General features: G+C 69.4%; 46 protein-coding genes, 1 tRNA gene and 1 other RNA gene (2 of these 48 cut by a window edge). 25 read left to right on the top strand and 23 right to left on the bottom strand.

The features are described 5' to 3' along the window. Positions 1–461 carry the 5' portion of an aminoacyl-tRNA deacylase gene (locus DTO57_RS09975; RefSeq protein WP_229730389.1) on the bottom strand. Its footprint begins 25 nt before the window's first position, so the window shows 461 of its 486 coding nt (coding positions 1–461); it begins with the start codon at positions 459–461; its stop codon lies beyond the left edge, outside the window. A gap of 164 nt (positions 462–625) precedes the next feature. Here DTO57_RS09975 and DTO57_RS09970 point away from each other — a divergent pair, with 164 nt between their 5' ends. After that, entirely contained in the window at positions 626–1171 is a 546-nt protein-coding gene (locus DTO57_RS09970; protein ID WP_114118085.1) for a DUF3817 domain-containing protein, read from the top strand. Continuing rightward, the gene (guaA, locus tag DTO57_RS09965; protein WP_114118084.1) at positions 1168–2745 is read left to right on the top strand and encodes a glutamine-hydrolyzing GMP synthase; all 1578 of its coding nucleotides are present in this window, start codon (positions 1168–1170) and stop codon (positions 2743–2745) included. Before DTO57_RS09970 ends, guaA begins: the two co-directional genes overlap by 4 nt. A gap of 252 nt (positions 2746–2997) precedes the next feature. Here the strand turns inward: guaA and DTO57_RS09960 are convergent, their stop codons facing one another. From DTO57_RS09960 to DTO57_RS09940, 5 genes are all read right to left on the bottom strand, one after another. Beyond that, entirely contained in the window at positions 2998–4179 is a 1182-nt protein-coding gene (locus DTO57_RS09960) for an MFS transporter (RefSeq protein ID WP_114118083.1), read from the bottom strand. Between the two features lie 64 nt (positions 4180–4243). Beyond that, the gene (locus tag DTO57_RS09955) at positions 4244–5821 is read right to left on the bottom strand and encodes an ATP-binding cassette domain-containing protein (protein ID WP_114118082.1); all 1578 of its coding nucleotides are present in this window, start codon (positions 5819–5821) and stop codon (positions 4244–4246) included. Then, entirely contained in the window at positions 5818–6669 is an 852-nt protein-coding gene (locus DTO57_RS09950) for an ABC transporter permease (protein ID WP_114118081.1), read from the bottom strand. Before DTO57_RS09950 ends, DTO57_RS09955 begins: the two co-directional genes overlap by 4 nt. Beyond that, a complete protein-coding gene (locus tag DTO57_RS09945) occupies positions 6666–7643 on the bottom strand; it encodes an ABC transporter permease (RefSeq protein ID WP_114118080.1) in 978 nt (325 codons plus the stop codon). Before DTO57_RS09945 ends, DTO57_RS09950 begins: the two co-directional genes overlap by 4 nt. Positions 7644–7645: 2 nt before the next feature. Then, entirely contained in the window at positions 7646–9280 is a 1635-nt protein-coding gene (locus DTO57_RS09940; RefSeq protein ID WP_114118079.1) for an ABC transporter substrate-binding protein, read from the bottom strand. A gap of 166 nt (positions 9281–9446) precedes the next feature. Between DTO57_RS09940 and DTO57_RS09935 the strand changes: the two genes are divergently transcribed. The 3 genes from DTO57_RS09935 to DTO57_RS09925 are packed head-to-tail and all read left to right on the top strand — an operon-like array spanning position 9447 to position 13358. Continuing rightward, entirely contained in the window at positions 9447–10673 is a 1227-nt protein-coding gene (locus DTO57_RS09935; protein WP_114118078.1) for an acyl-CoA dehydrogenase family protein, read from the top strand. After that, the gene (locus tag DTO57_RS09930; protein WP_114118077.1) at positions 10670–12040 is read left to right on the top strand and encodes an LLM class flavin-dependent oxidoreductase; all 1371 of its coding nucleotides are present in this window, start codon (positions 10670–10672) and stop codon (positions 12038–12040) included. The genes DTO57_RS09935 and DTO57_RS09930 overlap by 4 nt, the downstream gene beginning before the upstream one ends. Positions 12041–12074: 34 nt before the next feature. Further along, on the top strand, positions 12075–13358 hold the full coding sequence (locus tag DTO57_RS09925; protein ID WP_114118076.1) for an alpha/beta fold hydrolase: 1284 nt from the start codon (positions 12075–12077) through the stop codon (positions 13356–13358). An 80-nt stretch (positions 13359–13438) separates the two neighbouring features. On the opposite strand, the gene DTO57_RS09920 is transcribed toward DTO57_RS09925, so the two are convergent. The 4 genes from DTO57_RS09920 to DTO57_RS09905 form a co-directional block, all read right to left on the bottom strand. Continuing rightward, on the bottom strand, positions 13439–14431 hold the full coding sequence (locus DTO57_RS09920) for an SRPBCC family protein (protein WP_114118075.1): 993 nt from the start codon (positions 14429–14431) through the stop codon (positions 13439–13441). A gap of 34 nt (positions 14432–14465) precedes the next feature. Continuing rightward, a complete protein-coding gene (locus tag DTO57_RS09915) occupies positions 14466–14819 on the bottom strand; it encodes an ArsR/SmtB family transcription factor (protein WP_114118074.1) in 354 nt (117 codons plus the stop codon). 169 nt (positions 14820–14988) lie between these two features. After that, positions 14989–16881, bottom strand: a complete 1893-nt coding sequence (locus DTO57_RS09910) for a histidine-type phosphatase (protein ID WP_229730388.1) — start codon at positions 16879–16881, stop codon at positions 14989–14991. A gap of 193 nt (positions 16882–17074) precedes the next feature. Continuing rightward, positions 17075–17965: a Bax inhibitor-1/YccA family protein gene (locus tag DTO57_RS09905; protein ID WP_114118072.1), complete on the bottom strand. Its 891-nt coding sequence runs from the start codon at positions 17963–17965 to the stop codon at positions 17075–17077. Between the two features lie 124 nt (positions 17966–18089). Here DTO57_RS09905 and DTO57_RS09900 point away from each other — a divergent pair, with 124 nt between their 5' ends. Next, positions 18090–19058 carry a glycerophosphodiester phosphodiesterase family protein gene (locus tag DTO57_RS09900; RefSeq protein WP_114118071.1) on the top strand — a complete coding sequence of 323 codons (969 nt, stop codon included), beginning with the start codon at positions 18090–18092 and terminating at the stop codon, positions 19056–19058. Here the strand turns inward: DTO57_RS09900 and DTO57_RS09895 are convergent. After that, entirely contained in the window at positions 19055–19726 is a 672-nt protein-coding gene (locus tag DTO57_RS09895; RefSeq protein ID WP_162785733.1) for a GntR family transcriptional regulator, read from the bottom strand. The genes DTO57_RS09900 and DTO57_RS09895 overlap by 4 nt on opposite strands. 142 nt (positions 19727–19868) lie before the next feature. Here DTO57_RS09895 and DTO57_RS09890 point away from each other — a divergent pair, with 142 nt between their 5' ends. Then, positions 19869–22247 carry an ATP-dependent helicase gene (locus DTO57_RS09890; RefSeq protein WP_114118069.1) on the top strand — a complete coding sequence of 793 codons (2379 nt, stop codon included), beginning with the start codon at positions 19869–19871 and terminating at the stop codon, positions 22245–22247. A 53-nt stretch (positions 22248–22300) separates the two neighbouring features. Further along, positions 22301–23500 (top strand): SseB family protein, encoded by a 1200-nt coding sequence (locus DTO57_RS09885; protein ID WP_114118068.1) that lies wholly within the window; start codon positions 22301–22303, stop codon positions 23498–23500. Between the two features lie 54 nt (positions 23501–23554). Here the strand turns inward: DTO57_RS09885 and DTO57_RS09880 are convergent, their stop codons facing one another. The 5 genes from DTO57_RS09880 to efeU all read right to left on the bottom strand — a co-directional run bounded on the left by DTO57_RS09880 (position 23555) and on the right by efeU (position 30213). Next, positions 23555–25420: a glycoside hydrolase family 127 protein gene (locus tag DTO57_RS09880; RefSeq protein ID WP_229730386.1), complete on the bottom strand. Its 1866-nt coding sequence runs from the start codon at positions 25418–25420 to the stop codon at positions 23555–23557. Between the two features lie 130 nt (positions 25421–25550). Next, positions 25551–26780, bottom strand: coding sequence for an acyl-CoA dehydrogenase family protein (locus DTO57_RS09875; RefSeq protein ID WP_114118066.1), 1230 nt, complete (start codon positions 26778–26780; stop codon positions 25551–25553). A gap of 75 nt (positions 26781–26855) precedes the next feature. After that, positions 26856–28088, bottom strand: a complete 1233-nt coding sequence (efeB, locus tag DTO57_RS09870) for an iron uptake transporter deferrochelatase/peroxidase subunit (RefSeq protein ID WP_114118065.1) — start codon at positions 28086–28088, stop codon at positions 26856–26858. After that, entirely contained in the window at positions 28088–29311 is a 1224-nt protein-coding gene (gene efeO, locus DTO57_RS09865; RefSeq protein WP_114118064.1) for an iron uptake system protein EfeO, read from the bottom strand. The genes efeB and efeO overlap by 1 nt, the downstream gene beginning before the upstream one ends. Beyond that, on the bottom strand, positions 29308–30213 hold the full coding sequence (efeU, locus tag DTO57_RS09860) for an iron uptake transporter permease EfeU (protein WP_114118063.1): 906 nt from the start codon (positions 30211–30213) through the stop codon (positions 29308–29310). Before efeU ends, efeO begins: the two co-directional genes overlap by 4 nt. Before the next feature lie 134 nt (positions 30214–30347). Between efeU and DTO57_RS14390 the strand changes: the two genes are divergently transcribed. The 8 genes from DTO57_RS14390 (at position 30348) to DTO57_RS09825 (ending at position 40145) form a co-directional block, all read left to right on the top strand. Then, a complete protein-coding gene (locus DTO57_RS14390; protein WP_162785732.1) occupies positions 30348–30521 on the top strand; it encodes a hypothetical protein in 174 nt (57 codons plus the stop codon). A gap of 159 nt (positions 30522–30680) precedes the next feature. After that, positions 30681–31847 carry an ADP-forming succinate--CoA ligase subunit beta gene (gene sucC / locus DTO57_RS09855; RefSeq protein ID WP_114118062.1) on the top strand — a complete coding sequence of 389 codons (1167 nt, stop codon included), beginning with the start codon at positions 30681–30683 and terminating at the stop codon, positions 31845–31847. Positions 31848–31865: 18 nt separating this feature from the next. Continuing rightward, complete coding sequence (sucD, locus tag DTO57_RS09850; protein WP_114118061.1) at positions 31866–32768, top strand: succinate--CoA ligase subunit alpha; 903 nt, start codon at positions 31866–31868, stop codon at positions 32766–32768. Between the two features lie 106 nt (positions 32769–32874). Beyond that, on the top strand, positions 32875–34134 hold the full coding sequence (locus DTO57_RS09845) for a cell division protein PerM (protein ID WP_114118060.1): 1260 nt from the start codon (positions 32875–32877) through the stop codon (positions 34132–34134). Positions 34135–34150: 16 nt separating this feature from the next. Beyond that, the gene (gene purN, locus DTO57_RS09840) at positions 34151–34732 is read left to right on the top strand and encodes a phosphoribosylglycinamide formyltransferase (protein WP_114118059.1); all 582 of its coding nucleotides are present in this window, start codon (positions 34151–34153) and stop codon (positions 34730–34732) included. 39 nt (positions 34733–34771) lie between these two features. Further along, on the top strand, positions 34772–36379 hold the full coding sequence (gene purH / locus DTO57_RS09835) for a bifunctional phosphoribosylaminoimidazolecarboxamide formyltransferase/IMP cyclohydrolase (RefSeq protein WP_114118058.1): 1608 nt from the start codon (positions 34772–34774) through the stop codon (positions 36377–36379). 92 nt (positions 36380–36471) lie between these two features. Beyond that, the gene (locus DTO57_RS09830; protein ID WP_114118057.1) at positions 36472–38334 is read left to right on the top strand and encodes an ABC transporter ATP-binding protein; all 1863 of its coding nucleotides are present in this window, start codon (positions 36472–36474) and stop codon (positions 38332–38334) included. Further along, positions 38331–40145: an ABC transporter ATP-binding protein gene (locus DTO57_RS09825; RefSeq protein ID WP_114118056.1), complete on the top strand. Its 1815-nt coding sequence runs from the start codon at positions 38331–38333 to the stop codon at positions 40143–40145. The genes DTO57_RS09830 and DTO57_RS09825 overlap by 4 nt, the downstream gene beginning before the upstream one ends. 82 nt (positions 40146–40227) lie before the next feature. On the opposite strand, the gene DTO57_RS09820 is transcribed toward DTO57_RS09825, so the two are convergent. Next, positions 40228–40680, bottom strand: a complete 453-nt coding sequence (locus tag DTO57_RS09820; protein WP_114118055.1) for a GNAT family N-acetyltransferase — start codon at positions 40678–40680, stop codon at positions 40228–40230. 38 nt (positions 40681–40718) lie between these two features. After that, the gene (locus tag DTO57_RS09815) at positions 40719–42245 is read right to left on the bottom strand and encodes a L,D-transpeptidase family protein (protein ID WP_114118054.1); all 1527 of its coding nucleotides are present in this window, start codon (positions 42243–42245) and stop codon (positions 40719–40721) included. A 171-nt stretch (positions 42246–42416) separates the two neighbouring features. Between DTO57_RS09815 and nagB the strand changes: the two genes are divergently transcribed. Next, positions 42417–43196, top strand: coding sequence for a glucosamine-6-phosphate deaminase (gene nagB, locus DTO57_RS09810; protein WP_114118053.1), 780 nt, complete (start codon positions 42417–42419; stop codon positions 43194–43196). A gap of 73 nt (positions 43197–43269) precedes the next feature. Here the strand turns inward: nagB and DTO57_RS09805 are convergent, their stop codons facing one another. Then, complete coding sequence (locus DTO57_RS09805) at positions 43270–43635, bottom strand: YrdB family protein (RefSeq protein WP_114118052.1); 366 nt, start codon at positions 43633–43635, stop codon at positions 43270–43272. A 150-nt stretch (positions 43636–43785) separates the two neighbouring features. Here DTO57_RS09805 and DTO57_RS09800 point away from each other — a divergent pair, with 150 nt between their 5' ends. Then, entirely contained in the window at positions 43786–45357 is a 1572-nt protein-coding gene (locus DTO57_RS09800) for a flotillin family protein (RefSeq protein WP_308420495.1), read from the top strand. Between the two features lie 57 nt (positions 45358–45414). Here DTO57_RS09800 and DTO57_RS09795 read toward each other — a convergent pair whose 3' ends face one another. Then, a complete protein-coding gene (locus tag DTO57_RS09795) occupies positions 45415–46404 on the bottom strand; it encodes an aldo/keto reductase (RefSeq protein WP_114118051.1) in 990 nt (329 codons plus the stop codon). 43 nt (positions 46405–46447) lie between these two features. Here DTO57_RS09795 and DTO57_RS09790 point away from each other — a divergent pair, with 43 nt between their 5' ends. The 5 genes from DTO57_RS09790 (at position 46448) to DTO57_RS09770 (ending at position 51111) form a co-directional block, all read left to right on the top strand. After that, a complete protein-coding gene (locus DTO57_RS09790) occupies positions 46448–47716 on the top strand; it encodes an outer membrane protein assembly factor BamB family protein (RefSeq protein WP_114118050.1) in 1269 nt (422 codons plus the stop codon). 42 nt (positions 47717–47758) lie between these two features. Continuing rightward, positions 47759–48406, top strand: a complete 648-nt coding sequence (locus tag DTO57_RS09785; RefSeq protein ID WP_114118049.1) for an RNA polymerase sigma factor — start codon at positions 47759–47761, stop codon at positions 48404–48406. Continuing rightward, positions 48403–49602 carry a serine/threonine-protein kinase gene (locus DTO57_RS09780; RefSeq protein WP_114118048.1) on the top strand — a complete coding sequence of 400 codons (1200 nt, stop codon included), beginning with the start codon at positions 48403–48405 and terminating at the stop codon, positions 49600–49602. The genes DTO57_RS09785 and DTO57_RS09780 overlap by 4 nt, the downstream gene beginning before the upstream one ends. Before the next feature lie 77 nt (positions 49603–49679). Further along, positions 49680–50945: a hypothetical protein gene (locus DTO57_RS09775; RefSeq protein WP_114118047.1), complete on the top strand. Its 1266-nt coding sequence runs from the start codon at positions 49680–49682 to the stop codon at positions 50943–50945. Between the two features lie 74 nt (positions 50946–51019). Beyond that, positions 51020–51111, top strand: a tRNA-Ser gene (locus DTO57_RS09770). Positions 51112–51154: 43 nt separating this feature from the next. Here the strand turns inward: DTO57_RS09770 and DTO57_RS09765 are convergent. Genes DTO57_RS09765 through DTO57_RS09755 form a run of 3 tightly spaced genes read right to left on the bottom strand, consistent with a single transcriptional unit; the run spans position 51155 to position 55337 of the window. Next, the gene (locus DTO57_RS09765; RefSeq protein WP_162785731.1) at positions 51155–53293 is read right to left on the bottom strand and encodes a transglutaminase TgpA family protein; all 2139 of its coding nucleotides are present in this window, start codon (positions 53291–53293) and stop codon (positions 51155–51157) included. Continuing rightward, complete coding sequence (locus tag DTO57_RS09760; RefSeq protein WP_114118045.1) at positions 53290–54372, bottom strand: DUF58 domain-containing protein; 1083 nt, start codon at positions 54370–54372, stop codon at positions 53290–53292. The genes DTO57_RS09765 and DTO57_RS09760 overlap by 4 nt, the downstream gene beginning before the upstream one ends. Then, the gene (locus DTO57_RS09755; protein WP_114118044.1) at positions 54369–55337 is read right to left on the bottom strand and encodes an AAA family ATPase; all 969 of its coding nucleotides are present in this window, start codon (positions 55335–55337) and stop codon (positions 54369–54371) included. The genes DTO57_RS09760 and DTO57_RS09755 overlap by 4 nt, the downstream gene beginning before the upstream one ends. A 49-nt stretch (positions 55338–55386) precedes the next feature. Here DTO57_RS09755 and ffs point away from each other — a divergent pair. Next, positions 55387–55483: signal recognition particle sRNA small type (ffs, locus tag DTO57_RS09750), an RNA gene on the top strand. A gap of 63 nt (positions 55484–55546) precedes the next feature. Then, positions 55547–57488: the 5' portion of a phosphate acetyltransferase gene (gene pta, locus DTO57_RS09745; RefSeq protein ID WP_114118360.1), read on the top strand. 164 nt of this gene lie beyond the right edge of the window; 1942 of the gene's 2106 nt are visible here — the first part of the coding sequence; the start codon lies at positions 55547–55549; its stop codon lies beyond the right edge, outside the window.

The following is a 57488-nucleotide window of genomic DNA, read 5'->3' as shown; positions in this document are numbered from 1 at the left end:
GGATCCGTGATGTCGGCGATCGTCGCGCCGTAGGCCGCGATGAGCGCGTCGGCGTCGACGTAGAGCGCGTATCCGCGGGCGCCCGCGCCCATCGAGACGCGCTTGCCGACCATGCGCTCGTCGGCATAGACGGGCCAGGCGGTGTGGGATCCGACGGGCACGATCGTGCCGCGCTCGTAGCCCGTCGCCTGCAGGGCGAGCTCGGGCTCGGGCAGGCGCAGCTTGTTGACGCCGACGACCGAGCGCAGCTTGCCCCAGCTGATGGCGCGGTCGCCCGGCACGAGCGCGAAGTAGTACTGCTCGCCCTTGCCCTTGACGACGAGGGTCTTCACGATGTCGGAGGGTTCTATGCCGCGAAGCGCCGCGGCCTCCTCGAGCGACGACGCCTTGGGCGACTCGCGAACCTCGATCTCCAGGCCGCGCTCTCGCGCCGCCTCCTCCACACGCTGCGTTTCGCTCACTCTGCGATGGTAATCGCGCGGGGCTGCGCGCGCCCAGATTCTGACGATCGGTCGAGATTCTGACGATTTCCGCGATATTGCACATTCTCGAGCGATCGTCAGAATCTCGGCGCCCGCCCGAGGCCCCGGCGCTTGCCCAGGACGCCCCGACTAGGATCGAAGGCATGGCTCAGCCACGCCTCAAAACCTTCCCGCAGATTCGCCGCGCGCTGCGCTTCTATCAGATCGCCAGCGTGATCACGGGCGTTGGCCTGCTCGCGCTCGTCGCCGAGATGGTGCTCAAGTACACGCCCCTCGCCGTCGAGCTCTGGGCCGGCGGCCCGCGCGGCTTCCTGCACTTCGACAAGGTCATCCCGGGCCCCGGCTGCACGCCGACGTCGCTGCTGACCCCCTGGATCCCGGGCTGCGAGATCGACTCGACCGGCCAGGGCGTGAACATCTCGCTGCTGATCCTCATGATCCACGGCTGGTTCTATGTCGTGTACCTGCTGGCCTGCTTCCGCCTGTGGAGCCTCATGCGCTGGCAGTTCCCGCGCCTGCTTCTTCTCGCGGGAGGTGGCGTTGTGCCCTTCCTGTCGTTCATCATGGAAGTCTTCGTCATTCGCGACGTCCGGGTTTACCTCGCCGGCCGCGAGGAACGTGCCGCCGCCAAGCGCGCGGCGTCCCAAAGCCCCTCTCCCAACGATCCCCTCCAGGAGGCCGCCCAGTGAGCACCGATACGGCACAGCGCCCGGTTCTCGTCGTCGACTTCGGCGCGCAGTACGCCCAGCTGATCGCACGGCGCGTGCGCGAAGCCGGTGTGTTCAGCGAGCTCGTGCCGCACAGCATCACCGCGGAGGAGGTGGCCGCGAAGAACCCCGTCGCGATCATCCTCTCGGGTGGTCCGAGCTCGGTGTACGCCGAGGGTGCGCCCGAGTTTGACACGTCGATCTTCGGCCTGAAGATCCCGACGCTCGGCATTTGCTACGGCTTCCAGGTGATGGCCCGCGCCCTCGGCGGAACGGTCGCGAAGACCGGCCACCGCGAGTACGGCGCGACCGACGCGACCCTCACCGGCAACGGCGGCGTGCTGCTCGAGGGCACCCCCACCGAGCAGAACGTGTGGATGAGCCACGGCGACTCGGTCGCCGAGGCGCCCGAGGGCTTCGAGGTCCTCGCGACCACCGACGCGACCCCGGTCGCGGCCTTCGGCAACGCCGACGCCTGCTTCTACGGTGTGCAGTGGCACCCCGAGGTCAAGCACTCGGATCACGGCCAGACGATCATCGAGAACTTCCTCCACAAGGCGGCGGGCCTGCCCGCCGACTGGACGAGCGGCAACGTCATCGAGGAGCAGATCGCGAAGATCCGCGAGCAGGTCGGATCCGCGCGCGTCATCTCCGCGCTGTCGGGCGGCGTCGACTCGGCCGTCTCGACGGCCCTCGTGCACCGCGCGATCGGCGACCAGCTGACCGCCGTGTTCGTCGACCACGGCCTCCTCCGCAAGGGCGAGCGCGAGCAGGTCGAGAACGACTACGTCGCTTCGACCGGCGTGCGCCTCATCACGGTCGACGCCGAGGAGACCTTCCTCGGTCACCTCGCGGGTGTGACGGATCCGGAAACCAAGCGCAAGATCATCGGTCGCGAGTTCATCCGCGCGTTCGAGAAGGTCCAGCGCGAGCTCGTCGACGAGGCCAAGGCCGAGGGTGAGCCCATCAAGTTCCTCGTGCAGGGCACGCTGTACCCCGACGTCGTTGAGTCGGGTGGCGGATCCGGTACCGCGAACATCAAGAGCCACCACAATGTCGGTGGCCTGCCCGACGACCTCGACTTCGGCCTCATCGAGCCGCTGCGCACCCTGTTCAAGGACGAGGTGCGTCAGATCGGCCGCGAGCTCGGGATCCCCGAGGCGATCGTCGGACGCCAGCCGTTCCCCGGCCCGGGCCTCGGCATCCGCATCATCGGCGAGGTCACGAAGGACCGCCTCGAGATCCTGCGCGAGGCCGACGCCATCGTGCGCGAGGAGCTCACCGCCGCCGGTCTCGACCAGGAGATCTGGCAGTGCCCCGTCGTGCTTCTCGCCGACGTGCGCAGCGTCGGCGTGCAGGGCGACGGCCGCACCTACGGCCACCCGGTCGTGCTGCGCCCCGTCTCGAGCGAGGACGCGATGACCGCCGACTGGACGCGCGTGCCCTACGAGACCCTCGCGAAGATCTCGAACCGCATCACGAACGAGGTCGCGGAGATCAACCGCGTCACGCTCGACGTCACCAGCAAGCCGCCGGCGACGATCGAATGGGAGTAATCCCGTAACGCACAAAGTGGGACACGCCTCGGGGCGTGTCCCACTTTTGGTTGTTATGGCGCCGCTATTCCCGCACGAAGTGGGACATGCCTCGAGCCGTGTCCCAGTTGTGGCCGGAATGGGGCCGTTATTCCCGCACGAAGTGGGACATGCCTCGGGGCGTGTCCCAGTTGTGGAGGGAATGGGCCTGCTATTCCCGCACAAACTGGGACATGCCCGGAAGCGTGTCCCAGTTGTGGCCGGAACCCCGGGTCAGTCGCGCACCAGCTCCGGGGTGCGGCGGCGGATCCCGGGGGTCAGCAGTACGGCGACCGCGATGAGGGCCAGCACGACGAGCATCGCGAGGCGCAGGCCGAAGTGTTCGCCGAGCATGCCGAGAAGCGGCGGGCCCACGAGGAAGGCGATGTAGCCGATCGTCGCGGTGAACGAGACGCGCGCGGCGGGGTTCTCGCCCGAGTCGCCCGCGGCGCTCATCGCGACGGGGAAACCGAGCGAGGTGCCGAGGCCCCAGAGCACGACGGCGACCGCGGCGGCCGCCTGGTTGTCGACGAAGACGACGATGGCGAGGCCGATGCCCGCCACGATCGAGCTGATGGCGAGCACGATTGCGCGGCCGAAGCGGTCGACGAACCAGCCGCCGCCGAAGCGACCGACCGTCATGCAGACGGCGAAGATCGCGTAGGTGGCGGATCCGATGGCGTCGGAGAACCCGTGCCCGTCGACCATGAGGAGCGGCAGCCAGTCGCCGGCGGATCCCTCGCTCATCGCGAGCGCGAGCACGATGCCGCCGATCATGAGGAGGTGCACGTCGCGCCAGACCGGCGCCTGGTCGGCGGGGCGCTCGCGGCGCTTGACGGTGCTCTTGGCGAAGCCCGCGGGCACGTACCGGATCGCGACGAAGATCGAGGCGAGCATGATCGCGGCGGTGATGCCGAGGTGCCAGCCGACGGGGAAGCGGGCGGCCGTCAGCGCCATGCCGATGATCGCGCCGATGACGGTGCCGAAGCTGAAGAATCCGTGCAGGGTCGGCATGACCGATTTGCGCATGAGGCGCTCGACCTCGGCGCCGTCGACGTTCATCGCGACCTCGCCGCCGCCCATGCCGAGGCCGATGAGGGCCAGCCCGAACGCCACGAGCAGCGGCTGCGCGGCGAAGGCCCCGAGGCCGATCACGGCGACGCCGCAGGCGACGATCACGCCGCCCGTGAAGATCACGCGGCGGGTTCCGAAGCGCGCGACGAGGGGGCCGGATCCGAGGATGCCGATCATGGATCCGACGGAGAGGCCGAAGAGGATGAAGCCCATCTGCGCGGTCGACGCGTCGAGCAGGTTGCGCACGTCGGGGGTGCGCGTCACCCACGACGAGATGCCGAGCCCCGGAAGAAGGAACAGCGCAAAGAGCGCGTTTCGGCGCGCGGTGAGGGAGGTGGGCACAGCGGACTCCAGATCGATGTGCGGGACGCGTGAACTACAGGGCCCGCTGTGCCACCAATTTTACCTATGAGGTCTGGGGGATCGCGTCGATCAACCTGCGGGTGTACTCGTCGCGGGGAGCGGCGAAGAGCTCGGCCGTCGGGGCGTTCTCGACGAGCCGTCCGTGCTCGAGCACCGTGACCTCCTCGGCGATCTGGCGGATCAGGCTGAGGTCGTGCGAGATGAACAGGTAGGTCAGCTCGTCGCGGTCGCGCAGCTCCATGAGCAGGTCGACGATCTGGGTCTGCACCGTCACGTCGAGCGCGCTCGTGGGCTCGTCGAGCACGAGGACCTCGGGGCTCAGGGCGAGGGCGCGCGCGATCGCGACGCGCTGGCGCTGCCCGCCGGACAGGTCGTGCGGGCGACTGCCGAGCACCTTCTGAGGCAGGGCCACGTGGTCGAGCGCGGTCGTCACGCGGGCGGCGCGATCGGCGGCGGACAGGTCGGTCGATAGTGCGATGGGCTCGTCGAGCAGCTGCCGCACCGTGAACCGCGGGTCGAGCGCCGACAGCGGGTTCTGGTACACCAGCTGCAGCCGGCGGGCGGCGACCTTCACCGACCCGCCCTCGTACGGTTCGAGCCCGGCGACGATGCGCGCGATCGTCGATTTTCCGGATCCGGATTCGCCGACGAGCGCGTGGATGCTCCCGCGCCGCACCCGCAGGTCGACCCCGTTGACGGCGGGCCGCGGGGATCCGGGGAAGGTCTTCGTGAGGCCGGTCACCTCGATCGCGACGTCGACCGCGGGGTCGACGGGGCGGAGGAGGTACGCGTAGCGATCGGGGCTCAGCGCGGGAGCGTTCGCGAAGAGCTCGCGCGTGTAGTCGTCGTGCGGATCCGAGACGACGCGCTCCGCCGCGCCCTGGTCGACGACGATGCCCTCGTGGAGCACCGCGATGTCGTCGGCGCGCTCGCGCGCGAGCGCAAGGTCGTGCGTGATGAGGAGAACCGCGAGGCCGAGCTCCTCGCGCAGCTCGCCGATGAGGTCGAGGATCGTGCGCTGCACCGTCACATCGAGCGCGCTCGTCGGCTCGTCGGCGATGAGCAGCTGCGGGGATCCGGAAATCGCGATCGCGATCAGCACGCGCTGGAGCTGCCCGCCGGAGAGCTCGTGGGGGCGGAGCTTCAGCTTGTGCGCCGCGTCGACGATGCCGACCCGCGCGAGCAGCCCGGCGGCGCGCGCCTCGCGTTCGCCGCGGGGCACGCCGTGCCGCTTCAGCTCGGCGCCGAGGCGCGAGCCGATAGTCTGCAGCGGATCGAGCGAGCTCAGCGGATCCTGCGGCACGAAGCCGATCTCGCTCCCGCGGAGCGGTCGCCAGTCGCGATCGGTGAAGCGGGTCACGTCGCGGCTCGCGAGCGTGATGGATCCGCCGGTCACCTCGCCGCGCTTCGGGAGGAGCCCCGCGGCCGCGAGCGCGATCGTCGATTTTCCGGATCCGGACTGCCCGACGAGCGCGAGGGTGCGGCCGCGCGACACCGAGAGAGTGACGCCGTGCACGACCTCGACGAGCTGGTGCGCGGGCCGGTACGAGACGCGGAGGTCTCGCACCTCGAGGGCGGTGGACGTCGCGATCTCGATGGCGGTTTCGGGTGCGATGGTCATGAGCGAACCCCCGTGCGTGCGGCGGTGATCAGCTTGCTGAGGCGGCTGACCGAGAGGACGGTGAGGATGATGACGAGGCCGGGAAGCAGCGTCAGCCAGGGGGAGGAGGCGAGGTATTCGCGCCCCTCGGAGACGAGCATGCCCCACTCGGGCTGGGGCGGCGGGGCGCCGTAGCCGAGGAAGCTCAGGGCCGCGATCGCGAGGATCGAGGATCCGAATTGCAGGGTCGTCATCGAGAGCACGGGGCCCCACGAGTTCGGCAGGACGTGGCGGAAGAGCAGGCTCGCGGGCCCGACGCCGAGGTGGCGCGACGACTCGACGAACGTGAGCGCCTTGACCCGCAGGACCTCGGAGCGCATGAGCCGCGCGAAGGTCGCGACCGACGCGATCCCGACGGCGATGGCGGCGTTGACGGCGCCGAAGCCGAGCGCGACGACGATCATCATCGAGAGCAGCAGGCCGGGGATCGACAGGAGCACGTCGACGATGCGGCTGATGACGGCATCGACGCCGCGGCCGAAGTAGGCGGAGAAGAGGCCGAGGAGCGTTCCGACGCCGAGCCCGATCGAGACCGCGATCGTCGACGCCAGCAGCGTGCGGCTCGTGCCGTGCATGACGCGCGAGAAGAGGTCGCGGCCGAGGTAGTCGGTTCCGAAGGGATGCGTGAGGCTCGGCGCCTGCAGCGTCTGGCCGGGCGCCGCCGCGAGCGGGTCGTACGGCGAGAGCACGCCGGGGATCGCGATCGCGACGACGAGCAGCGCGAGGAAGGTGAGGGCGGCGACGTCGAGCACGCCGACGACGCGCGGGCGCCTCGCGACGCCGGAGGTACGCGTGAGGGTGGCGGTCATGCGTGCGCCCTTTCCGGCACGAGGGCCGCGTTCTTGCGGCGGGCGGATCCCGCGAGGCGCGGGTCGATCAGCGGGTAGATGAGGTCGGTCACGAGGTTCACGGTCGTGAACACGATCGACACGAACATCACGACGGCGAGTACGACGGGGCCGTCCTGCGAGCGCACCGACTGCTCGGTGAGGAAGCCGAGGCCCGTGCGCGAGAAGATCGTCTCCGCGATCACGGATCCGGCGAGCAGCTCGCCGATCGTGAGGCCGAGGAGCGTGACGGCGGGGATGGATCCGTTGAGCAGCACGTGCCGGCCGATGATCTTCGCGGGCGCGGTTCCGGAGGCGCGAAGAACCGTCACGAACGGCTCGTTCGCCGCGCGGGTGAGCGACTGGATCAGCACCTGCGCGATCGCGGCGCTGCCGCCGATGCCGAGGGTGATCGCCGGCAGAAGGAGCGACTTGAAGCCCTCGTCGCGGATCGACGAGAACCAGCCGAGCTGATACGCGAAGACCTGCAGGAGGAGGAGCGCGATGAGGAAGCCCGGCGTCGCGTAGGCGAGCGTCGGCAGGGTGCTGACGGCGTTACGGACGACCTTCCACGGTGCGAAGACGCCGATGAGGGCGACGATGAGGGCGAATACGATCGCGAACACGAGTGCGAGGGCCGCGAGGGTCACGGTCTCGCCGATGCCCTGCGCCATGAGGTCGGAGACCTTGCGCCCGTTGGTGAGCGAGTAGCCGAGGTCGCCCTGCAGGATCCGCGTGACCGAGGTCCAGAACTGCTCGAGCGGCGGTCGGTCGAGGCGGTAGTAGTTCAGGATCGCCTCGGCCTGATCCTCGGGGATCGGGTTCTGCGGGTTGTTGATCCGGCTCTCGATCGGGTCGCCGGGCAGCAGGAACAGCACGGCGTAGACGAAGACGTAGGTGAGGACGACGACGAGCAGCGACTGCCCGATGCGCTTGAAGAAACCGAGGGGAGTCATCGTCACTTGTTCTCGGTCCACACGTCGTAGAACGTGGGGCGAGCCTCGTAGGTGGTGGTGAAGTCGTGCACGTACGACTGCAGGCCGAAGACCTGCGTGTCGTCGAGGATCGGCAGGGCATACGCCTGCTCGATCACGCGGCGCTGGATGTCGCCGACGATCTCGGCGCGCTCCTCGTCGGTCGTCGCCGTGGCCTGCGCCTCGTACAGCGCGTCGAGCTCGGTGTCCGGCTCCTGGAAGGCGAATCCGTTGGTGAGGGTCGAGTTGTAGTTGACGTTCTGGCGCACCCAGGCGTCGGCCTCCGGCCAACCGTTGCGGCGTGCGCCAATGGCCGGATCCGCGATGGTCGCGGAGTAGTTCGCGTAGTCGGTCTCCTTGATGACGAGCTCGACGCCGATCTGCTCGAGCTGCCACTGGATCAGCTGGAAGAGCGGCTTGGACGTGCTGTCGAAGACGTCGATATACGTCAGGATGCTGAGGCGCTCGCCGTCCTTCGTGCGGTAGCCGTCGGAGTCGCGCTCGGTCCAGCCCGCCTCGTCGAGGAGGGCGTTCGACTCGTCGGCGTCGTACGCGAACTCGTCCGAGAGGTCGACGTAGCCGAACGTCGTCGGCGTGACGGTGCTCGTCGCGACCTGCCAGTTGTCGGTGTAGAGGTCGTCGAGGATCTGCTGGCGGTCGATGCCGTGCTGCAGCGCCTGGCGCACCCGCACGTCGTCGAGGAACGGGGCCGACTGGTGCAGCTCCCACGCGTTGACGTTGCCGGCGCCCTGCACGCCGACGACCGTGATGCCGGCGGCTTCGAGGCCCGCCTCCTCGCTCGGCTGGATGTAGCGGATGAGGTCGGCCTCGCCCGAGCGCAGCGAGCCGAGGCGCACGCTGTCTTCCGTGACGGGGATGATGACGACCTCGTCGAGGTAGGCGCGGCCGTCGTGCGCGGCGCTTCCGGGCGCCCAGTCGTAGTCGTCGCGGGCGGTGAGCACGATCTCCTCGCCGTACTTCTCGGACTCGACGACGAAGGGCCCGGAGCCGATGATGCCCGTCAGCTGCGACTGCGCCTCGAGGCTCGAGTCGATCGTCGCGTCGGCCACGAGCGAGGTGCGCCAGAACGACAGCACGTTGAGGAAGGGCGCGTAGGGCGCCTCGAGCGTGACCGTCACGGTCTGCGCGTCGTCGTCGTGCGTGATGTCGGAGACGGCGGGGAACCAGTTGTTCGCCGGGATGCCGCCGTCGGCGTCGCCGTTCGCCTGCCACTCGAGGTTGCGGGCGACGTTCGCAGCATCCAGCGGCGTGCCATCGCTGTAGGTCACGCCATCGACAATGTGGAACTCGTACACGAGGCCGTCGTCCGATACGTTCCACGTGTCGGCGATGTAGGGGCCGATCTCGCCGGTCTCGGGGTCGCGGTCGAGCAGGCGGTCGGTGACGTTCGTGACGTACGCGCTGTCCTGCCAGGTGCCGCTCGACTGCAGCTGCGTGTTGCTCGACAGCTCGGCGTCGAGGTACACGAGCGAGCCGCCCGCCTTTTCGGTGGATCCGCCCGAGGCCGCCGGCGTCGCCGCGGCGCACGCGGTCATCGACATGCCGACGGCGAGGGTCGCAGCGATGACAAGAGACGTACGGCGAAGCGCGGTGTTCATGGGGTTCCTTCAAGACGAAAGGGACGAATGGGATGGAGTTATGGAACCAGGTCAGGGCCACCCGATGCGGCTCTGTGTCGCCGTGCGACGCCGTATGTCGTCACATAACGCCTCACGGCGTCACACAGTCGCGCCGGGGCGCCTTTTCTCTTTACAGTCGGGCGTTATGACTGCAACGATCACCCGTCCCAAGACCCTCGAGGAGTTCGACCGCGCCCTCGACGAGCTGCTGATCGGCATCGCCGCGCGTGCCGTCGAGCGCGAACAGAACCACACGCTGCTGTTCGAGGAAGTGCGGGCGTTGCAGGCCATCGGCTTCGGATCCATTCGCCTCCCGATCGAGTGGGGCGGGCTCGGGCTGAGCTTCGAGCAGGTGGTCGAGCGCCTCATCCTCGTCGCCTCCGCCGACTCGAACCTCGCCCACCTCTACCGCGGCCACGTCGCGGTCGTCGAGGAGGTCGTCGCGGGCTACGACGCCGACGAGGCGAACCACGCGGCGTGGATCCAGCGCATCGCGCGCGGCGACTTCATCGGCAACGCGCAGTCGGAGAAGCAGGAGGTCGCCGAGATCACGACGCGCATCGAGCGCGAGGGCGACGAGATCTTCCTGACGGGCCGCAAGTACTACACGACCGGCAGCATCTACGCCGATTGGATCCGCCTCTCGGCGCTCGACGGCGATACACGCGTCGGAGTGACGGTGAGCACGAAGGACCCGGGCGTCGCCTCATTCGACGACTGGGACGGCTTCGGCCAGCCCCTCACCGGCACCGGCACGACGACGTTCGACCGCGTCGCCGTCGCGCCCGCCGACGTCATCGTGTCGGGGGAGGATCCGGCGCGCGGGCACCACATCGCGTCGGTGTTCCAGCTGATCCTGCTCGCCGCGGCCGCCGGCATCGGCAAGGCGACGCTGCGCGACGCCGTCGAGTTCGTGCGGCCCCGCCGCCGCATCTTCGGCTTCTCGGGCGAGACCCTGCCGCGCGAGGACACCCTCGTGCAGGAGACCATCGGATCCGTGAGCGCGCGCGCCGACGCCGCCGCGCGCCTCGTGATCTCGGGCGCCCGCGATGTCGACCGCGCGAGCGAGAAGTTCGCGGCCGGCGAGGAAGACGCGTACGCCGACCTGCTGCTCGACGTCTACCGCCTGCAGCAGGTCGTCGCGCCGCTCGTGCTCGAGGCGGCGACCGAGATCTTCGAGGTCGGCGGGGCCTCCGCGGTCTCGACGAAGGCCGCGCTCGACCGCCACTGGCGCAACGCCCGTACGGTGCACTCGCACAACCCCGCCGCGCAGCGCCGCAGGGTCGTGGGAGACTTTGAACTGAATGGAACCCGCCCCGATTTCAGCGCTCCCGGGGCACCCGCGGCCGAGAAAGAAGCAGTAACTGCATGACCGACAAGAAGAAGCTCATCGTCAACCTGTTCGAGATGAACACGGTGAGCCACATCACCCACGGTCTATGGCGACTGCCCGGTAACCGCCGCCACGAGTTCAACGACATCGAGTACTGGACGGAGCTCGCCCAGATCCTCGAGGACGGCAGCTTCGACGGCGTCTTCCTCGCCGACGTCGTGGGCGCCTACGACACCTTCCGCGACGGACCCGAGACGGCGATCCGCGAGGGCCTGCAGATCCCCAGCAACGACCCGCTCCTCGTAATCCCCGCGATGGCGGCCGTCACGAAGCACCTCGGCTTCGGCGCAACGTTCTCGACGACCTACGAGCCGCCGTTCGCGTTCGCGCGCCGCATGTCGACGCTCGACCACCTGACGAAGGGCCGCGTCGGCTGGAACATCGTCACCTCGTACCTGCCGAACGCCGCGCAGAACTTCGGCCTCGAGGGCGAGATCCCCAAGGCCGAGCGCTACCGCAAGGCCGACGAGTACCTCCACGTGCTCTACAAGCTGTGGGAGGGATCCTGGGACGACGACGCGATCGTCCGCGACGTCGAAAACGCCGTCTACACAGATCCGGCCAAGGTGCGCTACATCAACCACGTCGGTGAGCACTTCAAAGTCAAGGGCCCGCACCTCTCGTCGCCGTCGCTGCAGCGCACGCCCGTGCTGTTCCAGGCGACCGGATCCGCCGACGGCATCGCCTTCGCGGGCAGGCACGCTGAACTCGTGTTCACGGGCGGCAACACCCGCGAAGACTTCCAGCGCAACGCGCAGGAGATGCGCGACGCGGCCGTGTCCCAAGGCCGCGGATCCGGCGACATCAAGTTCATCGTGCAGGCGGGCGTCATCGTCGGCCGCACCGAGGAAGAGGCCGCCGACAAGCTGAAGACCTACCAGGACTTCAAGAGCCTCGACGGCATCCTCGCCCACTCGAGCATGCCGATCGACCTGACCGCCTACCCGGACGAGACGCCGGTCGACGACATCGCGGCGCAGCAGAGCGACCCCGCGGTCCTCGCCCGGCTTATGGGCTTCGCGGGCCTCACCGCGGGCGAGGCGCTCGCGCGGATCCGCAACGGACGCGAGGGTCGCTTCTTTGTCGCCGGCACCCCCAAGGTCGTCGCCGACGAGATCGAGAAGTGGCTTGACGAGGACGGCGTCGACGGCATCAACCTGCGCCAGTATCACTCGTTCGACACGGCCCGCGACTTCGCGGAGCTCGTGATCCCCGAGCTGCGAAAGCGCGGCCGGATCCGCGAGGACGGCGAGCCGACCACGCTGCGCAACCGGCTGTTCGGCCGCGGCGACCGCCTGCCCGACACGCACCAGGGCACGAGGTACCGCGGGGGAGCGAACCTCTAGGGCGCGCCCCGGGCCCGCCTGGGATCATGGACTTATGACGATTCACGAGTTCTCCCTGCGCGGGCTCCGCGTTCGCGACATCACGCTCGAGGTCCCGCTCGACTGGGCGGATCCGGCCGGCGCTCGCCGCATCGACGTCTTCGCGCGCGAGGTGTCGAAGCCGGGGATGCAGGACGCGCCCGTGCTGCTGTTTCTGCAGGGCGGGCCGGGCGGCAAGGGGCCGCGCCCCGCGCCCGAGGGCGGATGGATCGGCGAGGCGCTGAAGACCCACCGCGTGCTGCTCCTGGACCAGCGCGGCACCGGCCGCTCGACGCCCGTCGACCGCGCGGCGATCGCGGGGCTCACGGCCGAGGAAGCCGCCGACTACATCCGCCTCTTCCGCGCCGAGCAGATCATCGCCGACGCCGAGCACATCCGCCGCGAGGTCTACGGCGGCGCCCGCTGGCAGACGCTCGGGCAGAGCTACGGCGGCTTCCTGACGCTCAGTTACCTGTCGTTTGCGCCCGAGGCGCTGTCGGCTTGCTACGTGACGGGCGGCATCACCTCGATCACGCCGAACGCCGAAGACATCTACCGCAACACCCTGCCCCGCACGGCGCGGAAGACGGCCGAGTTCTACCGCCGCTACCCGCAGCACATCGACACGATGACGACGATCGTCGACGTCGTGTCGAACGACGAGGTGATCCTCCCGTCGGGCGACAGGCTCTCGGCGCGCCGCCTGCAGACCCTCGGAATCGACTTCGGCATGTCGACCGGATTCGAGGGGCTGCTGTGGATGCTCGATGAGGCCATGCTGCCGTCGGGCCGCCTGAGCGACACGTTCCTCGCGGGCGTCGACGCGCGCACGCAGTACTGGGGCAACCCGCTCTACGCGATCCTGCAGGAAGAGATCTACGCCTCGGGCACCGGATCCACGAGCTGGGCCGCGCACCGCATGCGCTCCGAGGTCGGCGGTTTCGAGGCCGACGCCGAGGGCCCGGTGCCGTTCACGGGCGAGATGTTCTTCCCGTGGCAGTTCGACGAGATCGCCTCGCTCCGGCCCTTCCGCGACGCCGCCCTCGCGCTGCACGAGCGCACCGATCACCCCGAGTTGTACGACCTCGGCCAGCTCGCGAAGAACGAGGTGCCGGTCGCGGCGGCGATGTACCACGACGACATGTTCGTGCCGATCGAGTTCGCGGAGCAGACCCGCGACGCCGTGCCGAACATGCACCTCTGGATTACGAACGAGTTCGAGCACGACGGCCTGCGCCAGGATCCGCAGATCGTCCGCACCCTCATGACCCGCGTGGAGCAGGAGGGCGGGGCCCTCTAAAACTGCAATTCTCCGCGCGGTCATCTGCGAATCGCAGATGACCGCGCGGAGAATTGACGGCCCGGCGGGAAGGTGAGGAATTAGCCCTCCGCGCCCGCCGGATCCAGGATCGTGCGCTGCAGGCGTGCGAACGAGGCCTCCATGCCGTCGACCATCCCGGTCGCGAGGATCATGTCGCGGGTGTCCTTGTCGGGATACTCGATGAGCACCGTGACGAGGGTCGCGCCGTCTTCCTCGTAGAGGTTGAGGTCGTTGAGGGTCTCGACCGGCTGGCCCTGCATGCGTTCGGTCGACACCGAGCGGCGCGGCGGCTCGAGCATGAGCGCCTCGCCCTCGAACCCGAAGGCCTCGCCGGGGGTGTCGCCGACGGGCGCCCAGGTGTTGCGATACGACTGCCCGACCTCGGTCGCGGCGACGCACTCGGTCATCTCCCACCCGTCGGGGCCGAGCATCCACTGGCGGATCAGCTCGGGCTCGTGGTGCGCGCGCCAGACGAGCTCGCGCGGGCCGTTCACGAGGCGGGTGATGCGCACGTGGGTGTCGTCGATGAGCTCGAGGCGCGTGCCCTTGCCCTCCGCGAACTCGCGGAGATCCTGCAGGACGGCGTCGATCTGCTCCATCGCCATGCGGGTGCCCTCGATGGCGCCCATCGCGACGATCTGCTCGAGGGCCTCGGCCGAGGCGAAGTGGCTCACGTTGACCATGCGCGTGCCCTCGGGCGTCGACTCAAAGTCGAACTCCATCCGCATGGAGGGAAAGTTCTCGAGCAGGTTGCCCTCCTCGTCGGCGAAGGCGTCGAGCACCTCGAGGCGGGTTGGGGCGTCGATGGCGAGGAACTCCCAGCGGCCGGACGACTTCTCGCCGCGCGGGCCGTGCATCGTGTAGGTCGCGTGGCCGCCGATCGACTGGTCCCAGCTGGTGAACGTGGCGGGCCATCCGGGAGGACCCCAGAAGCGCTCGAGCTGGCGCGGGTCGCTGTACGCGGCCCAGACCCGCTCGACGGGTGCGGCGAAGTCGGCGATGACGGTCATTGTCAGGTTCTCAGCGTCGGTGGAGACGTCGGTGACGGGCATGATTTTCTCCTTCAAACGGTGCTGCGGGTGGTCGTTATTGCGGGTTGCCGGCCGAGTCTTCGGCCAGCAGGTCGTCGAGGCGGGCAACGCGCGCCCGCCAGATGTCTTCGTACTGGGCGAGCAGCGCCCGGGCGCGCGCAATCATCGACGGATCCGCGCGGACGAGCCGCTCGCGTCCCTCGGCGCGCTTGATGATGAGCTGCGCGGCCTCGAGCACGGCGACGTGCTTCTGCACCGCGGCGAACGACATGTCGTACTCCGCGGCGAGGGCCGATACCGACTGCTCTTCGGCGATCGTGCGGCGCAGGATGTCGCGCCGGGTCGACGTCGCCAGTGCCTGGAACACACGGTCGATCTCCGCTTCGCTCAACTCAATTTGTGCAACCATTTGGTTGTACGTTATGCCGAGCGCGGGCGCGTGTCAACCCCTCACATCATCATTTCTCCGTGCGGTCATCTGCGAATCGCAGATGACCGCGCGGAGAAATGCAGAGTTGTGTACCCGGACACGACGATGGCCCGCTCCGTGAGGAGCGGGCCATCGCGTTACGTCAGGGTTAGTTGGCGCCCTGGTTCTTGCGGCGGCGGATCAGCTCGGCGGCGACCGCGCCGGCGGCCAGCATCGTGGCGCCGAGGCCCCAAGCGGCGGCGGTCATGTCGCCGCCCGTGGGGGAGAGCGGGTTGGAGTCGTCGCCCGGGGCGGGCGTCGAGTCGGTCGTCGGCTCAGCCGAGGGCTCGGCTGTGGCCGAGGGCGCCGCGGTCGGCTCGGCGGTGGCGGTGGGCTCTGCCGTGGGCTCGGCGGAGGCAGTCGGCTCGGCCGTGGGCTCAGTGGTGGGCTCGGCCGTCGGCGCCGGCGTCGGCTCATTCGCGAGCAGCGGGCTCTCTGACGTCTCTTCGCCGTTCAGGCAGCTCTTGAGCTCGGTGACCTTGTACCAGGTCGAGCCGTCGGCAACCGGCGTGCAGCTGTCGTTGAAGGCGATCTCGCGCTCGTTGTAGAGCATGCGCACGAGCGGGGTGTAGTCGGCGTTCGTCGCGGGGTCGATGCCCTCGCGGCTCACGATGTCCCACTGGATGTTCGCGGCCATCGGTGTGACCTCGGATCCGCGCCATGGGTTGTCGTCGTAGTTGTACACGTCGGCGTCGGTTGCGGGGGCGGCGTTGTCGGGCGCCGAAACCGTGGATCCGGGGAGCTGCAGGAGGGCAGCGAACGGCACGATCGTCTCGGCGTGCGCGAAGCGGAACGTGGCCGCGACGTCGCTACCGGCGACGCGGGCATCGATGGTCGCGAAGAAGTCGTCGAGCAGCGGCTGTGCGACGGCGTAGGTCTCGTGGTGGCCCTCGAGGCTCGGGCCCTTCTCGTAGAAGTCCTCGGCGTCGAGCAGGTACGCGAACCACTCGGCGTCTTCCTCGTGTCCGGCGAAGTACTGCTCGAAGTCGAACTCGTGCGGGGCGACGTTCTCTTCCTGCATGTCGGCGCCGATGATGTACAGGTTGTACAGCGTCATCGCGGCGTCGACAGCGCTCTCGATCGACTTCTCGGGGTCGCCGCAGGCGTCGGCGTCGACCGACGGGTCGGATCCCTCGGCGCAGGCGATCTCGCCGTCTTCGGTGCCGTCGACGGTGTTGAACCAAGTGTGCGCTTCGTCCTCGCCGATCTGGGCGATGAAGTCGGGCGTGAAGATGCCGCCGAGCAGGTCGTCGGCGACCTCGACCGAGCGGGGGAGGTCTTCGATGTAGTCGATCGCGGCGGCGATCGTGCCGTCGTCGTCGGTCTGCTCGTCGATGTACGCCTCGTACGCGTCGGCGCGCTCGCGCTCGGGCGTGCCCTCGGCCTTGTCGGATCCGTCGGGGTTCTCGACCTTGTGGAAGTAGAGCAGGTCGGGGCGCGGCTCGAGCTCGACGTCGTCGGCGCCGAAGCCCAGCAGGAAGTTCTCCCCCGACTCGGTCGCGCGGGCCTCGCTCGAGGTCTCGGCGACGATCGTGCCGCCCTCGGCGAACAGCTCGGCGTTGCGCTCGGCGGCGCGCTCGCCGATGCCCTGGTGCTGGGTTGCACCCTGGCCGGTGAGCATGCCGTAGCCGTTCTCGACGTTGGCTGCCGTGATGGCGTCGAGGTTCGCGATGAACGCCTCGCCGATCTCGGGGGTCAGGAAGCCGCCCTCGGCCAGTGCCGTGTCGGCGAGGCGGTGCAGCAGCGCGTCGTACTTGTAGCTCGAGAGGCCGCGCGAGCCGTGGCGGGCCACCGACTCGGTCGCGAGGGGCGTGTAGCCCTCGGGCGCATCCTGGTAGGCGTCGATGTCGGCCTGCGAGGGGGCGATGTACGGCTGCTTGCTGCTGTAGTAGTCGGTGCCGGACTCGTCGGCGGCCTGCGCGGGCGCTGCCAGCGCAACCGCGGCGACGGCTCCGATGACGGCCGCGCCGGCGGCCGCGCGGCGCATGGGCTGAGGGGTCATGGGGGATCTCCTAGGTGGTGGGCCCGCCAACCCGGGCCGTCACACAGGGATGTTCCTCGCGCAGAATGAACGCTCGGTGTCGCCAGATCGAACGACGGTTGCGAGCATGTGGAACGTTCCACACGCCGTGAACCCAGCCCGTAGAAACGACGATGGCCCGCTCCAGAAGGAGCGGGCCATCGTCGCGAGGAGATTAGTCGTTGCCGCGAAGGATCGCGAGCAGGCGCAGGATCTCGATGTAGATGAAGACGACGGTCGCGAGGATGCCGTAGGCCGCGGTCCAGGCGAGCTTCGCCGGGGCGCCGTTTCGCACGCCGCGCTGCACGGCGTCGAAGTCCATGACGAGCATGTAGGCGCCCATGAGGACGACGGCGATACCGATGATGACGCCGAGGGGGATCCCCGCGATGGTCATCGAGCGAAGGCCAAAGGCCATGCCTTCGGGGAGCACACCGAACATCATGAGGCCGACGTTCAGCAGCGAGAAGACGGCGTAGCCGATCATCGCGATCATGACAATCTTCGTCATCTTCGCCGATGCACGGATCTTGCCGCTCGCGAAGAGGGCGAGGGTCGTACCGATCACGGCGATCGACGCGAGGGCGGCCTGGATGACGATGCCCGGGAACATCGTCTCGAAAATGGCGGAGATGCCGCCGACAAAGAGGCCTTCGAATACTGCGTACGCAACCGCGAGGCCCGCTCCCGGGATCGTCTTGCGTCGGAAGGCGTAGACGAGGCTAATGACCAGGGTGCCGATCGCGCCAACGGCCGTCGGCCAGATGTATGCGGCGCCGTAAGCGAGGTTAACGGCGGTGAAGTGGCCGCCGAGCGTGATGAACCAGCTGACGGCTGCGGTTGCGAGCATCACGGCGAAGAGAATCACGGTCTTCACGATCGTGTCTTCGTACGTCATGCGGCCCGTCTGCGGGGTGCCCGCCGACGGTGCGGCGTACATGCCCTCCAGGTGAGCCTGCTCGCCAACGGTGGGAGCCTGCTGCGGTGCGAGGGGCGTCGTGTACGCGCCCTGGCCCTGCGGTCGCTCGTTGGTAAAGTACGGGTTGGTGAATCCGGCGCTGGCCATTGCTGTGGTCACACTCCTGAATCGGCGGTGTCGCGAGGGTTGCGAGTCACCACAGGATATCCCCGGAATGCTATGCCTGGGCTGTGTTCATCAGGTGTTTTCTCCCACGGCGTAGTCTGACGCGATGACCGCCATCATCGGACACCGCGGCGCCAGTGGGTACCGACCCGAGCACACCCGCTCCGCCTATGACCTCGCCCTCGCGCAGGGCGTCGATCTCGTCGAACCCGACGTCGTCGCGACGAAAGACGGCGTTCTGGTGGTGCGCCACGAGAACGAGATCTCGGGCACGACGGACGTCGCGAGCCACCCCGAGTTCGCGCACCTCAAGACGACGAAGTCCTTCGCGGGCTACGAGTTCACCGGCTGGTTCACCGAGGATTTCACGTGGGACGAGCTGCAGACGCTGCGCTGCACCGAGCGGATCCCGAAGATCCGGCCCGCGAACGCGGCCTATGACGGCACCGACCGGATCCTGTCGCTGCCCGAGGTGCTCGACATCGCCCGCGCGGGCGGCGTGGGCGTCGTCGTCGAGGTCAAGCACTCGCCCTATTTCGCGTCGATCGGGCTCGACCTCGCGCCCCTCGTCGCGCGCGATCTGCGCGCCGGCGGCTGGCAGGACGAGGACCGCGGCCGGCTCGTGATCGAGTCGTTCGAGGAGTCGGCCCTGCATCAGGTGCGCGACGCGGGCATCGATGCCGAGCTCGTCTACCTCCTCGAGGACGACGGGGTCGCCCTCGATCTCCTCATCGCGCACGGATCCGATGCACCGAGCTACCGCGACCAGCTCGCCGACCTCGGGTCGCTCGCCGAGCGGGTCGACGGCATCAGCGTCGACAAGTCGCTCCTGCTCGACGCGGACGCGCCGAGCTTCGCGGGCGAGGCGCGCGAGCGCGGCCTTGAGCTGTTCACGTGGACGGCGCGCCCCGAGAACGCCTTCCTCGCGAAGCGGTTCCGCGGATCCGGTGCCCGGGCTGAATACGGCGAATGGCGCGCCGAGTGGCGCGCCATTCGCGAGGCCGGTGTCACCGGCGTGTTCGCGGATCACCCGGATCTCGCCCGTGAGATCTTCGGGGATCTGCGCGCCGCCTAGTTCAGGACGTCGTCCCAGAGGCCCTCGACCGCGTGTGCGGGGCCGGGCTGGCCCGCACCGAGCTGGAAGATGTCGCGCATCTGCGTCTCGGCGCCGATCTCGTCGCCCGAGCCGATGAGGTCGGCGAGGCGCGCGAAGTCGTCGGCCATCTCGTTCGCGTCCTTGACGAGCGGGAAGGTGCCGCGCAGGTTGCGGGTCACCTGCAGCCAGGCGTCGGCCATGACGGTCTCGAAGAGCGCGTTGCCGCTGTGGCCGGCGAGGAAGGTGCCGAGGCGCGAGGTCGTCTCGTAGGCCTTCTGCGCGTCGGTCGTCACGTGTCCGCCCGTTTCGCGCGCGAGCTCCGCTGCTTCGGCGCGCTCCTCGTCGTTCATGCGGGGCAGCGCGAGGCGCAGGCTGATCCCGAGCTGGTAGCCGAGGAACTCGAGCGATTGCGCGGGCATCTCGGCCGTGACGGCCGTGACGCGCGTGAACCGGCTCGCGATCATTTCGATCAGGCCCTGGCGCTCGAGACGCTGCAGCGCCTCGCGCACGGGCATTCGAGAAACTCCGAGTTGTTCGGCAAGGTCGCCGTCTCGGACGCGCTGGCCCGGAGCGAGCGTGCCATCGACCACGGCCTCGCACAACTTGTCGTAAACGACGTCGGCGAGTCGTTTCGGCTGGATGTCCATGTTGTTATATCCGCTTCGTTCCATAAGATCCCCCAAACGGGAAAGTTTGTTATCGAGATGATACTTGCCGATGTTTATGCGCGTGCCGTGGCAGGCCCGATCGGTTTGATTGTCAGCGGTCTCTCATAGACTCGAATCTGCCATGGCTGATGCATCTGATGTCACTCTTTTTTCCGATCGAGACCCGCTCCTCGAGGGGCTGAATCCGCCCCAGCGAGACGCCGTCACGTATCGCGGCCCGGCCCTGCTCATCGTGGCGGGCGCCGGATCCGGAAAGACTCGCGTGCTCACGCACCGCATCGCCTCGCTCCTCGAATCGAAGGAGGCGTGGCCGAGCCAGATCCTCGCGATCACCTTCACGAACAAGGCCGCGGGCGAGATGCGCGAGCGTGTCGAGCAGCTCGTGGGCGAGCGCGCGAAGGGCATGTGGATCTCCACGTTCCACTCGGCGTGCGTACGGATCCTGCGCCGCGAGGCCGATCACTTCGGCTTCACGAAGTCGTTCACGATTTACGACTCAGGCGACGTGCGCGCGCTCATGAAGCGGCTCGTGAAGGAGCACGAGGCAGAGACCTTCGGGCTCACGCCCGCGGGCGTGCAGAGCCGCATCTCGAAGCTGAAGAACGAGCTGCAAGACGCCGAGTCGCACGCGCGCCAGGCGAACATGAGCGACCCGGCCGAGCGCGTGTTCAGCGAGATCTTCCACGACTACCAGCGCCAGCTCCGCAAGGCCAACGCCTTCGACTTCGACGACCTGCTCGCGCAGACGGTCTACCTCTTCCGCGCGTTCCCCGACGTCGCAGATAAGTATCGCCGCCGCTTCACGCACATCCTCGTCGACGAGTACCAAGACACCAACCACGCGCAGTACCAGCTGATCCGCGAGCTCACGAAGCCCGTGCAGGGCGAGAGCATGGATCTCGGCGGCGGCATGCTCGCGATCATGCCGGAAGACGAGCCGCAGGGCGCCTCGCTCACGGTCGTGGGCGACTCCGACCAGTCGATCTACGCGTTCCGCGGTGCCGATATCCGCAACATCACCGAGTTCGAGCGCGACTTCCCCGGCGCCAAGGTCGTGCTGCTTGAGCAGAACTACCGCTCGAGCCAGAACATCCTCGACGCCGCGAACTCGGTGATCCGCAACAACTTCGACCGCAAGGACAAGAAGCTGTGGACGTCGGAGGGCGAGGGTGCGCCGGTCATCGGCTTCACCGGCTACTCGCAGCACGACGAGGCGCAGTTCATCGCCGACGAGATCGACTCGATCCGCCGCAAGGGCGTCGACTACAGCGAGATGGCGGTATTCTACCGCACCAACTCGCAGTCGCGCGCGCTGGAAGAGATCTTCATCCGCTCGGCGATCCCGTACCGCATCATGGGCGGCACGAAGTTCTACGACCGCGCTGAGATCAAAGACGCGCTCGCGTACCTCGTGGCGGTCGTGAACCCCGCCGACGAGCTGGCGGTGCGACGGATCCTGAACAAGCCGAAGCGCGGCATCGGTGCCGTCACCGAGACGAACATCGCGCGCTTCGCGGTCGATAACGACATCAGCTTCCGTGACGCGATCGCGCACGGCGCGGCGATCGGGCTCGGCCCGAAGATTCGCGGCGCGCTCGACCAGCTCGACGCGGTGCTGCGCGAGGCTCAGGCGATCCTCCTGCCCGAGGGGGAAGACGCGAAGCCGACCTCGGTGACCGAGGGTCTGCAGGTGCTGCTGAACAAGTCGGGCTACCTCGACACGCTCCGCCGCTCGCGCGACCCGCAAGACGAGGCGCGCGTCGAGAACCTCGACGAGCTCGTCGCCGTGACCCGCGAGTTCGCGCGCAATAACCCCGAGGGCACGATCGTCGACTTCCTGACCGAGGTCGCGCTCGTCGCCGATAGCGACGACCTCGACGACTCGAGCGGCACCGTCTCGCTCATGACGCTGCACACGGCGAAGGGCCTCGAGTTCGACACCGTGTTCCTCACCGGCGTCGAGGAAGACCTCATCCCGCACCGCATCGCCGCGGGCGAGCCGGGCGGGCCGCAGGAGGAGCGACGCCTCTTCTATGTCGGCATCACGCGCGCCCGCAAGCGCCTCTACCTCTCGCTCGCGATGACCCGCGCGCAGTTCGGCGAGGTCTCGGCCGCGATGCCGAGCCGCTTCCTGCAGGAGATTCCGGCGGGGCTCATCGACTGGCGCCAGTCGCCGGGCGACGTCAACGGCCGCGGCGGCACGCAGTCGCGCGCGCTCAACGCCAACCGCCCGCGTGAGAACCGGTGGGGCGTGAAGCCGCTCGAGAAGAAGGCGCCCTCGGCCGCGCTCAGCGAGTTCACCAACCGTGTGACGGGCAAGGTGCGCGACAACGGCGACCTCGAGCTGGCCGCCGGCGACCGCGTGCGCCACGACGACTTCGGCGAGGGCACGGTCGACCAGGTGACGGGCATCGGCGCGAAGCGCATCGCGCACGTGCGCTTCGACGAGGTCGGGCCGAAGAAGCTCCTCATCAAGGTCGCGCCGATCGAGAAAATCTGATGAAGTGACGCCGGATTGTGCCCGGTGCGCCGCGCCCCCGTACCCTGGAACACATGGGTCTGTTCTCGCGTAAGAAGAAGTCCGAGAGCTCGAAGGAAGAGCTTGTCGACAACACCGGCGTCGCCGAAGAGGTGACGCCCGAGCCTTCTCACGACGCCCCGGAGGCGCCTGCGGAGCAGGCGATGGGCGTAAACATCTCATTCTCGGCGTTCCAGGGCGTCGGCGCGAACTCCGGCCCCGAGGTGCTGTCGCCCGAGGACGAGCTGGCCGAGCGCAAGAAGCGCGCGGAGGAGCTCGCGACCGCGGGCCCCGACGCGTTCACGCGCCCGAAGGAACAGCCCGCTCCGCAGCCCGCCCCCACGCCCCAGCCGGTCGCCGTCCGCGAGCTCCCGCTCGCGCCCGCCGCCCCGCCCGCGGTTCTCGAGACGATCAAGGGCCTGCGCGACAACGCGGTGCTTCGCGACGCCCTCGCCTCGATGCCCGAGAAGCCGTCACCCGCCCAGCTACTGGGCGTCGCCCGCCAGCTCATGCAGGGCCACCTCTTCCTGCGCGTCGCGGGCGATGTGCGCGAGCAGGTCGACGAGAACGGCAAAGCGACCCTGCAGTACGGCGTCGCCACGGCCGGCGAGAAGAACTACATGCTCGTCTACAGCTCGGGCAAGGCGCTCAGCGAGGCCGTGAAGGCCGACGGCAACGAGAAGACGTCGGCGGTCGCGCAGCCCGTGACGATGATCCTCAACCACATGATCGAGCGCGGCTTCGACGGCATCATCGTCGACGGTGCCTCGGGGCAGTCGCGCATCGTCCTGCCGCGCGAGGTCATCGAGCGTGCGCACAAGCAGGCCGACCCGCGCATGCGCGTGAAGTCGGCGCTCGCGCAGCCGCGCGACGCCGAGACGCCGAAGCGCATCGCGAAGATCCTCGCGGAGCAGCCGCCGCTGTGGGTCGCTGTCGGATCCTCGCCGCAGAGCGAGGAGGGCGAGCAGAAGATGGGCATCGCCGAGGCGCGTCTCGTCGACGGTACCCGCCTGCTGCAGGTCTACTCGCACCCGCTCGAGATCGTCGCGCAGGGCCGCACCGAGCGCGCCATGCCGTTCGGCGCCGACAAGATCGCGAAGGTGCTGAAGGACCACGAAGACGTCGGCGGCATCCTGATCGACCCCGCGGGCCCGCTCATGACCCTGACCCGCGAAGAGCTCGAGCCGATCATGGCGCTCGCCGACCAGGCCCCGGCCGACACCGACGAGGCGTAATTCCACGAAAAAACGGCATGGCACCCACGCAGGTGCCATGCCGTTTTTGCGCGCCTACGCGGTCGGGATCCACACCCGCATGCGTGAGGGGCCGCGCCGCGCCCACCCGTGATAGCGCACGAGCCGCACGTCCCGCTCGCCCGAGGCCGGCGCCGCCGCCGCCGCACTGTCGTAAGGCCACGCGCCCTCGCGGCGGGGAGCGGCGGACGCGCGCACGGTGACTGTGTCGCCGTCCCAGCGCGCCTCGCCGGTGAGGCGTAGGTCTTCGAACGCGAGGTCGCCCGGCAGATCGACCGACTCGAGCGCGTACACCTCGGGCCCGCGCTCGATCGCGACGGTGCCGCGGATCGCGTCGATGCGCTCGTCGGGGTGCGTCACCCGCACCTCGAGCGGTAGGTCGAGCACGAGCGACTCGCCGTCGGCGAGCGGCACCGGATCCGTGTACCCGCCGGCCGCGACGGCGGCCGTCTCGCCGCCGCTCGTGAGCGTCGCGCCCTCGGCCCACGCGGGCACGCGGAGCGCGACGCTCGCGTCGCCCGTCGCGGTGATGGTCACCCGGCCGTCGTCGGGATATGCGGTCGTCATCTCGATCCGCGCGCCGCCCGCCTCGATCGTCGCGCTCGCGAATTGGTGGATCTGCACCGCGGATCCGGATGCCGTCGCGAGGTACGAGCCGAGGCTCGCGAGGGTGCGCGCGAGGTTCGGCGGGCAGCACGACACGACGAACCACGCCTGGCGGCCGGCCGCGCCGCCGCGGATGGCGACGCCCTCGTCGCTCAGGGCGGGGGATCCGTGCTCGGTGCGCTGGTGCAGGGTGTTGGCATAGAAGAACGCCGTGCCCTCGTCCGACGGCGCGGTCGCGACGACGTTGTAGAGCGTGCGCTCGATGAGGTCGGCGTACTTCGCCTCGCCCGTCGCGAGGAGCAGCCGCCAGCTGAACATGATCGAGGCGATGCCGGCGCAGGTCTCGCAGTACGAGCGGTCGGGCGGCAGCACGAAGTCGTCGCCGAAGGCCTCGTCCATGTGGTGCGAGCCCATGCCGCCGGTGATGTAGGTGCGCCGCGCGACGGTGTTGTCCCACTGCTCGCGCAGCACGTCGAGCAGCTCGTCGTCGCCCGTCTCGACCGCGACATCGACGGCGCCGGCGGCGAGGTAGAGGGCGCGCACGGCGTGGCCGCGCAGCACGGTCGCGGCGCGCACGGGCATGTCGTCCTGCCAGTACGCGGTGCCGAACTCGTGCAGCCCGAGGGTTCCGGTGCCGCGGCGATCCACGAATAGCTTCGCCTGGCGCAGGTATCGCTCGTCGCCCGTCTCGCGGAACAGCTCGACGAGGGCCGGCTCGATCTCGGGGTGCCCGCAGATGCGGTTCATCCCGTCGTCGCCAAACATCACGCACACGTGGTCGGCCACGCGCCGCGCGATCGCGAGAAAGCGGTCGGATCCGGTGGCCCGGTGGTGCGCGACGGCCGCCTGGATGAGGTGGCCGAAACAGTAGAGCTCGTGGCCCCACTGCAGATCCGAGAACCGGGGCTGCTGCCAGGGACGCCCGAAGAGCGTGTGCAGGTACCCGTCCGGATCCTGCGCGCCCGCGAGCGCCGACAGCAACCGGTCGAGGATCTCGTCGTTGTCGTTGCGCCCTCGAGCCGCGTCCCACGAGATGGCCTCGATGAGCTTGTGGATCTCGGAGTCGGCGAACTGCGCCCCGCGGTGCTCGTATCGGGCGTCGCCCGCGGCATCGCGGAAGTTGTCGACCCAGCCGAGCTTCTCCATCCAGCCGACGGCGTGCGGGATGATGGCGCGGGTATTGAGCTCCTGGCGGTGCCCCCAAAATCCGTCGCCGAGGGTGACGGCGGTGACGGGGAGCGCGGTGAGCGCGGCGGTCGAGGGGCACGCCGGTGCGGCGTAGGGGGAGCGGGGCACGAAAACTCCTTCGTTGGTCATGCAGGCTCGGTTCTCCCGACGCTAGCGAAGCGCTTCGAGAATGGCAACGAAAAACGTTCTGTCACGCAAAAGGCCGGCGGCATCGCTGCCGCCGGCCTTCCTGTTATTGCTACGCGAACGCGCCGACGCCGGTGATGTCGCGGCCGATCAGCAACGCCTGCACCGATTCGGTGCCCTCGTAGGTGTGGATCGCCTCGATGTCGACGAGGTGGGTGATGACGCGGTTCTCGAGCAGGATGCCGTTGCCGCCGAGCAGGTCGCGCGCCTCGCGGGCGATGTCGCGGGCCGCGCGCGTGTTGGTGTACTTCGCGAGCGAGGCCTGCGTCGGTCGCAGCTTGCCGGCCGACTCGAGGTCGGCCAGGCGACGGCAGTAGAGCTGCATGCCGGTGAGCTGCGACAGCATGCGGGTCAGCCGCTCCTGCACCAGCTGGAACCCGGCGAGCGGCTTGCCGAACTGGATCCGCTCGCTCGCGTACTGCAGCGCGGCCTCGTAGCAGGCGGTCGCGTGTCCGAGCGCCGACCACGCGACACCGGAGCGGGTGGCATAGAGCACCCGCGAGGTGTCCTTGAACGAGTGGGCGCCGGGGAGGCGGTTCGCGAGCGGCACGCGCACGCCGTTCAGCTGGATGTGTGCCTGGTGGATCGCGCGGAGCGAGACCTTGCCCTGGATCACCTCGGCGTCGTAGCCCGGCGTGTCCTGCGGAACGAGGAAGCAGCCGACCTTGCCGTGGTCGTCGTCTGATGGGTCGTCGACGCGCGCCCACACGAAGGTGATGCCACCGGACGCGCCGTTGCCGATCCACTTCTTGCCGCCGCGCAGCACCCACTCGTCGCCGTCGCGGCTCGCGGTCGTCTCGAGGCTCGTCGAGTCGCTGCCGTGGATGGGCTCCGTGAGGGCGAAGGATCCGGCGACCTCGCCGGAGTCGAGCTTCGCGAGCCAGGCGTCCTTCTGCTCGTCGGATCCGAAGAGCGCGAGCGTGCGCAGCGCGAGCCCGCCCTGCACCGCGAGCACCGTGCCGAGGGATCCGTCGCCGCGCGACAGCTCCATGTTGACGAGGCCCGCGGCGAGCGGGGAGAGGGGGGTCAGCTCGGGGTGGTCGATGCCGTCGGCCATGACGTCGTGACGACCGAGCGAGGCGAGGACCTTCTCGTGGGGGTACGACGCCGTCTCCCATGCGTCGTAGAGGTCGCCTGCGACCTCGCCGACGACGGTGCGGGCGCGGCGCCACGCGTCGCGATCGGGGCCGTCGATGTCATCGAACACGCCGTAGTAGTCGGTGTCGAGCGGGTCGAGAATGTCGTAGGAATCCGTGCGATCGCCGGGCAGGGAAGTGGTCATGTCGCCACGCTAGGCGGCGCTGTGCGACGGGCAAAAGAAACTTGTGCCCTGTCCACAGCACCGCTCCCGGCGAGGCTATTCGAACAGGCCCGCGCCGACGAACGAGCCGGTCTTCGCACCCGGCGGGATCGCCCAGATCCCGGATCCGGTGTGCCGGATGTACTCGTTCATCGCGTCGCGAGCGAGCGACTTCTGCAGCGTGATGAAGTGCTGCGGGTCGCGCTGATACGACAGGAAGAACAGCCCTGCCGACAGCTGGCCGAGCTCGTCGTTGCCGTCGACGTAGTTGTACCCGCGGCGCAGGATCCGCACGCCGTCGTTCTGCTCCGCGTGCGCGAGCCGCACGTGCGAGTCGGCCGGGATCTCGGATCCGGAAAAGTCCGGATCCGTGAACTCGTCGCCGCCCGAGAGCGGCGCGCCCTCGCCCTTCGAGCGCCCGAAGATGCGCTCCTGCTCGGAGAGCCGCACGCGGTCCCACGTCTCGATGCGCATCGCGATGCGGCGCGCGACGAGGAAGGATCCGTCGGCGAGCCAGCCGTCGCTTGACCATACGTGATCGGTCAGTGCCGCGTCGTCGTCGGCGAGGATGTTCGCCGTGCCGTCCTTGAACCCGAAGAGGTTGCGCGGCGTCTGCTGCTCGGAGGAGGTGCGCGAGGTGCGACCGAAGCCGAGCTGCGACCAGCGCAGGACCGCGCGGCCGAAGGCGATGCGGGTGAGGTTTCGGATCGCGTGGACCGCGACCTGCGGGTCGTCGGCGCAGGCCTGGATGCAGAGATCGCCGTCGCTCTTCTTGAGGTCGAGGTCGTCGCCGAGGAACGCCGGAAGGGTCTCGAGGCCGTCGGGACGCTGGTTCTCCAGCCCGAAGCGGTCGTCGAAGAGGCCGGGGCCGAAACCAAACGTGATGGTGAGCGAGCTCGCGGGCAACCCGAGCGCCTCGCCGGTGTCGTCCGGCGGCGCCTCCGGGGATCCGCCGACCGCGCCCGTCGCCGACGTGTCGAGGCCCTGCGTCATGCGCGACGCCGCATATGACCAGTCTTGGAGGAGCTCGATGAGGTCGGCGCGCGTCGCGTCCTTCGCCATGTCGAAGGCGGCGAAGTGCAGGTGATCCTGCACCGGCGTCGTGATTCCGGCCTGGTGGGCGCCGAAGAAGTCGTAGGTCGCGGCCGAGGAGGAGCCGGAACGGGTGGCGGCGAGCGTGCCCAGCACGCCACCGCCGATTCCGACCGCGAGGCCGGCCGCGCCGACGAGCCCGAACAGGCCGCGCCGGGAAAGTCCCGACGCGGCCTGAGGCTCGGAAGGAGTTGTCATCACTCCAGGATCGTAGCCGTGAGCTGCGAGAGCGGCTCTGCCAGCGTGTTGATGTCGTCGGTCAGCACGCGGCGGTCGTCGTCGGTGAGCTCCGAGTACGTCACGAAGCCGTCCTCGAGCGAGCCGTAGGTCGCGACGTCGGCCTTGAGGGCCGCGTAGCCATCCTCGATCTCGGTGGCGAGGGCCTTGCCCTCGTCGGTGCGGGCCGCGAGGTCGGCGACGAGCGAGTACGCCATCTCGCTCCCCTCGACGTTGGCCGCGAAGTCCCACATGTCGGTTCCCGACCACCAGTCTTCCTCGCCGGTGATCTTGCCGTTCGCGACCTCGTCGAGCAGGCCGATCGCGCCGTTCGAGATGCCCGCGGCACCCTGGTCGTCGAGCGCCGACTGGAAATCGTCGGAGTGCACGTAGTCGTACAGCTCCTGCACGTCGTCGACGAGAAGCTGCGCGAAATCGGCGCGCTGCTCATCGGTCGAGGGCTCCCAGTCCTGCCAGGCCGACGAGTCGTCGGAGTTCAGGGCGTCCTTCGCCGGCTCCCAGAGATCCTTCTCGATGCGGTGGAAGCCGGTCCAGTCGAGGCCCTCCGCAACGGCGTCGACCTCGCGGTAGTCGATGCGCGGGTCGAGGTCGCCGAGCGACTCGGCGACGGGCTCGATGCGCTCGTAGAAGGCGCGAACGTTCGGGAACTGCTCGCGCGCCGACTCGTCGTCGCCCGCCACGTACGCGTCGGTGAGCTCCTTGACGGCGGGCACGAGGCTGCCGACCTGGTCCTTCACGAAGCCCGCGTAGAGGTCGACGGCCTGCTGCTTGAGCTCGGCGTCGGGGCCATCGACCTCGACGGCGTCGCCCGTCACGCTGAAGGCCGCGCGGCCCACGCCGCTGCCAACCATGCCCGGCTTGCAGAGCGTGTAGTAGTTGCCCGGCTGCGCCGTGACGGTGAGCGAGCGCGACGCGCCGGGCGCGATGTTCTCGACCTCGCCGACGATGCGCAGGCCGTCCTCCGCGAGCAGGTAGAACTCCGTCACCTCGGATCCGCTGTTCGTGATGTCGAACGCGACGGTGCCGCTCGTGGCCTCCGCCGCGGCGACGGCACACGTGCTGTCGGTCGCGTCGACCGTGAGGGCGTCGGCCTTCGTGGCGGCGTCGTTGGCGACGCAGCCCGACAGGGCGAGCGCGGCGAGACCCGTGACGGCGACGGCCGTCGTGGCGCGGGTGAGGATCATGCAGGTACTCCTTGCTGTGAGGGGGAGGTTGCGGGGGTGCTGCGCTGCGGGCGGCGCACGCCCCGCCAAAACATGAAGCCGACGATGACGATGTAGAGCGCCCAGGCGATCACCTGGATCCACGACATCTGCGGCGTGAACCCGACGACGGCCTGCAGAAGCGCGGCGACCGTGCTCGTGGGAGGGATCACGGCGCTGACGTCGAAGGCCCAGCCGAAGGGGAACGCGGCCCAGCCGACGACGGTCACGCCGTCGATCGCGGCCGGGGGAGGGCCGGGGATCACGCCGGCCTCCTGCAGATCGTGTAGCGCGTAGGCGAGCACGCCCGCGGCGACGATGACGAGGAAGCCGCCCGTCCACGTAAAGAACTTCGCGAGGTTGAGGCGCACCGCGCCGCGCGCGATGAACCAGCCGACGATCGCCGCGGTCACAAGGCCGATAACCGCGCCCGTGAGCGAGAGCGGGGTGCGCCCGAACGACTGCACCATCGACCAGAGGAGGAGCGTGGTCTCGAGGCCTTCGCGGGCGACCGATACGAAGCCGATCGCGATGAGCGCCCAGACGGTGCCGTTCTCGAGCGCGCGGTCGACGCCCGACTCGAGCGTGTTCTTCATGGTGCGGCCGGCGCGGCGCATCCAGAAGATCATCCACGTGACCATCGCGACGGCGAGGAGCGAGAGCGTGCCGCCGAGGATCTCCTGCGCCTGGAACGAGAGCCCGTACGCGCCGAAGGTCAGGATCGCGCCGAGGCCCAGCGCGAGCACAATCGCGAGGGCGACACCGGCCAGCATGCGCCACACGGCGTCCTTGCGGCCGAGCTGTCGAAGGTATGCGACAAGGATGCCGGCGACGAGCGCGGCCTCGAGCCCCTCGCGGAGCCCGATCAGAAAAGTAGCGAACATCCGGGCCAATTCGTTAGGGGAGGCTTACCTTATGAATATAAACCTTGCGGGGCCCGCCCGTGAACACGACGGGAGTGCGCCGCGGCTCGGGTAGGATGAGAGGAGATTTTTCCGGCTGCGGAGGGCTAATCCACATGATGTTCATCATTTCGCTGATTCTGTTCATCGGCGGTCTCTTCCTGTTCGGCGTCGCGTTCATGGTGACGTCGTTCCAGGGCCTCGTCTTCACGGCCGGCATCATCGCCGTCTGCCTCGCGATGGCGATCCCGATGTTCCGCTCGCAGTGGGGCAAGGAAAAGATTCACTGACCCACGTCACCCGAAGACGGCCCCGGCACTCGCCGGGGCCGTCTTCGCGTTTTCCCTGGCCCGCGGGACGGTAGTAGGCTGATGAGTGGTCGAGTTCTCTCGACATCGAGACGTATTTCCACGCCTCTGCACCCGTTCGCCCACTTAAGGAAAAGCAACGTGGATCTCTATGAGTACCAGGCTCGAGACCTTTTTGAGAAGTACGAGGTGCCGGTGCTCGCCGGCATCGTCGCCGACACCCCCGAGGAGGTGAAGGCAGCGGCTGAGAAGATCGGCGGCGTCGTCGTCGTGAAGGCTCAGGTGAAGACCGGTGGCCGCGGTAAGGCTGGCGGCGTCAAGGTCGCCAAGACCCCCGACGAGGCATACGAGGCTGCCAAGGCCATCCTCGGCCTTGACATCAAGGGCCACGTCGTCAAGCGCGTGATGGTCGCCCAGGGCGCCAACATCGACCGCGAGTTCTACTTCTCGGTTCTGCTTGACCGCGCCAACCGCTCCTACCTCTCGCTCTGCAGCGTCGAGGGCGGCATGGAGATCGAGCAGCTCGCCGTCGAGAAGCCCGAGGCTCTCGCCCGCGTCGAGGTCGACCCGCTGACGGGCATCGACAAGACGAAGGCCGTGGAGATCGCCAAGGCGGCGAACTTCCCGGAGGAGCTCGTCGAGAAGGTCTCCGACGTCTTCGTGAAGCTGTTCGACGTCTACAAGGGTGAGGACGCGACGCTCGTCGAGGTCAACCCGCTCGTCCTCACGGGCGAGGGCGACGTCATCGCCCTCGACGGCAAGGTGTCGCTCGACGACAACGGCTCCGAGGTTCGCCACCCCGAGCACGAAGAGCTCGAAGACAAGGGTGCCGCCGACCCGCTCGAGGCCAAGGCCAAGGCCAGCGGCCTCAACTACGTCAAGCTCGACGGCGAGGTCGGGATCATCGGTAACGGTGCCGGTCTCGTAATGTCGACCCTCGACGTCACCGCCTACGCGGGCGAGAACCACGGCGGCGTGAAGCCCGCCAACTTCCTCGACATCGGTGGCGGCGCGAACGCGCAGGTCATGGCCAGCGGCCTCGACGTCATCCTCGGTGACCCGCAGGTCAAGAGCGTGTTCGTCAACGTCTTCGGTGGCATCACCAGCTGTGTCGCCGTTGCCGAGGGCATCGTGAAGGCTCTCGAGATCCTCGGCGACGCGGCCACCAAGCCGCTCGTCGTGCGCCTCGACGGCAACCAGGTCGAGGAAGGACGCGCGATCCTCGCGGCCGCGAACCACCCGCTCGTGACCCTGGCCGCCGGCATGGACGAGGGCGCCGACAAGGCCGCCGAACTGGCCAACGCCTGAGATAAGGACAGCAGAGAAATGTCGATTTACCTCAACAAGGACTCGAAGGTCATCGTCCAGGGCATCACCGGTGGCGAGGGCACGAAGCACACCGCGCTGATGCTCAAGGCGGGCACGAACGTCGTTGGTGGCGTCAACGCGCGCAAGGCCGGCACGACCGTCACGCACGACAAGCCCGGCACGGGCGAGGTCGAGCTCCCCGTCTTCGGCACGGTTGCCGAGGCCATGGAGAAGGAGGGCGCCAACGTTTCGGTCGCCTTCGTTCCGCCGAAGTTCACCAAGGACGCGATGATCGAGGCGATTGACGCCGAGATCCCGCTGCTCGTGGTCATCACCGAGGGTGTGCCGGTTGGCGACGCCGCCGAGGCTTGGGCTTACGCCAAGTCGAAGGGCAACAAGACCCGCATCATCGGCCCGAACTGCCCCGGCATCATCACGCCGGGCGAGGCGCTCGCGGGCATCACGCCGGCGAACATCACGGGCAAGGGCCCGATCGGCCTCGTCTCGAAGTCGGGCACGCTCACCTACCAGATGATGTTCGAACTGAACGACTTCGGCTTCTCGACCGCCATCGGCATCGGCGGCGACCCGGTCATCGGCACGACGCACATCGACGCGCTCGAGGCGTTCGAGAACGACCCCGAGACCAAGGCCATCGTCATGATCGGTGAGATCGGTGGCGACGCTGAGGAGCGCGCGGCCGAGTACATCAAGGCCAACGTCACGAAGCCGGTCGTCGGCTACGTCGCGGGCTTCACGGCGCCCGAGGGCAAGACCATGGGCCACGCCGGCGCCATCGTGTCGGGCTCGGCCGGTACCGCCGCCGCGAAGAAGGAGGCCCTCGAGGCCGCGGGCGTGAAGGTCGGCAAGACGCCGAGCGAGACCGCCCAGCTCATGCGCGAGATCCTGAAGTCGCTCTAACGAGCTTCCGGTTCATCAGAACGCCCCGGTATGTGTACCGGGGCGTTCTGGCTTTCGCCGCGTTCTTCGTTAATCGCAATGGTCCGCGGGGTAGTGTCGAAAGCCTATGAAACCCATCACGGTCGCCGCCCTTGCCGCTCTGGATGCGCTGGTCGCAGCCGCGGTGGGGCTGGTCGGAATCCTCGCGCCGTTGACGATCGTTTGGCTCGTGCTCTTCGGCGACGTCGACGCGTGGGGAGCGCTCTGGCCGGCGTCGGTGCGTATCTGGCAGCTCGGGCACCTCGTGCCCGTGCACATCGACGTCACCGACGTCGCGGCCGACCTCAACATCGCCGACGACGGCGCGAGCTTCTGGCTGGGCCTTCCGCCGCTGCTCTTCGGCGCCTTCACGCTGCTGTTCGCGGTGCGCTCCGGCCGCCGCGCCGTGAGCTCCGAGAAGCCGTGGCTGGCGCTCGGCGCCGCCACGATCGTGCTGGCGGGCATCGCCGTGGCGGCGCACCTCACGAGCGATAACTCCGTAGCCACGGCGTCGACGTGGCAGGGCATCGCCTTCCCCGTGCTGGTCTATGCGATCGGCATGCTCGGCGGCATCGTCCACGATGCCTGGAACGACGGCGACGGCGGCCCGATCGACATCGTGCACGACTACGTCGACGGCTGGGGCCCCGCGTGGCGCGAGATCCCCGCCCTCGTGCTGCGCGGATCCGGCGTCGTCGTGGTCGGCCTTGCGGGCGCCGCGGGGCTGCTCTTCGCGGGCCTCGTCGCCTTCAACGGCGACGACATCATCGCGCTGTACGAGGTCGCGCAGGCCGACGCCGTCGGCGCGACCGTGATCACCTTCGGGCAGCTGGCGTTCGTGCCCACGATCCTCGTCTGGCTGGGCAGCTGGCTCGCGGGCCCCGGCTTCGCGATCGGCACCGGCACGGCGGTCTCGCCGTCGGGGACGAGCCTCGGCGTCGTCCCCGGGATCCCGATCTTCGGGATCCTGCCCGACGGATCCAGCGGCTGGATGCTGCTCTCGGCCCTCGCGCCCGTGGCGCTCGGCGCCTTCGGCGGCTGGATCGTGCGCCGCACCTACGCGCGCGACTGGGCCTTCGACGGCGACGGATCCGAGCCCTACGCGCCGCGCGCCGCGATCGCGGCGGGCATCGCGATCTGCTCGGGCGCGGCGTGGGCGCTGCTCGCGGCCGCCGCCAGCGGATCCATCGGCCCCGGCCGGCTCGCCGACGTCGGCGCCGACCCGCTCGCGGTCGGGATCACGGTGGGCCTCGAGGCGCTCGTCGGCGCGGGGATCCTGATGATCGCGCCCCTGCCGAAGCCCGTGACGGAGGGCGACTGGGACGCCCTCACGGACGACGACGACTGAACGCTAGAATGAACATGTGCTGAACGTCGCCGTCCTGATCTCCGGCGCGGGTTCCAACCTGCGCGCCTTCCTCGAAGCCGCGGCCGATGCCGATTACCCGGCGCGCGTCGTCGCCGTCGGTGCCGACCGCGATGCCGAGGGCCTGCAGCACGCGGCCGACTTCGGGATCCCGTCGTTTTCGGTGCCGTTCCGCGCGTTCGAGTCGCGCGAGGCATGGGGTGAGGAGCTCGCGGCGCAGCTTCGCGCGTGGAACCCCGACCTCATCGTGCTGAGCGGCCTCATGCGCCTGCTACCCGAGAGAGTGGTGAACGAGTTCGCCCCGCGCATCGTCAACACGCACCCCGCCTACCTGCCCGAGTTCCCCGGCGCCCACGGCGTGCGCGACGCGCTCGCGGCCGGCGTCACCGAGACCGGCGCGAGCGTCATCGTCGTTGACGGCGGCGTCGACACCGGCCCCATCGTCGCGCAGGAGCGCGTGCCCGTCGAGCCCGGCGATACCGAGGCCACGCTTCACGACCGCATCAAGCCCGTCGAGCGCCGCCTGCTCATCGACGTCGTTCGCCGCATCGCGACCGGCGAGCTCGAGCTCGGTCAATAAACCTTCCCGATCCACCTCCCTCACACCCAAGGAGACACCATGGCCGGCCCGAGCCACGACCCCTCGCTGTACCGCGACCGCGACATTGTCCCGATCAAGCGTGCTCTCGTTTCGGTCAGCGACAAGACCGACCTGCTGCCGCTGGCGCAGGCGCTCGCCGATGCCGGTGTCGAGATCGTCTCGACCGGTTCGACGGCCGCACGGATCCGCGAGGGCGGTCACGAGGTGACCGACGTCGCCGACATCACCGGCTTCCCGGAGATGCTCGACGGCCGCGTGAAGACGCTCCACCCGAACGTGCACGGCGGTCTCCTCGCAGACCTCCGCCTCGAGCACCACGAGACCCAGCTGGGTGAGTTCGGCATCGCGCCGTTCGAGCTCGTCATCGTGAACCTCTACCCGTTCGTCGAGACGGTCGCCTCGGGCGCCGCCGCGAACGAGGTCGTCGAGCAGATCGACATCGGCGGCCCCGCCATGGTCCGCGCCTCGGCGAAGAACCACGCCAACGTCGCGATCGTCGTCGACCCCTCGTCGTACCCAGCCATCATCGAGGCCGTGAAGACGGGCGGCACGACGCTGCAGACCCGCAAGGAGCTCGCCGCTCGCGCCTTCGCCCACACCGCGTCGTACGACACGGCCGTCGCGCAGTGGTTCGCGGAAGAGACGATGCAGGGCACCGAGACGCTGCCCGAGCACCTGACGATCCAGGCCGAGAAGATCGAAGACCTCCGCTACGGCGAGAACTCGCACCAGCGCGCCGCGATCTACTCGCGCGTCGGCGGTCACGGCATCGCCCAGGCCGAGCTCCTCCAGGGCAAGCCGATGTCGTTCAACAACTACACCGACGCCGACGCCGCGCTCCGCACAGCGTACGACATGGTGCTCCCGGCCGTCGCCATCATGAAGCACGCGAACCCCTGTGGCCTCGCGATCGCCGACCCGAAGGCCCTCGACCCGATCGCGAGCGCCCACCTGCGCGCCCACGAGTGCGACCCGCTCTCGGCGTTCGGCGGCGTGATCGCGGCGAACCGCACCGTCACGCTCAAGATGGCCGAGAACCTCCGCGACATCTTCACCGAGGTCATCGTGGCGCCCGACTTCGAGCCCGCGGCCCTCGAGGTCTTCAAGGCGAAGAAGAACCTGCGCCTGCTGAAGCTGCCCGCCAACTGGCAGCAGGAGCGCATGGACGTGCGCCTCGTCTCGGGCGGCCTGCTGCTGCAGGATGCCGACCTGTTCCCTGACGACGACTTCGAGTCCGTCGCGAAGAACTGGGAGCTCGTCGCCGGCCCCGAGCCGGAGATCCCCCTCGCCGACCTCGTGTTCGCGTGGAAGAGCTGCCGCGCCGTCAAGTCGAACGCCATCGTGCTCGCGAAGAACATGGCCACCGTCGGCATCGGCATGGGCCAGGTCAACCGCGTCGACTCGTGCCGCCTCGCGGTCGAGCGCGCCGGCGACCGGGTCGAGGGATCCATCGCCGCGTCCGACGCCTTCTTCCCGTTCTCGGACGGCCCCGAGGTGCTCATGGACGCCGGCGTCAAGGTCATCATCCAGCCCGGCGGCTCGGTGCGCGACGAGGAGACCATCGCGCTCGCCAAGGAGCGCGGCGTGACCATGTACTTCACGGGAGAGCGCCACTTCTTCCACTGATCTCGTAGATCGCCCTTGCGACGGCCTTTCAGCTCACACTAAGCTGAAAGGCTGTCGCGTTTCTGCGGCAGGAAATCCCTCTCGAGGCTGAGATGTCTGCTGATACTGAACCCGGCGCGCCCGCGCGCCTTTCCCTGTTTAGGGCGCTTGCGCGCCTGATTCCATACGCACAAAAAGACTTTCCCCGGATCCTGCTCGGAGCGGTCTCGGCGCTGGGCGCCTCGATCGTCGCGTTGCTGATCCCCACCGCCCTCGAATGGATCGTTGACGGACCCATCGCATCCGGCGCGACGCGCGCCGTCGTCTGGGGCGCCCTCGCGGTGCTCGGACTCGGCCTGCTCGAGGCCGGTCTCGTCTGGATGCGCCGGTGGCTGATCCTCGCACCCGCGACGGCCATCGAATACAACCTGCGCCAGAAGTTCTACAACCGCCTGCAGAAGCTACCGATCGAGTTCCACGACCGGTGGCAGGGCGGCCAGCTGCTGAGCCGCATGATGCAGGACCTCAACGTGATTCGCCGCTGGCTCGCCTTCGGCCTCATCATGCTCGTCGTGAACCTGCTGACCGTGATCATCGGCTCGGTCATGCTGTTCCAGTGGCACTGGGCGCTCGGCACGATCTTCGTCGTCTCGGGCATCCCTCTCTGGATCTCGGCGGTACGCTTCGAGCGCACCTACGGCCGCCTGGCCCGCATGAGCCAGGACCAGCAGGGCGACCTCGCGACGAGCGTCGAGCAGAGCGTGCACGGCATCCGCGTGCTGAAGGCCTTCGGCCGCGGCGGCCACGCGCTCAAGAACTTCCGCGAGCAGGCCGAGACCCTGCGCGGCACCGAGATGCGCAAGGCGAGCGCGGTCGCGCGCGTCGACTTCATCCTCGTGCTGATGCCCGAGCTCGCCTTCGCGGTGAGCCTCGCGACGGGCATCTGGCTCGCCTCGCAAGGGCAGCTCGACATCGCTCAGCTGCTCGCGTTCTTCGCGATGGCGACGATTCTGCGTTGGCCGATCGAGTCGATCGGCTTCCTCTTCTCGTTCCTGCTCGACGCGCGCACGGCGACCGACCGCGTGTGGGAGGTGTTCGACTCCGTCGACACCATCACGGATCCGGAAAACCCGGTGTCGATCGCGGATCCGCGGGGCGCGCTCGCGTTCGAGGGCGCGCACTTCCGTTACCAGGACGCGCGCGAGCACGAGAGCGACCTGCTCGACGGCATCGATCTCACCCTGGAACCGGGCGAGACGATGGCGCTCGTCGGCCTCACCGGATCCGGTAAGACGACGCTCACGACCCTTCCGACGCGCCTGTACGACGTGACGGGCGGCCGCGTGACGCTCGACGGCGTCGACGTGCGAGACCTCAAGCTCGTCGAGCTGCGCACCCACATCGCGACGGCGTTCGAGGATGCGACGCTGTTCTCGGCGTCGGTGCGCGAGAACGTGCTGCTCGGCCGCGACGACCTCGACATCGCGTCGGACGAGGCCGAGCGCGTCATGAACGAGGCCCTCGACGTCGCGCAGGCGGCGTTCGTGCACGAGCTGCCGGACGGCGCCGACACCATGATCGGCGAGGAGGGCATGAGCCTCTCCGGAGGCCAGCGCCAGCGCCTTGCGCTCGCGCGCGCGGTCGCGGCGCGGCCCAAGGTCATCGTCATGGATGACCCGCTGTCGGCGCTCGACGTCAACACGGAAGAGAAGGTGCAGGCCGAGCTTCGGCGCGTGCTCGCGGGCACGACGGCGCTCGTCGTCGCGCACCGCCCCTCGACCGTCGCGCTCGCCGACCGCGTCGCCCTGCTGCAGGGCGGCCGCGTCGTCGAGGTCGGCACGCACAGCGAGCTGATGGCGCGCTCAGCCGATTACCGGTCGGTGCTGTCGAGCTTCGAGGACGAGGAGCGGGAAGACAGCGCGCACCGCACGGATCCCACCTCGGCGATCGAGATCATTCAGGAGGCAGACCGATGAGCTCATCGGTGCAGGGCGTGTCGGGCGAAGACCGCCTGAATTACACGAAGGACGAATCGAAGGCGATCCGGCAGCGCTCGCTGCGCCTGCTCGTCTCGATGCTGAAGCCCATGAAGTGGCGCGTCGTGCTGACCGCGATCGTCGTGGTCGCGCAGACGGGCGTGCGCGTTCTGGGCCCGGCGCTCCTGGGCCTCGGCCTGAACTGGGCGCTTCCCGCGGTCCTCGAGAACGACGATTGGGGCCCGACGTGGCTCGTGGCGGGATCCTACGCCGCGACCGCGATCGCGGGCGCCGGGCTGCTGGCCTGGTACGACATGCTCGCGGCGAAGGTCACGCAGACGGTTCTGCTCGACCTGCGCACCCGCGTGTTCCGCCACACCCAGCGCCTCAGCCTCGAGTTCCACGAGACCTACACGTCTGGCCGCATCATCTCGCGCCAGACGAGCGACCTCGACACGATCCGCGAGCTGCTGAACGGCGGCCTCACGCAGCTCGTCAACGGCGTGCTGTACGGCCTCTTCACCCTCATCGCGCTCATGCTGCTCGACTGGCGCTCCGGCGTCGTCGTCGCGCTGACGTTCGTGCCGCTCGCGTTCCTGCTGCGCTGGTTCTACCGCGCCAGCCAGCGGGCCTACCGCGGCACGCGCATCATCAGCGCGCAGGTGATCGTGAAGTTCGTCGAGACGATGACGGGCATCCGCGCCGGCAAGGCGTTCCGCACCGAGCCCGTCAACGAGAAGACCTTCGGCAAGCTGTCGTGGGACTACCGCGAGGCCAACATGAAGGTCATCCGCCTCTTCGGTACCTTCGAGCCCGCCCTTATGGCGATCTCGGCGGTCGCGATCGGCGTCGTGGTGCTCTGGGGCGGCGTGCGCATCACGTGGGGCGAGTTCGCGGTGGGATCCCTGCTCGCGGCCGTGCTCTACGTGCGCAACTTCTTCACGCCGCTGCAGGAGGTGGCGATGTTCGTCAACTCGTTCCAGTCTGCCGCCGCGGCGCTCGAGAAGGTCTCCGGCGTGCTCGAGGAGCAGCCGTCGGTCCCCGAGCCCACCGCCCCTGTCGCGCTGCCGCACGCCCACGGACACCTCGCGTTCGAGGACGTCACGTTCGGCTACGGCGCGGGCAAGACGATCCTGCCGAACTTCGCCCTCGACATCCCCGAGGGACAGACGGTCGCGCTCGTCGGCACGACGGGCGCCGGCAAGTCGACGCTCGCGAAGCTCGTGTCGCGCTTCTACGACCCCTCCGAGGGCCGCGTGGCGCTCGATGGTGTCGACCTGCGCGACCTGTCGCAGGCCGACCTCCGCCGCGCCGTCGTGATGGTGACACAGGAGGCATACCTGTTCAGCGGATCCGTCGCCGACAACATCGCGCTCGGCCGGCCCGACGCGTCGTACGACGAGATCGTCGCCGCGGCGCAGGCCGTCGGCGCGCACGAGTTCATCGAGCAGCTGCCCGACGGCTACGACACCGACGTGAACAAGCGCGGCGGCCGCGTCTCGGCGGGCCAGCGCCAGCTGATCTCGTTCGCGCGCGCGTTCCTCGCGGATCCGTCGGTGCTGATCCTCGACGAGGCGACCGCGTCGCTCGACATCCCGTCGGAGCGGGCGATCCAGAAGGCCTTGCAGACGCTGCTCGCCGATCGCACGGCGATCATCATCGCGCACCGCCTCTCGACCGTCGAGATCGCCGATCGCGTGCTCGTGATGGAGCACGGCCGGATCATCGAGGACGATACGCCCGAGGCCCTCAAGCAGGGCGAGGGCAAGTTCGCCCAGCTGCACCGCGCCTGGCGCGAGTCGCTGGTCTAAGGGCAGAAAAAAGCTGGCGGCGGAGGTTCGATCGGGGGAGAGTGATCGAATCCCCGCCGCCAGCGGCTCGTGGGGGAATCGCTTAGAGGGCGATCTCCGCGACGACCTCGCCGTAGTCGGACTCGCCGACGGGGGAGAAGCCGATGCGTCGGAAGAACGCCTCGGGGCCACCCTCGCCCGGCTCGTACACGACCGTCACGCGGTCGAAGCTGCGCTTGCGGGCCTCGTCGAGCACGGCGTCGATCGCGAAGCGACCGGCGCCCTTACCCTGGGCCTCGGCGTCAACGTTGATGCGCCAGACGGCGGCGCGCAGGTAGTCGCTGGATGCGTCGGCGTCGAAGTACGCGCGCACGAAGGCGACGACAACGTCGCCATCGAGCACGACGCGCTGCCACGTCTTCTGCGGGTCGGCGACGCCCATCTCGACGGCATAGGTCGTCGGTGCGATGAACTCTTCTTGGCCCGGCTTCAAACTGAGCCGGTTGGCCGCCACGATCGTGGCGGCAGACAGGTCTTCAATGCGCAGCGTGGTCATGCCATCAGCGTAGAGCACTTTGTCAGCCTCGGGCGTGCTTACGCGGTGACCTTGACGGGCGAACCAACCTGCAGGAAGCGGTAGGTCCACTCGGCGTCGGACTCGCTGAGGTTCACGCAGCCGTGGCTCATGTAGGCGCCGGGGCCGAAGTTGTTGTGCCAGTAGGTGCCGTGGAAGCCCTGGTCACCGTTGAAGTAGCTGATCCAGGGAACGTTCGCCGTGCAGTAGCCGAAGCGGCCGCCGGGGACGAGGTTGCCGTCGGCGTCGCAGTCGCCCATGTTCTGGGTCGTGAGCTGCGCGTAGACGGTGTAGTCGCCGACCTGCGTGTCGTGACCCTCCTTACCGAGGGCCATGGCGGTGGTCTTAACGAGCTTCTCTTCGCCGCCGTTGACGGTCTCGTAGAAGTACGTGTAGCCCTCGCTCTTGGCGACGACGGCGCGGCGGAAACGCTCGGTGGTCTTGTGTGCGACCTTCTCGCCTGTGAGGGCGACGGTCGCGGGCTGCATCGACGTCAGCGACGCCGAGATCTCGTCGGTCGCACCGTCGGTCGAGGTGACCTCGTAGCCGTCGTGTCCCTCGGTGATCGTCTTGAGGACGTTGTGGTTGGCGTCGACGACGACGTCGGCATCGGTGGCCTCCTGGCCGACGCGGCCGGGAACCTCGGTGACGTACTTCTCGATCTCGTCGTTCTTCGTCGCGATTTCGACCTCGCCGGCGTCGGAGACGGTGACGTCGATCCACGACGCAACGGTCTCGGCGGGGACGGTGTCGACGGTGTCGCCGTCGAGCGTGAACGACACGCTATCGATCGCCGCGTTGAGCGAGTCGGCCGTGGTCTTGGCCTCATCGGTCGTGAGGTCGGGCTCGGTCTCGGTGATGCTCGCGACGAGCGAGATCGACGGCGAGGACGTGGCCTGGATCGGGCCGACACCGGCCGCGAGTGCCTGCACCGCGGGGGCCGCGGCGAGCTCGGTCGAGAGGTCGGCGATGAGGGTGTCGATGTCGATGCCCTGGCCGTTCTCGGACGGCACGACGGAGTAAGCGCCGTCGTTGTACTCGATCTGCGCGTTCACCGGGTCGGTGTACTTGTCGGCGAAGGTCGCCGAGAGCGCGGCCTCTGCTGTCTGCGTGTCGACCGAGAGGTCGGCGTCGACGGCGCCGGGGCTCCAGTCGCCGATCTTCCACAGCGGGTAGGCGTTCTTGATGTCGCGGGCCGTCTGGGCCGCGTCGATCGTGAGGCCGAGGTCGGTGCCCGTGAGGGTCTTCTGCTCGCCGTCGACGCTGATCGTGACGGTCGCGTCGGCGACGGCCGAGGCGACCGCCGCCTCGGCGCTGTCGAGGGTCGTCATGCCGACGTCGGCGCCGAGCACCGTCACGCCGGGTGCGATGAAGATCGTGCCCACGGCGACGGCGCCGCATGCGAGGAGCGCGACGGGAATGCCGATGCCGAACCACAGGCCCTTCTTGCCGCGCTTCTTGGGCGCAGGCTCGGCCCAGCGCACCTCGGGCTGTGCCTCCGAGGCGTCACTGAGTACCTGCGTCTTTTCCGTCGCCAGGTCGGTCATCGAGATCTCCCCCAACAATCAAGCGCTACGAATCGCGCTTCGTCTAGATCATGGTACGGCCGGTGCCCATATGCCAGCTGTCGGAACGATCACGAAGTGTTTACGATCGCCTGGAGATCAGATGTCTGAGAAGATCGGTGAAACCGTTCTTTTGAATCCCAGGAGGATTTCATGGCAGAGGTCGTCATCGTCCGCGACCGCGCGGAAGCAGGCGCGCTCGTTGCTGATTCGATCGCCGCGCTGATCCGCACCCGGCCCGACGCCGTTCTCGGCCTCGCCACTGGATCCACCCCGTTGCCCGTCTACGAGGCGCTGCGCGAGAAGCTCGCGGGCGTCGACCTCTCGCAGGTGCGCGGCTTCGCGCTCGACGAGTACGTCGGGCTGCCGCTCGAGCACCACGAGTCGTACGCGTCGGTGATCTCGCGCGAGGTCGTCGAGCCCCTCGGGCTCGACCCGCAGCGGATCCAGACCCCGCCCGCGCACGACGACGACCTCGAGGGCGCCGGCGCCCGCTACGAGGCCGCGATCCGCGAGGCCGGCGGCATCGACGTGCAGATCCTCGGCATCGGCACCGATGGCCACATCGGCTTCAACGAGCCCGGATCCTCGTTCGCGTCGCGCACCCGCGTGAAGACGCTGACGGCGCAGACGCGCGAGGACAACGCGCGCTTCTTCGACTCGATCGACGAGGTGCCGCGCCACTGCCTGACGCAGGGGCTCGGCACGATCCTCGAGGCCGGCCACCTCGTGCTACTCGCCTTCGGCGAGGGCAAGGCAGAGGCCGTCGCCGGCGCCGTCGAGGGTGCGCTGTCGGCGTCGCTTCCCGGATCCGCGATCCAGCTCCACCCGCACGTCACCGTCGTCGTCGACGAGGCCGCCGCGTCGAAGCTGAAGTTCGCCGACTACTACCGCGAGTCGTACGACAACAAGCCCGACTGGCAGGGCATCTAACGACAAGAATCGGCGTAGCGAGTACGCGTGAGCGGCCCGCTGCGCCGATTCGTTGTGTTCGGCGCGAGTGCGCTCAGCGCATCTCGCGGCGCAGCACGAAGACGCCGACGCTGACGCAGAAGGCTCCGACGGCGAGGCCCGCCCAGGGCAGGTCGAGGGCCCACAGCGCGAGCGTCGCGCTGACGAAGACGAGCAGCTCGATGAGGGCGCGGATCGCGCGCGGCACGGCGATGACGGCCTTCGGCGAGAGGAACAGCGCCCACACCAGGATCGCGATGAGGGGCGCGCCGATGCCCCAGACGACGCTCCACGGCATCGACCAGGCGAGGAAGCCCCACACGCAGAGCGAACCGAATGCGAGCAGCTCGCTCAGCAGGCGAAGCACATCGAGCGCGGTGACGCGCGGGCCGATACCCGCGGATCCGGTGGCAGAAGACATGCCATCAAGTCTATGGAGCGCGAGCTGGATGCCTCCCGGTCACGGGTTCTGAGAGTGCGCTGGGCGCAGGCTTTTTATAGGCTGATGGGACATTCGTCGGCGGCTACTCGCCCAGGTGAGTCGCGTCGGCCCAACCGTTAGGGGAGATCCGTGGGCTTTTTCACAGCCATCGGAACGGCGGGGATCGTCGTCGCCGTCATCATTCTGCTCGTCGTTCTCGCGATCGTCGGCCTGATCATCACGCTGCTCATGCGCGCCTGGTACAAGGTCGCTCGCGCCGATGAGGCGCTCGTGATCGTCGGTCGCAAGGCGAAGAAGGGCAGCACCGGCCCGGCCTCGGCCCTCACCGTCATCCGCGGCGGCGGCGCGATCGTCAACCCGATCACGCAGCGCGCCGAGACGCTGTCGCTCCGCGCGCGCCAGATCATGGTGCAGCCCACGGCGCAGTCGATCCAGGGCGTGACGGTCGACGTGACCGGCGTCGCGCTCGTGAAGGTCGGATCCGAGACCGAGGCGATCGCCCGCGCGGCAGAGCGCTTCGTGTCGCAGGACAAGGCCATCGAGGTGTTCACGACCGAGCAGCTCGAGGGTGCGCTCCGCGGTGTCGTCGCGACGCTGACGGTCGAGCAGCTCATGCGCGACCGCCAGGAGCTCAGCGACCAGATCGCCGCGCTGATCAAGAGCGACCTGGAGGAGCAGGGCCTCGTGCTCGATAGCTTCCAGATCCAGGGCATCACCGACGAGAACGGCTACATCGACGCCCTCGGCGCCGAAGAGGTCTCGAAGGTGAAGCGCCAGGCCGAGATCGCGCGCATCGACGCGAACCGCCAGATCAAGGCGCGCGAGATCGCGACGAGCGAAGAGACGCTGATCGAGCAGACGGCGTACGACAAGAACCAGGCCGCGGCGGCGTCCGACGTCGGTGAGGCCCGCGCAGAGGCCGAGCAAGCCGAGGCCCTGGCCCGCGCCCGCGCCGAGCAGGGCGTGCTCATGCAGCAGGCCGATAACAAGCAGGCCCAGCTGGATGCCGACGTCAAGCGCGTGGCCGACGCCTCCGCGTACGAAGAGCAGAAGAAGGCCGACGCCCGCGCGTACTCCGCGGTGAAGGACGCCGAGGCCGCCGCCGACGTGCAGCGCCGCGAGGCCGACATCAGCCTCTACCAGCAGCAGCAGCGCGCCGATGCCGACGCCTACTCGCGCATCAAGGCCGCCGAGGCCGACGCCCAGAAGGCCGAGCGCGAGGCCGAGGCCATCCGCGTGCAGGCCCAGGCCGAGGCCGACGCCAAGCGCGCCCAGGCCCAGGCCGAGGCAGACGCGATTCGCCTCGCCGGTGAGGCGAAGGCCATCGCGATCGAGGCCGAGGCCGAGGCGCTCAAAAAGAACCAGGACGCCGTGCTCGCGCAGCGCTCGCTCGACGTTCTCGTGCCGATGATGACCGAGTTCGCCAAGGGCTACTCGAACGTCGGCAACGTCACGGTTCTCGCCGGATCCGGCGAGGGCGGCGCGACGACGCACATGGCCGGCGAGGCCGCCATGGGCATGCGCGCCATGTTCGACACCGTGCGCGAGGCCACCGGTATCGACCTGTCGGCGATGCTGCAGGGCCAGGCCATCGGCCACGGCATCTCGCAGGGCCAGCAGGCCCCGGCCGCCCAGCCCGCGCCGCAGGAGGCGCCGCGACGCCGCCGCCGCGAGGAGACTCCCGACGAGTCTGCCGAGTAGGCGATAGCGCGAATGCCCCCGAGATTTCTCCCGGGGGCATTCGTCGTGTGTGTGGGCTTACCAGCGGTCGTGCACCTGCGGGCGGATCTTCTCGTCGTAGAGCGCGGTGACGGCCTCCATGAAGTGCGACGGCAGGGTGCGGAGGTCGGCGGCGCGCGCGTTGCCGCGCACCTGCTCGGGGGAGCGGGCACCGGGGATCACGGTCGAGACGCCGGGCTGCGACGCGATCCAGGCGAGCGCCGCCTGGGCCGGGTTCGCCCCGATGCGGCTCGCGAGCGTGGCGAACTCGTCGGCCACCTCGACGCCGGTCTCGAAGTCGACGCCCGCGAAGGTCTCGCCGACGTCGAACGCCTCGCCGCGGCGGTTGAAGGTGCGGTGGTCGTCGTCCGCGAAGGTCGTGTGCTGCGTGTACCGGCCAGAGAGCAGGCCGCTCGCGAGAGGCACGCGCGCGATGATGCCGACGCCGGCCTCGCGTGCCGCCGGCAGGACCTGCTCGAGCGGCTTCTGGCGGAAGGCGTTGAGGATGATCTGCACCGTCGCGACGTTCGGGCGGGCGATCGCCGTGAGCGCCTGCGCGCAGGTCTCGACGCTCACGCCGTAGGCGGCCATGACGCCCTCCTCGACGAGCGAGTCGAGCGCGTCGAACACGAAGTCGGCGGCGTAGACGTCGTCGGTGGGGCAGTGCAGCTGGACGAGGTCGAGGGTGTCGACACCGAGGTTCCGGCGGGAGCGATCGGCCCAGTCGCGGAAGGTGTCATACGAGGCGTATCGCAGCGACGGCTTGGGCGCGCGTCGGATCATCTTCGTCGCGACGGTGCCCTTCCACGAGGGGTTGACGCGGCGCCACGACGCGATGCGCTGCTCGCTGCGGCCGTCGCCATACACATCGGCGGTGTCGAAGAAGGTCACGCCCGACTCGGCGGCGGCATCGAGCACGTCGAGCGCCTCGAGCTCGTTCATGCGGCCCCAATCGGCGCCCAATTGCCACGTTCCGAGGCCGATGACCGAGACCTCGCGTCCGGTCCGTCCGAGGATCCTTCTCTCCACAGCTGCTCCTTCTCTGGTGCCCTGCCCGCTAGCCTACAGACGCGTGCGCGCCATCTTCGTCCGCTACGGTGAGGGCGTGGTGAAGCAGAAGTCTGTGCGCGCGTTGGCGATCGTCGGAGTCGTTGCGGCGACTCTCCTGGCGGCGGGGTGTTCGAACTTCCCCGGGCTCGGGCCGGAGCCGACGGGAGCGGCACCGACAACCGAGGGATCCGCGGTCTACGACGGCGCCGCGGCGAGCAACCTCAGCCTCTCGCCCGTCGAGCTCTCAGGTGCGCCGACGTATGCCGAGGCCGATCGATCCGACGTCGTCGGCCTCGCGGGCGGCAAGCTCCTCGCGACCCGACCCGGCCCCGAGCGCATCATCGGCGTCGACGCGTGGGACACCGCGACGGGCGAGCTCTCGTGGGACATCACGACGTATGAGTCGTACCAGATCGTCCTCGACCACGGCTTCGGCCGTGGCCTCCTCGAGTTCGCAGGCGGCGCCGTACAGCGCGGATCCGCCGACGGCTACGTCGTGCCGATCTTCGGCAACCTCTGCGGCGGTGGCACGCAGTGCATGGACGATCCGTATCGCGCCGGCATTGCCATGATCAACCCCGCCGACGGCGCGATCATGTGGACGAGCGACCTCACCGACCAGCTCGGCGACGACATCTCCGGCATCAGCATGCACACAACCGTCGTCGACGCGAACGCCGACAGCATCGTCGTCGAGGTCGAGGCGCAGCTCGACGGCGGCGGCGACGCGACCGTCGCGCTCGTCGCGAACGCGTCCGACGGATCCGTGCGGTGGACCACCCGCGACGCGCACCTCGTGAGCGTCGCCGGCGACGCGATCCTCGGCGAGGCGGACGGTGCGCTCGCCGCGTTCGACGCGGCCTCGGGCGACGAGCGCTGGCGAGGCGCGTCCGGCAGCTGGATCCCGCGGCAGGCGAACGCGCAGTACGCGGCGGCCGAGGATCCGGAGACCGACATCATCGACGTCGCGACCGGCGAGACGGTCTCGATGGGGCGCTTCGCCGTCGACCCTGTCGTGAGCGACGACCTCGTCGCATGGGTCGACGCGTCGGGCGAGACGATCACCTTCGACGGATCCCCGGCGCTGCCGGGCGCCGAGACCGGCGCCCTCACCACCGCCGTCGCGATCGACGGCGACTACATCTGGACGGCGGGCGACGGCGTTCTCGCGGTCGACCGCACGGGCGCGGCGCGAAGCGAGGCCCTGCCCGGATCCTTCGTCGACGCCCGCGGGGGCGCCGTCGCGACGGTCGACGACGACGGCACGGTCCACCTCTTCCGCGCGGGATAGCGCCGAAAATCGGACAATCCGCCGCTCGGCTAGGATTTCCGTATGTCGGTTTTGGGGGAGAAACCTGATCATGCGGAGCTGCGCCAGGCGCTCGACGCGGGCGATTTTCGCACGGTGGGCGGCCTGACGAGCGAGCTCGTCGCGGAGGGCGCGGCCGATCAGGCGCTCGACGTGCTCGCGGAATACGCAGCCGGCAACCGGCGCGCGCTCGAGATCCTCATCGAGGTGCTCGACGGATCCGGAAGCGTGCGCCGCTTCGCCGGCCGCATGCTGCTCGACCAGACGGCGATCGACGACGTCTCGCAGGACGCGCTGATCTCGATCGTCGAGTCGATCGGCTCGTTCCGGCACGGGGCGAAGTTCACGAGCTGGGTCTACCCGATCGTGCAGCGCCGCGTCGCCGACTACCTGCGGCGCCAGCGCGAGGGCGTGCCCCTCGACGAGGAGATGCTGCCGGGGGAGCGGATGAGTTCGATCATCGCGGCCCGCACGACGGTGCAGCAGGCGCTCGCGCAGCTGCCCGAGCTCTACCGCGAGCCCGTCGTACTGCGCGATATCGACGGGCTGAGCTACGCGGAGGTCGCCGAGGCGCTCGGGCGCTCGGTGGGAACCGTCAAGTCGCAGATCAGCAGGGGCCGCGCGCTCGTCGCCGGATCCCTGTGCGGCGAGGCCGGCGGATCCGCGCGATGAGCTGGAAGCTGGCGCACTTCGAGGTCGAGGCCGCGATCGGGGTCGGGTCGTACGCGACCGTGCACCGCGCGACCGACGAGCGCCTCGGCGACACCGTCGCGATCAAGATCCTCGCCGAGAATCACAGCCTGAACCCCGAGCTGCGCGAGCGGTTTATCTCGGAGGGGCGGGCGCTCCGGCGCGTCGGCGGCGCGAACGTCGTCGCGGTCTACGACATCGGCGAGTCCGAGAAGTTCCAGCCCTACCTCGTGATGGAGCATGCCGACCGCGGCACCCTGAGCTCGCGCGTCGAGAGCCTGCGCAAGCAGGGATGGAAGGCGACGACCGACGACCTTCTCGCGCTCGCGCGGCCCCTCGCGGCGGGCGTCGCCGACATCCACCGGGCACGCCTCGTGCACCGCGACCTGAGCCCCGGCAACATCCTGCTGTCGTCGCGGCGGGTCACGCCCGACTCCCGCCCGCCGAGCCCCGTCGTGCGGCCGGAGGAGCGACTGGTGCTCGCCGACCTCGGCATGTGCAAGGACCTCGCGCTCGGATCCGGCCTCACGGTCGCGGGCGGCACGGCCGGGTTCCGTCCGCCGGAGCAGGACGGGCCGGGCGTCGTCGACATCCGCGCCGACATCTGGGCGATGTCGGCCCTCATCGGCTGGCTGGCCGAGGGCACGAGCATCCCGTTGGCCCTCAAGAGGGTGCTCGCCCGTGGAATGCACGCGCGGCCCGAGAAGCGCCACCCCAACGCGCGCGAGTGGCTCGCCGACGTCGAGCAGGCGCTCGCGCCGCCCGAGCCCGAGCCCGCGCGCCCCGCGGAGGATCCGTTGCCGGCGAAGGAGAGGCCGCGCCGCCGCAGGGCCCTCGTCATCGTCGCCGCGGTGCTCGTCGTCGCGGCGCTCGCGGGCGGGCTCATCGCGGGGCTGAACCTGGCGGGGTCGCCGGATCCGGTGTCCGCGGTCAGCGGCGCATCGATCGAGATCGAGGGGCCGGACGAGATCGCGGTGGGCGAGCGAGCCGAGTTCACCGCGGTCGTCGAGGGCGCCACGTCGTGGGCGTGGACGCTGCCGAACCACCGGCAGGTGGCCGACGAAGACAGCGTCGAGGTGACGGCGACGGGAGCCGGATCCGCCGAGATTGTGCTGCGCGCGGTCGCGCCCGACGGCACCGAGCTCGAGGTCAGACACGACATCCGCGTGAGCGGCTAAAAGTTTTTCGCGTCGCGTGCAACCTTTTGGATCCCGGTCGCGACGTATAGGTAACCGAACGCCCCGAGAGGAAAATCATGCTCCACACACGAACGACCTGGATCCGCACCGGAATCGGCCTGACGGCGCTGTCGGCGCTGCTGCTGACCGGCTGCGCCGCAGACGACGATGCCGCGAGCTTCAGCGACGGCGACGAGACGCAGGACGCGGCGCTGTCCGGCGACACCGACGAACCGCAGGAGACGGAAACGCCCGAGCCCAATTACGAGTACCGCGTCACGTCGGGCTTCTTCTACCAGGGCGTCTCGAAGGACCTGACGACGGTGAACACCGTCCGGCCGACGAACAAGACCGTCACGACGCCCGCCGGCACACTGACGATCAACCAGGTCGACGAGCTCAGCGATATCGACGCCGACGCCGTGGGCCTCGAGCAGAAGTACGACGAGGCCACGACCGAGATCCTGCCCTACGGCCCGGCCGAGGGCGAGGTGCTCCGCGTGATCGACTTCGCGTTCGTCGCGTCTGACACCGAGGGCGCGCCGTCGACCGACCTGTCGCTCAAGATCAACGGCACGCAGACCCACGTGGCCGAGCTGCGGGGGAGCGATGCCGACCGCATCCTGCTCTCGGTGCCAGCCGACGGCTCGGCACAGCTCGTCGTCTCGTCCGACGGTCACGACCAGTTCGTCGACCTGCTGACGGGCGAGCGCGCCGACGACCCGGTGACGGCCACCTACTACCGCGACGTCACGCGCCAGGAGCCGCACCACGTGCTGAAGATCGACTCGTCGGAGTTCCAGACCTGGCTCGACTGGCTGGAGCAGGACATCGTCGACACCGTCTCCTACGACGTGCAGATCGACTCGGTCGAGCTCACGCCGTGGCAGCCCGAGAAGGGCTGGGCGCCCGAGGGACGCACCTGGGCGGCCATTGACTGGACCTACGACATCAACAAGTCGAGCGACGAGAGCTGGGGCGATCTGCGGATCGAATCCTTCCAATTCGACCTGGCCGTGAACTCGAACGACGAGCAGGCGGCGATTTCGATCGCCGAGGCCGACACCTCGCGGAGCAGCTTCGACGGCCCCGGCCACATCGACTACGTCTCGGTGCCCGTCGGCACGACGACGCTCACGCTGAGCGTCGCGGGCCAGACGACGATGGTCGAGCGCGAAGCGACGCTGAAGGAGGGCGTCGACCCCACCGCCTCGTTCTCGTCGGGCGAGCTCGCCCTCGACTTCCCGGACGGCGACCTCCCGAGCACCGAGGACGAGCCGGCCGAAGACGAGACCGACGAGCCCGCCACGGACGAGACCGAGGCGCCCGAAGACGCGAGCTGATCGCGCCCGCCCCGTGCCACGCCCGGGGTGCGCGCGGTCGAGGGCACGGGTGCCGATGTCGTAGACTATTCGACGGTGCCTTGTCCGAGCGGCCTAAGGAGCACGGCTGGAATCCGTGTATGCGGGGTAACTTGCATCAGGGGTTCAAATCCCCTAGGCACCGCCATATATCGCAAAAGCCCGACCGGTCAGGTCGGGCTTTTGTGGTGTTAGCGGCGCCAGAGCGAGCGCGGCGCGAGGCCCCGCCAGGCCGGCCGCAGGGCCGGCGCCAAGGCGCGCAGGTGCGGCGACAGGTCACCCGCGCCCGCGGCGGATCCGCTGTACCGCGCGCGCTCGACGGCCCCGAGCAGCGCCGCGAGCGCCGTAGCCTCCGGCCCCGCGGGCGCGAGGCGCACCGGATCCGCGAGCAGCGCCCGCGCGAGCGCGCGCTCCGAGAGGGCGCGGCCCCGGGGGATCCGAGCGTCGTCGACCATCGCGACGACCTCGCGCCACGCCGCGACGGCGTCGCCTCGGCGAGCGGCCGCGAGGCGGAGCGCGCGGGTGACCCGGCGCGCGGCCCAGGGGAGCGCGCCGAGCACGATAATCGCGGCGGCGACGACGAGGATCCACCAGGGGTTCGCGTCGTCGCGCTCGGCCTGGGGCGTCGTCGCCGCAGTCTCGGTCGGCGTCGGGGTCGCCGACGCGGTCTCGGTCGCCTGCGGCTCGGGCTCGTCCTCCGCGGCGGCGGAGGGAGCGGGAGCCTCGGGCTCCGGATCCGAGGGGTCGCTCTCGACCGCGGTGACGTTCTGCGCCTGCGCGACCGAGGGCGTGGGATCGAACTGGGTCCACCCGATGTCGTCGAAGTACACCTCGGGCCAGGCGTGCAGGCGGTCGGCGGTCACCGAGTAGACGGGGCGGCCGTCGACGCGATCGCCCGTCGCGACGCCCGGCAGATAGCCGACGGCGATGCGGGTGGGGAGCCCCACCGAGCGCGCCATGAGCGTGAACGCGCTCGCGAAGTGCACGCAATAGCCCTCGCGCACCTCGAGGAAGGTCTCGATCGCCTCGGCGTCGCTGCCGTCGAAGCCGTCGGTCACGGGGGTATCGAGCGAGTAGGTGAACTCGCTCGAGCGCAGCCACGACTGCAGCGCGATGGCGCGGTCGTAGGGGGTGCGGGCATCGGCGGTCACGGTCGCGGCAGTGCTGCCGATCGTGCCGCTTAAGACCTCGTCGGTCAGCTCAAGCGCGGCATCGGGCGCGCCCGTCGTCCGCAGCGCCTCGAACTGCTCGCGCGTGGGCGAGAGGTCGATCGAGCGCGCCGCGTAGTCGATGCCCTGGGTCGTGCCGCTCGATGTGCGCGCCGTGCGGTTGCTTGCCAGGATCTGCCAGCCGTCGCCGGCGCCGTCGACGTCGAAGGTGTTCTCGGGCAGCGGCAGAAACAGGGTATCGAGCCGCACCTGGTCGACCCACGTCGTGCGGGCGGTGGACTCGATGCCGTCGGCGACCTCGACGTCGTCGAAGCCCTCGGAAAGCGGCGTGGTGCCGCCCGTGTCGACCTGCCAGCCGTCGTCGCCGAAGCCGGTGTGCGTCGCGAGCCGCAGGTACGGCGCGACGAGCAGGTTGGTGCGCACCTGCATCACCTCGACGTTCGAGCGATTGCGCAGGTCGTCGCCGAGCTCGATCGAGACGTCGACGCTCGTCGGGCGCGTGTAGAGGGCAATGCCGGTCGTGGGCGCGTAGGGCACGAGCGGCGCCGCGACGACGGCGACGCAGGCCGCGACGACGACGATCGCGACGGCCGCGACGCTCGAGCGCCTGCGCGGCTCGGCGGATCCGCGGGACGCGATCAGGAGCAGCAGGGCGATCGCGAAGACGATCGCGTAGAGAAGGTGGTCGTCGCGCGGCACCGCGATCTGCGGCGCGATGAAGACCGCCGCGAGCGGCAGCGCCGACACGAGCGGCATGCGCCACGAGTTCGCGGAGGCGTCGACGAGGATCGCGAGCAGGCCGATCGCGCCGACGAGGGCGAAGCGCAGGGGCGCGCCCACGGCGACGGGGGCGACGCTCGTCAGGATCTGCGCGCCCGCCGACTCGAGCACGCGGGGCAGGCCCCAGCCGCCGATGCCGACGAGGTCGCCGATCCCGCCGGGATATGCCCACCAGATCCCGACGAACCACACGAGCGCCTGCGCCGAGATGGCGACGGATCCGCGCACCCAGCGGCCGGCGTAGCCGACGGCGACGATCGCGACGATGATCGCGACGGAGGCGACGAACCAGCCCGTGTCGAGCAGCGTCGTGAGCGGCAGGATCGCGGTCACGAGGGCGGCGATCACCGCGAGATGGGGCAGGATCCGGGGCTTGTTCATCGCGGCACCTCGGAGATCGCGGCGGCCCACGACTCGGCGATGTCGTCGCCGAGGGGCGCCTGCCGCCAGCCGGGGGAGGCGACGGGCGCGGGCGCGAGCAGGATGTGCGGCGCGGGCGTCGTGGGCGCCCAGGAGGCGCGGCCGATCGCGACGACGACGCCGGTCTCGACGAAGCGCGCGAGCGGGGCCTCGCTCGTCTCGAGGCGCGCGCACGCGACGAGCACGCGCTCGAGATCGGCGGCGCGGGCGATATCGCCGAGCACGGATCCGCCGCTCGTGCGAACCGACACGAGGAAGCCATCGCCGTGCAGGCGGGCGGCGATCGAGACGAGCGCGCTGAGCGCGCGGTCGAACGCGTCGGCATCGGGCCAGCTCGTCGGATCCGTGTCGATCACGACCGTTGCCGACGCGGTCTGCTCCCGCTCCTCCTCTCGCACCATGAGGTCGCCGTGGTGCGCGGAGGCGCGCCAGTGCACGCGCCGGATGGAGTCGCCGGGCGCGTACGGCCGGGGGATGAGGTTGTCGGTGCCCTGCCCGTGGGGGCCGGGGCGCGCGGCATCGTCGCCCGCGGATCCGGCCGACCGCAGCGGCGCGAGCGCGACGATGGGCGGCACCGCGACGATGTCGATGGATCCGCCGGCCGAGAGGCGGCGAATCGCGGCCCCGAACGGCGCGAGCCGCTCGAGGCGCAGCGGACCGACGCGGTGTACGCCGCGCCGCGCGGGCACGACGACGCTCGCGAGGCCCGCGGCGTTGCGGCTCGACGAGACGAGTGCGAGGCCGGGGGAGACGAGCTCCCGCGCGTCGTCGAAGGCCGCGCGGGTGTCGATGCGGGTGAGGATCCGGAGGGGGTCGCCGGCGGCGACGAGGTCGGCCTCGGGGTTCCGCTCGACGCTCCTCGGCGCGCGGGCGATCGCGACCGCGAGCCACGCGAGGATCACCGCGAGCGCGAGCGCCGTGGCGAGATAGACGAGCTCGATGCGCGAGAACGCGATGCCGGCGATGGTGAAGAACAGGGCGACGGCGAGCATGCCGATACCGCGCCACGTGGGGCGGAACCGCGCGCCGATCGTCGTCATGCCGAGGCGGGGACAGCGATGCGCTGGAGGATCTCGTCGAGCGCCGCGACGACCGGATCCGAGCCGTGAACCGACGCGGGCCGGTGCGCGGGGATCAGGCGGTGCGCGAAGACGGGGCGGACGAGGCCCGCGATGTCATCGGGAACGACGAAGGCGCGACCCTGCAGGGCGGCGCGCGCCTTCGCGGCGCGCACGAGCTGCAGCGTGGCGCGGGGGCTCGCGCCGAGGCGGAGGGCCTCGTGGGATCGGGTCGCCTGCGCGAGCAGCACGGCGTAGCGCTCGACGACGGGCGACACGTGCACGCGGCGCACGAAGTCGATGAGGCGGCCGACGCCGTCGAGGTCGATCACGGGGCGGAGGTCTGCGAGCGGGTTGCCGGTGTCGCGCTGGCGCAGCATCAGCTGCTCGGCGTCGGTGTCGGGGTAGCCCATCGACGTGCGCATCATGAAGCGGTCGAGCTGGGCCTCGGGGAGCGCGTAGGTGCCGTCCATCTCGAGCGGGTTCTGCGTCGCCACGACGAGGAACGGGGTCGGCAGCGCGTGGGTGACGCCGTCGACCGACACCTGGCGCTCTTCCATCGCCTCGAGCAGCGCCGACTGCGTCTTGGGCGACGAGCGGTTGATCTCGTCGGCGATGACGACGTTCGCGAACACCGCGCCGCGCGAGAAGTCGAAGGTACGGCTCACGGGGTTGAAAATGCTGACGCCCGTGACGTCGCCCGGCAGCAGATCGGGCGTGAACTGGATCCGTCGCACCTCGGCGTGGATCGACGACGCGAGCGCGCGGGCGAGCACCGTCTTGCCGACGCCCGGCACGTCCTCGATGAGCAGGTGGCCCTCCGCGAGGATCGCGACGACCACGGCCTGTATCGCGTGGTCCTTCCCGTCGATCACCCGGCGCATATTGGCGGTGATCTGCTCGGTGGCCGCGTGGAACTGCTCTGGCGTCAGCGTCGTCTCAGACATCGCTCTCAGCCTAGTGTCGGAAAGAGCCCGATGACCCTGTTAGGCTGGTATCGGCTCTCCGCGTGACGACACCCAGGCCAACTCCCCCAGGACGGAAACGTAGCAAGGGTAACCGGGCTCTGTTGGGTACGCGGAGAGTCTTTTTTGTACCCCCTGATTCTTGCCCCGAACGCGTCCAGGGCGGGGCCGCCCGGGGTAGCGTGGTCCCCGTGGCGAGAAGCATCTACATCACGTCTGCAGAGGGTCATTCCGGCAAATCGACCGTGGCCCTCGGTGTTCTCGATTCGCTGAGCAGGGTCACGCCCCGCGTCGGAGTCTTCCGCGCGATCGCGCGTTCGACCGCTGAGCGCGACTATGTGCTCGAGATGCTGCTCGATCACGACGGCGTTGACCTCGCGTACGACGAATGCATCGGCGCGACCTACGACGACGTGCGGGCGGATCCGGAGGCCGCGCTCGTCAAGATCGTCGAGCACTACACTCGGGTTGCGGCGCAGTGCGACGCCGTCGTGGTGCTCGGCAGCGACTACACCGATGTCGGCAGCCCCGCCGAGCTGGCGTTCAACGCCCGCATCGCGGCGAACCTCGCGACGCCCGTCCTGCTCGTGCTCAGCGGCCGCCAGCTGCAGGGGCACACCGAGCGGCTCGGATCCACCGAGGCGCGCACCGCCCAGCAGATCGGGCAGCTCGCCTCGCTCGCCGTGGGCGAGCTTCGCCGAGGCAACGCCGAGCTGGCCGCGACGGTCGTGAACCGCGCTCACGCCGACCACACCGACGACATCATCGAAGCCGTCGCGCAGCACACGCCCGGCGCCCCGGTCTGGGCCCTGCCGGAGGACCGCCTGCTGGTCGCGCCCACGATGGCCGACGTGCTGCGCGCCGTCGACGGCGAGCTCGTGAAGGGCGACGAGGAGCTCCTCGCCCGCGAGGCGCTCGGCGTCACCGTCGCCGGCATGTCGATGGCGAACATCCTGCCGCGCCTCGACGAGGGCGACGTCGTGCTCATCGCCGCCGACCGCGGCGACGCGCTTCTGGCGGCGCTGAGCGCCAACAGCTCGGGCACCTTCCCGTCGCTCGCCGGCATCGTGTTGAACGGCCCCTTCGAGATCCCCGAGCCGCTCCAGCGCCTCGTCGACGGCCTCGCGACGTCGATCCCGATCATCCGCGCGGCGGGCGACACCTACCCGACGGCGATGCGCATCATGTCGGCGCGCGGCCGTCTGGCAGCGTCGAGCCCGCAGCGCTACAACCGCGCCCTCAGCCTGTTCGAGCAGAGCGTCGACATCACCGAGCTCGTGCGCGTGCTCGGCGTCGCGAACGCGACCGTCGTGACGCCGATCATGTTCCAGCACCAGCTCATGGAGCGCGCCCGTGCCGACCGCCGCCACATCGTCCTGCCCGAGGGCGGCGACGACCGCATCCTCAAGGCCGCCGCGATCCTGCTGGAGCGCGGCGTGGCCAAGCTCACGATCCTCGGCGAGCCGTTCGAGGTTCGCGCCCGCGCGATTGAGCTCGGCCTCGACATCCGCGAGGCGGCGGTGCTCAGCCCCTTCGACCCCGTCTACGTCGACCGCTTCGCGACCGAGTACGCGCGCCTGCGCGCCCACAAGGGAATGACGTACGACAAGGCCGCCGACCTCGTGACCGACGTGTCGTACTTCGGCACGATGATGGTGCACATGGGCGACGCCGACGGCATGGTGTCCGGCGCCGCGCACACGACGGCCCACACGATCCGGCCCTCGTTCGAGATCATCAAGACCCGCCCAGGCGTCTCGGTCGTCTCGAGCGTGTTCCTCATGGCGCTCGCCGACCGCGTGCTCGTCTACGGCGACTGCGCCGTGATCCCGGATCCGTCGAGCGAGCAGCTGAGCGACATCGCGATCTCGTCCGCGGGCACCGCCGCGCAGTTCGGTATTGAGCCTCGGGTCGCGATGCTCTCGTACTCGACCGGCGAATCCGGATCCGGCGCCGACGTCGAGAAGGTTCGCGAGGCGACCCGGCTCGCGCGTGAGCGCGCGCCGGAGCTGCCGATCGAGGGCCCGATTCAGTACGACGCGGCGGCCGACGTCGCCGTCGCGAAGGCGAAGATGCCCGGATCCGCCGTCGCGGGTCGGGCGACCGTGTTCGTCTTCCCGGATCTCAACACGG

This window comes from Microbacterium sorbitolivorans (genome assembly GCF_003327285.1).
In the GTDB taxonomy this organism is placed as follows: domain Bacteria; phylum Actinomycetota; class Actinomycetes; order Actinomycetales; family Microbacteriaceae; genus Microbacterium; species Microbacterium sorbitolivorans.
Note: the sequence above shows the minus strand (reverse complement) of the source record. Positions and strands in the feature narration are given on the sequence as shown.

What these genes read in the sequence shown, in the direction of transcription:
- DTO57_RS09935 (WP_114118078.1), top strand. Translation starts at nt 9,447, where the DNA reads ATGACTGCAACGATCACCCGTCCCAAGACCCTCGAGGAGTTCGACCGC.
- DTO57_RS09905 (WP_114118072.1), bottom strand. Translation starts at nt 17,965, where the DNA reads ATGGCCAGCGCCGGATTCACCAACCCGTACTTTACCAACGAGCGACCG.
- efeO (WP_114118064.1), bottom strand. Translation starts at nt 29,311, where the DNA reads ATGATCCTCACCCGCGCCACGACGGCCGTCGCCGTCACGGGTCTCGCC.
- DTO57_RS09930 (WP_114118077.1), top strand. Translation starts at nt 10,670, where the DNA reads ATGACCGACAAGAAGAAGCTCATCGTCAACCTGTTCGAGATGAACACG.
- DTO57_RS09785 (WP_114118049.1), top strand. Translation starts at nt 47,759, where the DNA reads ATGTCGGTTTTGGGGGAGAAACCTGATCATGCGGAGCTGCGCCAGGCG.
- DTO57_RS09820 (WP_114118055.1), bottom strand. Translation starts at nt 40,680, where the DNA reads ATGACCACGCTGCGCATTGAAGACCTGTCTGCCGCCACGATCGTGGCG.
- DTO57_RS09885 (WP_114118068.1), top strand. Translation starts at nt 22,301, where the DNA reads ATGGGTCTGTTCTCGCGTAAGAAGAAGTCCGAGAGCTCGAAGGAAGAG.
- DTO57_RS09900 (WP_114118071.1), top strand. Translation starts at nt 18,090, where the DNA reads ATGACCGCCATCATCGGACACCGCGGCGCCAGTGGGTACCGACCCGAG.
- DTO57_RS09780 (WP_114118048.1), top strand. Translation starts at nt 48,403, where the DNA reads ATGAGCTGGAAGCTGGCGCACTTCGAGGTCGAGGCCGCGATCGGGGTC.
- DTO57_RS09915 (WP_114118074.1), bottom strand. Translation starts at nt 14,819, where the DNA reads ATGGTTGCACAAATTGAGTTGAGCGAAGCGGAGATCGACCGTGTGTTC.
- DTO57_RS09815 (WP_114118054.1), bottom strand. Translation starts at nt 42,245, where the DNA reads ATGACCGACCTGGCGACGGAAAAGACGCAGGTACTCAGTGACGCCTCG.
- nagB (WP_114118053.1), top strand. Translation starts at nt 42,417, where the DNA reads ATGGCAGAGGTCGTCATCGTCCGCGACCGCGCGGAAGCAGGCGCGCTC.
- DTO57_RS09955 (WP_114118082.1), bottom strand. Translation starts at nt 5,821, where the DNA reads ATGACCATCGCACCCGAAACCGCCATCGAGATCGCGACGTCCACCGCC.
- efeB (WP_114118065.1), bottom strand. Translation starts at nt 28,088, where the DNA reads ATGACAACTCCTTCCGAGCCTCAGGCCGCGTCGGGACTTTCCCGGCGC.
- sucD (WP_114118061.1), top strand. Translation starts at nt 31,866, where the DNA reads ATGTCGATTTACCTCAACAAGGACTCGAAGGTCATCGTCCAGGGCATC.
- efeU (WP_114118063.1), bottom strand. Translation starts at nt 30,213, where the DNA reads ATGTTCGCTACTTTTCTGATCGGGCTCCGCGAGGGGCTCGAGGCCGCG.
- DTO57_RS09920 (WP_114118075.1), bottom strand. Translation starts at nt 14,431, where the DNA reads ATGCCCGTCACCGACGTCTCCACCGACGCTGAGAACCTGACAATGACC.
- purH (WP_114118058.1), top strand. Translation starts at nt 34,772, where the DNA reads ATGGCCGGCCCGAGCCACGACCCCTCGCTGTACCGCGACCGCGACATT.
- DTO57_RS09830 (WP_114118057.1), top strand. Translation starts at nt 36,472, where the DNA reads ATGTCTGCTGATACTGAACCCGGCGCGCCCGCGCGCCTTTCCCTGTTT.
- DTO57_RS09755 (WP_114118044.1), bottom strand. Translation starts at nt 55,337, where the DNA reads ATGTCTGAGACGACGCTGACGCCAGAGCAGTTCCACGCGGCCACCGAG.
- DTO57_RS09895 (WP_162785733.1), bottom strand. Translation starts at nt 19,726, where the DNA reads ATGGACATCCAGCCGAAACGACTCGCCGACGTCGTTTACGACAAGTTG.
- DTO57_RS09945 (WP_114118080.1), bottom strand. Translation starts at nt 7,643, where the DNA reads ATGACTCCCCTCGGTTTCTTCAAGCGCATCGGGCAGTCGCTGCTCGTC.
- DTO57_RS09940 (WP_114118079.1), bottom strand. Translation starts at nt 9,280, where the DNA reads ATGAACACCGCGCTTCGCCGTACGTCTCTTGTCATCGCTGCGACCCTC.
- DTO57_RS09925 (WP_114118076.1), top strand. Translation starts at nt 12,075, where the DNA reads ATGACGATTCACGAGTTCTCCCTGCGCGGGCTCCGCGTTCGCGACATC.
- DTO57_RS09775 (WP_114118047.1), top strand. Translation starts at nt 49,680, where the DNA reads ATGCTCCACACACGAACGACCTGGATCCGCACCGGAATCGGCCTGACG.
- DTO57_RS09760 (WP_114118045.1), bottom strand. Translation starts at nt 54,372, where the DNA reads ATGACGACGATCGGCGCGCGGTTCCGCCCCACGTGGCGCGGTATCGGC.
- DTO57_RS09805 (WP_114118052.1), bottom strand. Translation starts at nt 43,635, where the DNA reads ATGTCTTCTGCCACCGGATCCGCGGGTATCGGCCCGCGCGTCACCGCG.
- DTO57_RS09970 (WP_114118085.1), top strand. Translation starts at nt 626, where the DNA reads ATGGCTCAGCCACGCCTCAAAACCTTCCCGCAGATTCGCCGCGCGCTG.
- DTO57_RS09950 (WP_114118081.1), bottom strand. Translation starts at nt 6,669, where the DNA reads ATGACCGCCACCCTCACGCGTACCTCCGGCGTCGCGAGGCGCCCGCGC.
- DTO57_RS09890 (WP_114118069.1), top strand. Translation starts at nt 19,869, where the DNA reads ATGGCTGATGCATCTGATGTCACTCTTTTTTCCGATCGAGACCCGCTC.
- DTO57_RS09875 (WP_114118066.1), bottom strand. Translation starts at nt 26,780, where the DNA reads ATGACCACTTCCCTGCCCGGCGATCGCACGGATTCCTACGACATTCTC.
- DTO57_RS09765 (WP_162785731.1), bottom strand. Translation starts at nt 53,293, where the DNA reads ATGAACAAGCCCCGGATCCTGCCCCATCTCGCGGTGATCGCCGCCCTC.
- DTO57_RS14390 (WP_162785732.1), top strand. Translation starts at nt 30,348, where the DNA reads ATGATGTTCATCATTTCGCTGATTCTGTTCATCGGCGGTCTCTTCCTG.
- DTO57_RS09845 (WP_114118060.1), top strand. Translation starts at nt 32,875, where the DNA reads ATGAAACCCATCACGGTCGCCGCCCTTGCCGCTCTGGATGCGCTGGTC.
- DTO57_RS09825 (WP_114118056.1), top strand. Translation starts at nt 38,331, where the DNA reads ATGAGCTCATCGGTGCAGGGCGTGTCGGGCGAAGACCGCCTGAATTAC.
- DTO57_RS09910 (WP_229730388.1), bottom strand. Translation starts at nt 16,881, where the DNA reads ATGACCCCTCAGCCCATGCGCCGCGCGGCCGCCGGCGCGGCCGTCATC.